General features: G+C 58.7%; 33 protein-coding genes. 12 read left to right on the top strand and 21 right to left on the bottom strand.

From position 1 onward, the window contains the following. From IVB32_RS32890 to IVB32_RS32860, 7 genes are all read right to left on the bottom strand, one after another. Positions 1-1,052, bottom strand: a 1,052-nt coding sequence (locus tag IVB32_RS32890; protein ID WP_247412712.1) for a DegT/DnrJ/EryC1/StrS family aminotransferase, incomplete at its 3' end; no start/stop codon positions are given. A gap of 92 nt (positions 1,053-1,144) precedes the next feature. Then, positions 1,145-1,669, bottom strand: a complete 525-nt coding sequence (locus IVB32_RS32885) for an acyltransferase (RefSeq protein ID WP_247371992.1) — start codon at positions 1,667-1,669, stop codon at positions 1,145-1,147. Positions 1,670-1,704: 35 nt separating this feature from the next. Next, complete coding sequence (locus tag IVB32_RS32880; protein WP_247412711.1) at positions 1,705-3,180, bottom strand: oligosaccharide flippase family protein; 1,476 nt, start codon at positions 3,178-3,180, stop codon at positions 1,705-1,707. A 52-nt stretch (positions 3,181-3,232) separates the two neighbouring features. Beyond that, on the bottom strand, positions 3,233-4,297 hold the full coding sequence (locus IVB32_RS32875; RefSeq protein WP_247372066.1) for a Gfo/Idh/MocA family oxidoreductase: 1,065 nt from the start codon (positions 4,295-4,297) through the stop codon (positions 3,233-3,235). Positions 4,298-4,337: 40 nt separating this feature from the next. After that, positions 4,338-5,600: a UDP-N-acetyl-D-mannosamine dehydrogenase gene (gene wecC / locus IVB32_RS32870; RefSeq protein ID WP_247371996.1), complete on the bottom strand. Its 1,263-nt coding sequence runs from the start codon at positions 5,598-5,600 to the stop codon at positions 4,338-4,340. Continuing rightward, positions 5,593-6,717 carry a UDP-N-acetylglucosamine 2-epimerase (non-hydrolyzing) gene (wecB, locus tag IVB32_RS32865; protein ID WP_247371998.1) on the bottom strand — a complete coding sequence of 375 codons (1,125 nt, stop codon included), beginning with the start codon at positions 6,715-6,717 and terminating at the stop codon, positions 5,593-5,595. The genes wecC and wecB overlap by 8 nt, the downstream gene beginning before the upstream one ends. 3 nt (positions 6,718-6,720) lie before the next feature. After that, the gene (locus IVB32_RS32860) at positions 6,721-7,515 is read right to left on the bottom strand and encodes a WecB/TagA/CpsF family glycosyltransferase (protein WP_247372001.1); all 795 of its coding nucleotides are present in this window, start codon (positions 7,513-7,515) and stop codon (positions 6,721-6,723) included. Between the two features lie 192 nt (positions 7,516-7,707). On the opposite strand from IVB32_RS32860, the gene IVB32_RS32855 reads away from it, so the two are divergent. Continuing rightward, positions 7,708-8,595 carry a glycosyltransferase gene (locus IVB32_RS32855; RefSeq protein WP_247372003.1) on the top strand — a complete coding sequence of 296 codons (888 nt, stop codon included), beginning with the start codon at positions 7,708-7,710 and terminating at the stop codon, positions 8,593-8,595. 16 nt (positions 8,596-8,611) lie between these two features. On the opposite strand, the gene IVB32_RS32850 is transcribed toward IVB32_RS32855, so the two are convergent. From IVB32_RS32850 to rfbC, 9 genes are all read right to left on the bottom strand, one after another. Then, entirely contained in the window at positions 8,612-9,781 is a 1,170-nt protein-coding gene (locus IVB32_RS32850) for a hypothetical protein (RefSeq protein ID WP_247372006.1), read from the bottom strand. A gap of 23 nt (positions 9,782-9,804) precedes the next feature. Next, complete coding sequence (locus tag IVB32_RS32845; protein ID WP_247412710.1) at positions 9,805-11,121, bottom strand: HlyD family type I secretion periplasmic adaptor subunit; 1,317 nt, start codon at positions 11,119-11,121, stop codon at positions 9,805-9,807. Positions 11,122-11,228: 107 nt separating this feature from the next. Further along, positions 11,229-13,364 carry a peptidase domain-containing ABC transporter gene (locus IVB32_RS32840; RefSeq protein ID WP_247372012.1) on the bottom strand — a complete coding sequence of 712 codons (2,136 nt, stop codon included), beginning with the start codon at positions 13,362-13,364 and terminating at the stop codon, positions 11,229-11,231. A 61-nt stretch (positions 13,365-13,425) separates the two neighbouring features. After that, the gene (locus tag IVB32_RS32835; protein ID WP_247372015.1) at positions 13,426-13,746 is read right to left on the bottom strand and encodes a hypothetical protein; all 321 of its coding nucleotides are present in this window, start codon (positions 13,744-13,746) and stop codon (positions 13,426-13,428) included. A 9-nt stretch (positions 13,747-13,755) separates the two neighbouring features. After that, a complete protein-coding gene (locus IVB32_RS32830; RefSeq protein WP_247412709.1) occupies positions 13,756-20,661 on the bottom strand; it encodes a DUF4082 domain-containing protein in 6,906 nt (2,301 codons plus the stop codon). A gap of 111 nt (positions 20,662-20,772) precedes the next feature. Beyond that, positions 20,773-21,660, bottom strand: a complete 888-nt coding sequence (rfbA, locus tag IVB32_RS32825; protein ID WP_247412708.1) for a glucose-1-phosphate thymidylyltransferase RfbA — start codon at positions 21,658-21,660, stop codon at positions 20,773-20,775. Next, complete coding sequence (rfbD, locus tag IVB32_RS32820; protein WP_247372025.1) at positions 21,569-22,558, bottom strand: dTDP-4-dehydrorhamnose reductase; 990 nt, start codon at positions 22,556-22,558, stop codon at positions 21,569-21,571. The genes rfbA and rfbD overlap by 92 nt, the downstream gene beginning before the upstream one ends. A 7-nt stretch (positions 22,559-22,565) precedes the next feature. Continuing rightward, positions 22,566-23,624: a dTDP-glucose 4,6-dehydratase gene (gene rfbB, locus IVB32_RS32815; protein ID WP_247372027.1), complete on the bottom strand. Its 1,059-nt coding sequence runs from the start codon at positions 23,622-23,624 to the stop codon at positions 22,566-22,568. A 14-nt stretch (positions 23,625-23,638) separates the two neighbouring features. Beyond that, positions 23,639-24,196, bottom strand: coding sequence for a dTDP-4-dehydrorhamnose 3,5-epimerase (gene rfbC, locus IVB32_RS32810; protein WP_247412707.1), 558 nt, complete (start codon positions 24,194-24,196; stop codon positions 23,639-23,641). Between the two features lie 350 nt (positions 24,197-24,546). On the opposite strand from rfbC, the gene IVB32_RS32805 reads away from it, so the two are divergent. The 3 genes from IVB32_RS32805 (at position 24,547) to IVB32_RS32795 (ending at position 30,541) form a co-directional block, all read left to right on the top strand. Further along, a complete protein-coding gene (locus IVB32_RS32805; protein WP_247372033.1) occupies positions 24,547-26,883 on the top strand; it encodes an AAA family ATPase in 2,337 nt (778 codons plus the stop codon). Between the two features lie 74 nt (positions 26,884-26,957). After that, positions 26,958-28,967: a hypothetical protein gene (locus tag IVB32_RS32800; RefSeq protein ID WP_247372036.1), complete on the top strand. Its 2,010-nt coding sequence runs from the start codon at positions 26,958-26,960 to the stop codon at positions 28,965-28,967. Positions 28,968-29,071: 104 nt separating this feature from the next. Further along, entirely contained in the window at positions 29,072-30,541 is a 1,470-nt protein-coding gene (locus IVB32_RS32795; RefSeq protein ID WP_247372039.1) for an exopolysaccharide biosynthesis polyprenyl glycosylphosphotransferase, read from the top strand. Between the two features lie 69 nt (positions 30,542-30,610). On the opposite strand, the gene IVB32_RS32790 is transcribed toward IVB32_RS32795, so the two are convergent. Then, complete coding sequence (locus IVB32_RS32790) at positions 30,611-30,979, bottom strand: H-NS histone family protein (RefSeq protein ID WP_247372042.1); 369 nt, start codon at positions 30,977-30,979, stop codon at positions 30,611-30,613. A gap of 710 nt (positions 30,980-31,689) precedes the next feature. Between IVB32_RS32790 and IVB32_RS32785 the strand changes: the two genes are divergently transcribed. Next, complete coding sequence (locus tag IVB32_RS32785) at positions 31,690-32,073, top strand: H-NS histone family protein (protein ID WP_085395796.1); 384 nt, start codon at positions 31,690-31,692, stop codon at positions 32,071-32,073. A gap of 69 nt (positions 32,074-32,142) precedes the next feature. Here the strand turns inward: IVB32_RS32785 and IVB32_RS32780 are convergent, their stop codons facing one another. From IVB32_RS32780 to IVB32_RS32770, 3 genes are all read right to left on the bottom strand, one after another. Continuing rightward, entirely contained in the window at positions 32,143-33,168 is a 1,026-nt protein-coding gene (locus IVB32_RS32780; RefSeq protein ID WP_247372045.1) for a nucleotidyltransferase family protein, read from the bottom strand. Between the two features lie 37 nt (positions 33,169-33,205). Beyond that, positions 33,206-34,321, bottom strand: a complete 1,116-nt coding sequence (locus IVB32_RS32775) for a serine/threonine protein kinase (protein ID WP_247372048.1) — start codon at positions 34,319-34,321, stop codon at positions 33,206-33,208. 213 nt (positions 34,322-34,534) lie between these two features. Further along, the gene (locus tag IVB32_RS32770; RefSeq protein ID WP_085349051.1) at positions 34,535-34,780 is read right to left on the bottom strand and encodes a hypothetical protein; all 246 of its coding nucleotides are present in this window, start codon (positions 34,778-34,780) and stop codon (positions 34,535-34,537) included. A gap of 694 nt (positions 34,781-35,474) precedes the next feature. Between IVB32_RS32770 and IVB32_RS32765 the strand changes: the two genes are divergently transcribed. Further along, positions 35,475-35,690 (top strand): hypothetical protein, encoded by a 216-nt coding sequence (locus IVB32_RS32765; protein ID WP_085349052.1) that lies wholly within the window; start codon positions 35,475-35,477, stop codon positions 35,688-35,690. 2,058 nt (positions 35,691-37,748) lie between these two features. Here the strand turns inward: IVB32_RS32765 and IVB32_RS32760 are convergent. Further along, the gene (locus IVB32_RS32760) at positions 37,749-38,042 is read right to left on the bottom strand and encodes a hypothetical protein (RefSeq protein WP_143273084.1); all 294 of its coding nucleotides are present in this window, start codon (positions 38,040-38,042) and stop codon (positions 37,749-37,751) included. Between IVB32_RS32760 and IVB32_RS32755 the strand changes: the two genes are divergently transcribed. The 6 genes from IVB32_RS32755 (at position 38,035) to IVB32_RS32725 (ending at position 44,072) form a co-directional block, all read left to right on the top strand. Beyond that, positions 38,035-39,492 (top strand): hypothetical protein, encoded by a 1,458-nt coding sequence (locus IVB32_RS32755; protein ID WP_247372050.1) that lies wholly within the window; start codon positions 38,035-38,037, stop codon positions 39,490-39,492. The genes IVB32_RS32760 and IVB32_RS32755 overlap by 8 nt on opposite strands. A gap of 119 nt (positions 39,493-39,611) precedes the next feature. Beyond that, positions 39,612-40,631 carry a TAXI family TRAP transporter solute-binding subunit gene (locus IVB32_RS32750; RefSeq protein ID WP_247372053.1) on the top strand — a complete coding sequence of 340 codons (1,020 nt, stop codon included), beginning with the start codon at positions 39,612-39,614 and terminating at the stop codon, positions 40,629-40,631. Beyond that, the gene (locus IVB32_RS32745) at positions 40,628-41,179 is read left to right on the top strand and encodes a hypothetical protein (protein WP_247372056.1); all 552 of its coding nucleotides are present in this window, start codon (positions 40,628-40,630) and stop codon (positions 41,177-41,179) included. Before IVB32_RS32750 ends, IVB32_RS32745 begins: the two co-directional genes overlap by 4 nt. Positions 41,180-41,213: 34 nt before the next feature. Continuing rightward, positions 41,214-41,810, top strand: a complete 597-nt coding sequence (locus tag IVB32_RS32740; RefSeq protein WP_247372058.1) for a DsrE family protein — start codon at positions 41,214-41,216, stop codon at positions 41,808-41,810. 482 nt (positions 41,811-42,292) lie between these two features. Further along, positions 42,293-42,589 carry a hypothetical protein gene (locus tag IVB32_RS32735; RefSeq protein WP_247372060.1) on the top strand — a complete coding sequence of 99 codons (297 nt, stop codon included), beginning with the start codon at positions 42,293-42,295 and terminating at the stop codon, positions 42,587-42,589. 1,324 nt (positions 42,590-43,913) lie between these two features. Further along, positions 43,914-44,072 carry a hypothetical protein gene (locus tag IVB32_RS32725; protein ID WP_018456767.1) on the top strand — a complete coding sequence of 53 codons (159 nt, stop codon included), beginning with the start codon at positions 43,914-43,916 and terminating at the stop codon, positions 44,070-44,072. The last annotated feature ends 88 nt before the right edge of the window (positions 44,073-44,160 follow it).

The raw sequence follows: 44,160 nt of genomic DNA, 5'->3' as shown, positions 1-44,160 counted from the left end.
TCCGGCTGCAGCTCCGGGTAGATGGGAAGGGAAAGGAAGTCGTTCGCAAGCAACTCGGTGACGGGGAGATCACCGGCGCGATAACCGAGCTCCGCATAGGCTCTCTGCAGATGCACCGGAACCGGATAGTGAATCCCGGCGCCGATTCCGGCATCACGCAATCGCGCCAGTGTGTCGTCGCGGCCCTGCAATCTAACTGCATAGACGTGATAGACGTGACGGGCGTGCCGGGGCGGCCGCGGACGCACGAATGGCAGATCAGACAGCAGTGCATCGTATCGCTCGGCCAGCGACCGGCGCGCTTCCGTCCAGCGTTCGATGTAGTCCAGCTTGACGTTCAGTATCGCGCTCTGAATTTCGTCCATGCGATAGTTGTATCCGGCGATGACGTGGTCGTATTTCGCCTCCTGGCCCCAATCGCGCAGCAGGGACACGCGGCGCGCGAATTCAGGCCGGTCGGTGACGACGGCCCCGCCCTCGCCGCACGCACCCAGATTCTTGCCAGGATAGAAGCTGAAGCATCCCAGATCGCCGATCGAACCTGCGCGACGTCCCCGGTATTCCGCCCCGTGCGCCTGCGCGGCGTCCTCGATGACGACCAGGCCGTGACGACGCGCGATCTCCATGATGGGATCCATGTCGGCCATCAAGCCATGGAGATGAACCGGCAGAATGGCTTTGGTTCGCGGCGTGATCGCGGCTTCGATCAAGCCGGGATCCATCGTCCACGTTACAGGGTCGACGTCGACAAACACCGGCCTGGCGCCGCTGTAGAGAATGGCCGCGGTTGTCGCGACGAAGGTCATGGATACCGTGATGACTTCGTCACCCGGCCCGATCCCCGTCGCCAGCAAGGCAAGGTGAAGCGCCGAAGTTCCGGTGTTCACAGCGCGGCAATGGGCCGTCCGGCAATAGTCCGCAAAGCGTCCCTCGAAGGCATTCACCTCCGGCCCGAGCACAAAGTGCCCGCTACCGATGACTCTTGCCACGGCGGCGTCGATTTCGGGCTTGATCTGGCTATATTGAGCCTTCAGATCCAGGAAGGATATCAAGATTCACGACCTTGGATTGGATTGAAATTATATCCAGCATATAAATATCGTTATTATATTAAATCAAGCATTAAATTCGGATTGGATAGAGATTAACGGTAATGCTCTTTCCGCTGCGTCTCAGACGAGCCGCCGCCGCCCAAGACCATGTCTTCAGTTGCGGACAGAACCCGAGCGGGCACGCCCGCGACGGTGGCCCCGGCCGGAACGTCCTTCGTCACCACCGCACCCGCGCCTACGCAGGCCCCCTCTCCGATCGTCACACCGCACAGAATGGTGGCGTTCGATCCGATGGACGCTCCCCTGCCGACGTGCGTGCGCTGCAGCGTCCAGTCCGACGCCTGTTGAGGACGACCGTCCGCGGTCGTTGCCTTCGGGAATTTATCGTTCGTGAACATCACGCCATGACCGATGAACACTTCGTCCTCGATCGTAACGCCTTCGCAGATGAAGCTGTGCGACGATATCTTGCAGCGCGCACCTATCTCCGCCCCCGCCTGGATCTCGACGAAGGTTCCGATCCTGCTCTCGTCACCAACGGTGCAACCATACAGGTTGACCAGGTCCGGATGCAGGATGCCGACATCGCGACCAAGCTGGGTCTCCTTTATTGGCATGTCAGTTTCCCTGTCTCCACAATCGAGCAAAATCTCTACAGTACCGAGCGTGACGGGCGCAGCCTGGGCGCCACCTCGACGAGACCCGCCGCAGCTTGACGAAGGTGCTGCAGCAGAGGATGCCCTGTTACGATCAATCCCCACCACCAGCAGAAGGCGGCGACCACAAACGCTGATATAAGGCCTACAACGAAATTGAGAATTCCTGCCTCGATCAACAGCGCGCATGCGCCTACGCCCACCGCGGTCACCATCGTGACGACACCGCTCTTGAGAACGGCACGGCCAAACTCGCTTGGCCGCAGCGCAAGATGCCGACTGAGATAGTATATCGCCACCACCGCCTGGAACGGCAACGTCAGCAGTGCGCACGCTGCGACCGCCTCCACGCCAAAAAAGGACGCGCCCAGAAGGGCAAGGAGCGACGGCGGCAGCGAGATGAAGGATGAGACAAGCGCGTCGCGCACGCGTCCAACCGCCAGGAATACAGGATAGGTCAGGCACGCAGCGAACAGCGCCAGATTTGCAAGGCAGAGAATCCGCACCAGCGGCACGACCTCCAGCCAGGCTCCACCAAGCCAGATCAAGACGATCGGCTCTGCCATGATCGCTACGAAGGTGAGAAATGGCCACTGTACGGCGGAAAGCAGTTGGACCGCGTCCAGATACACGCCCTTTAGATCTGCCCCGGCTGCACGCCTCGACACGATAGCCGGCATGATGATCGGGTTCAGCACCTGCGTGACGAGCCTGTCGAATACCTGAGTCAGGTTGATCGCCCGGCTATAGAGGCCCACAGCCGCAAAATCGAGAATCTTCGCGAGAAAGAGCTGGGGTGCGAGGTTGTAGAAGATATTGATGACGCTGACACCGCTGGAATAGAGACCGAACCCGAGGACGTCGCGGTATTCGGACAGCGAAGGGCGCAACACGCCGAAATCCCGATACGAGCTCAGCAGCAAGGCCGTGAGAACCATGCTTCCTGCCACACCACCCCAGATCGGAGCCATGTAGCTGAAGTTCAGGAGCGCCAGCCCGATCGAAACCAGCGCGACCGTCATGTTGCTTGCAAGATTGCAGATCGCGAGCGTCCCAAACTGCATGTCACGACGAAACAGGGCGGCCAACGTTCCGGAGAACGGTAGAAGGACAAGGTTCAGCGCAGAAACCTGGATACCTTGCCTTAGGCTGTCCTGCCCAAAGAGTTGCGATACGATGTCGGCCCCAGCTGACAGGATCAGCGCAACTGCCAGCGAGATGATACAGGTGATAGTAAACGCCGTGCGAATGGTCCCGCGCGACAGCTCATGCTTCTGAATCAGATAGTTTGCCCCTCCAAACTCCTGAAAGGCGGAGGCGATCACGGCGGTAAGTGCATTGACGACCGCAAAGACCCCGAACTCGCCCGGTGTCAGCAGACGCGACAGCACTGCGGTCGAGACAAGGAACAGCACAAGGGCGGCATAGCGGTCCACCCCGGAAAACAGAACTGAACGATGCACTGAATTCATCGAGACTCCGTCCCGGGGCTCGGCTGGCCAACAGCCACGGCCAAGCCGCCCATCAAGCCGTGGCCCGGGCTCGCTCCGGTAGCATCCGCGGCAATTGCCTGATCGGGATTGGTTTGCCCTGCTTGGCGATTGATCGAGAAGCTGCCTCGAGCACCTCGATCACCCGCAGCCCGGACATGCCGCTGGAGATCGGCTGCGTCCCGGTGCGCACGCAGTCGATAAAGTGCTCGACCTCCGTTTGCAGCGCCTCCTTGGGCGAGATATGCGGAGCCCACATGTCACCAGCGCGATACCCAATCCGGAATTGATGGGCACTCTCGGGAGGCCTGTCGAGCGTAATTCCCTTGTCATAGACCTTGATCTTTTCGGTCGGTTCGAGATCATCATAGACGATCATCTTCTTGCTGCCGCCAATGAACGTCTGGCGGACCTTGACAGGCGAGAGCCAGTTGACGCTGACATGGGCCACACATGCGTTGGCAAAGAACAATGTGATATGCGCCATGTTTTCCGGCGAACCGACGACATGGCACGACCCTGTTGCCGATACCGCAACCGGCTCCTCATCGAAGATGTGATGAATGATCGAGATATCATGCACTGCCAAATCCCAGATCACATTTACGTCTTTCTGGAACAATCCGAGGCTCGAGCGTGTGCTATCGTAGTAGTAGACGTCTCCGAGCTCGCTCTTCAGCAACAGCTCACGAATCTTCTGAACCGCCGGGGTATAGAGAAAGGTGTGATCGACCATCAAAATCAGTCCGCGCCGATCCGCCTCGTCGATCAGGCGCATCACCTGCTCTGAACTCGGCGCAAGGGGTTTTTCGACCAACACGTGCTTGCCAGCTCTCAACGCCGCCATTGCCAGCTCGTAATGCGTGTGCACCGGCGTTGCGATGGCGATTGCATCGATCGAGGCGTCCTTCAGCAGATCGTCATATCGCGCGGTGGTCGCTACCCCCGGGTACTGCTGCCTGATGGCGGCGAGCCTGCCTGGATCAAGGTCGCTCACGCTGACGACGCGGGCGGCGGGATTGATCGAGAAATTGCGAACGAGATTGGGCCCCCAATAGCCGTATCCCACGACCCCGATTCCCAGGTGACTATCTCGCATACTGACCTCGATCCATTCGGGGAAACTACGATTCTGCACGTTAGGTTCGCGCGGGCATATCCTGCCATATGCCTCGCGTATCGATGACGTCGAGGTGCCGGCGCTCCGCCAACGGCACCATTTTGAATTCGTCATGATCGACGAGAAGAACCGCAATTTCGCAGCTCCGGAGGGCCTCATCGATGGTCACGAACGCGACGCGATAATCGGCCAACTGAGACGGCAGACGGCGCAGATTCGGTTCGACGACCTTGATCCGTTCGCCGTATTTGGCCGCGAGATGCGTGGCAATCTCCAAGGCCGGGCTTTCACGCACGTCGTCGACGTTCGCCTTGAACGTCAATCCGCAACAGGCAACGTTCGCATAGGGATGATCGTCGATCAGCGCCTCTGCGTTCTCGATGATCTTCCGGGTCTTGGCGTTGTTCACCTCGCGGCTCGTTCGCATCACTCGCGCGAGGTCGGGCGCGGAGTCGATGATGAACCAGGGGTCGACCGCAATACAGTGCCCGCCCACGCCAGGGCCCGGCCGCAGTACGTTGACGCGAGGGTGACGGTTGGCGATATCGATCACCTCCCAGACGTTGACGTCGAATCTGTCGCAAATCAACGAGAGCTCGTTGGCAAATGCTATGTTGGTGTCGCGGAACGCGTTTTCCGTCAGCTTGACCAACTCGGCCGCGCGCGCCGTCGTGCCGACGCAAGCGCCGCGAACGAACATCTTGTAGAAGCGTTGGGCGCGCCGCGTGCAGGTCGGCGTGATCCCGCCGATGCACCTGTCATTGTTGATGAGCTCGGTCAGTATCCGTCCCGGCAACACGCGTTCGGGACAGTAGGCGACGTAGATCGCTCCGTCCTCCTTGCCGTTCACCCCGATGTGCAAATCCGGCCTGCGTTCGACGATCCGCTTCGCGATGGCTTCAGTCGTTCCGATCGGCGATGTCGATTCAAGAATGACAAGATTGCCTGGCGCGAGAAGGTCCACGATATTGTCGACCGCGGCATAGACGCTTGCCAGGTCTGGACGGTTCTCGTGGTCGATCGGGGTCGGCACCGCGATGATGAACACGTCCGCCGGCTGCGGCTTTCTGGACGTCGTGAGCGCGCCACTCGAGACGACTTTGGAGACGAGACCGTCCAGATCTGGCTCGGCGATGTGAATCTTGCCAGATCCAACGGTGTCGACGATGCGTTCGTTTGTATCGATGCCGACCACCTGCAGTCCACGGCTCGCGATCAATGCCGCGGTCGGCAGCCCGATATAACCAAGCCCAATGACGTTTATCTTTTGGAATTCAGGCATGGAGAAGCACCTTCACGATCCGCTCGCTCGCGTGTCCGTCACCAAACGGATTGTGCGAACGCGCCATGGCAGCATAAGTCTCGTCATCGTCGAGCAGGCGAAACGTCTCGCCAACGATCCTGTCGTAGTTGGCGCCGACCAGGCGTGCCGTTCCGGCTTCCACCCCTTCGGGACGCTCGGTCGTATCGCGCATCACAAGGACTGGCTTGCCGAAAGTGGGGGCCTCCTCCTGGACGCCGCCTGAATCCGTCAGGACCAGATATGACATCGAGAGCAGGCTCACGAAATCCGTGTATTCCTGAGGAGAGATGAGGACGACCCGCGGGTGATCCGACAACCGAGACGCAAACAGGTCTCGGACATTCGGATTCGGATGCACCGGGAGCACCACGGCGACATCCTCCCGCTGCAGGATGGTCTCCAACGCGTTCACGATGTTGGTGACACCGCCACCGAAATTTTCCCTGCGATGGCAGGTCACCAGGATGATGCGCCGATTGCCGTGACGCTTCTTGATGCCGTCCCAGCGGCACGCCAGTCCGGGATCGGATTCGACCATGGCTTTCGCAAGGATGAGAGCGTCCACCACCGTGTTTCCGGTCACGTGAATGCGGTCGTCGGACACGTTTTCGGACCGCAACGCACGGGCCGCGCGCTCTGTCGGGGCAAAATGTTGATCGGCGATCGAGCCGACGATCTTGCGGTTCACCTCCTCGGGCCACGGAGCGAAGATGTCGCCGCTGCGCAGTCCGGCCTCGATGTGTGAGACCGGGATCCGGTGATAATAGGAAGCCAACGCACCCGTCATGGCAGTTGCCGTGTCGCCCTGGACAATAACCCTGGTGGGCTTCACCTTTTCCAGGAGGTCGCCGATTTGTCCGACCAGCCGGGCGGTCAAATGATCCAGTGTCTGATTTGTCGTCATGACATTCAGATCAAAATCCGGGACCACGTTGGCCAGCTTGAGGACTTGATCCAGCAGCTGTCGATGCTGTGCAGTCGCACAGATCGTGACGGAGATGTCCTTGTGCTTCTCGGCCTTGAGCTGGTTGATGACCGGAAAGAGCTTGATTGCCTCAGGCCGCGTGCCCAGAAGGATGAAAAAATGCTTGCGCACGCCTCAGCCTCCGATCCGGCTCGGACCCGGCGGAACCGCGCCGGGCGCACCAAGGGGGTGTCGAAGCGCCTGTCTGATGAGGGCTTGCGCCAAGACGCCCGCAAACAGGGTGTTCGTCTTGGCGTATCGCCACCACATCCGCCCGGGCTCCTGATAGATGCGATACAGCCATTCAAGGCCGAGCCTCTGAATCTGTACCGGCGCGCGCCGGACGGCGCCTGCCAGAACATCGAACGCACCACCCACGCCCATGATGAAAGGCACGCCGAGCTTATCGCGATGGGCGGCGAGGAAACGCTCCTTCCCAGGCGTCGGCATGCCGATGAAGAGACAGTCGGCCGCGCTGGATTGGACGTCCCGGACGATGTCATTCTCTTGCTCGCGCTTGAAGTAGCCGTCGTGCCAGCCCGCAAAGACGAGTGAAGGATGCCTCTCGCGCGCGTTCTGCAGCGCCTGCTGCAGCACGCCCGGAGTCGCGCCCAGGAAATAAGGTTTAAAGCCTTCGTGCGCGCATACCGCGAGCAACTCGGTGAGGAGATCCACGCCCGCGACGCGCGACGTGGCCGGAAGCCCCAGCGCTCGAGCGCCCCAAACGATCCCCATGCCGTCGAGGCCGACGATATCGCTGTTAGCGACATCGGCCGCGAGCACGGGGTCAGACTTCATATTGACGAATTTGGCGACGTTCAGCGCCACATGTTGCAGCCTTCGCCGGCTGTGCATGGCCCCGCGCGCCAGATCGACGGTTTCTGCCATTGTCAGCAGGTCAACGGGACATCCCAGAAATGAGGCGCGCATTGAAACCTACCTCCCAGAAGAACATACGACCTGTTTAAGTTTGCATTTAAGATTATTATCAAGATAATACGCACCGGATATTTAATTGCAAGGTTTAAATGGCTCGGCTCGTATCATTAGAAGGGATATTAGCACCTCTGCGCAAGAAGGCAGGCAAACAATCCAACGCCAAATAAATAGAGGAATTAACTGGTGATTTCAGTCATTATTCCACATCTCAACCAGCCTGATGCGCTGGAAGCCTGCTTACGCAGCCTGGACGCGCAGACCCTGCCTCGGCATGCGTTCGAGGTCATCGTGGTGGACAACGGCTCGGCAACGCCGCCAACGGATATCGTTGCCCGCCATCCTGGCGTGCGGCTGCAGCGCGAACCGCAACCAGGTCCCGGCCCGGCGCGAAACGCAGGCGTCGCTGCGGCCAACGGCGAGATCCTCGCTTTCATCGATGCCGATTGCAGGGCCCATCAGGACTGGCTGAGCAGCGTGATGAAGTGGTTCAGCTTGTCGCCGCCCGGCACAGTTCTCGGGGGCGACGTTCGCATTTGGTGCCCAGAAAATGGGGAGCTCGACGCCATTGCGGCTTACGAGAGCGTCTTCGCCTATCGCTTCAAGCTCTATATTGAGCGCCACGGTTATTCCGGCACTGGCAATATGGCGGCGTTTCGCCGCGATTTCGATCGCGTCGGCCCGTTTGCCGGCATTGAGGTTGCCGAAGATATGGAGTGGGGAGAGCGTGCGCTACGCGCGGGACTTCGATTTCGATACACCCCTGAGATGATCGTCTTCCATCCGGCCCGGAGCTCTCTCCAGGAGCTCTACGCCAAATGGGACCGACACATCGCGCACTATCGCAACATGGCGGAAGGCAAACCCGTTTGGCGATTGCGCTGGCTCGCGCAAGCGTTGCTCGTCCTCGCATCTTTCGCGCCAAACGCTGTGACTGTGCTGACCAGCGACCGCCTGCATGGTAGCGGCGTCCGCCTCAAGGCCATTGCCGTATTGTGTGCCGTGCGAGCGCACCGCGCCATGACGATGCTCTCGCACCTGCGGGGCCGACGAGCAGTAGCTTGGAATCGTTAGTGCACCGGCAATTCTGTCAGGCGCCGAAGGCACAGTTGTTGGTCAGCTCCGGCAAGTCAGTACGCCGGCCGAATGACCACAGGATCCAGCCCAGTTCGTAGCTACGGCACTCAAGCCGGACGTCCACGTCAGTGCCGTCGATCAGCCGGCCGCCTTTTCCGAGCCAGGCGTTCTTGAGTGCGCGCAAGACCCGCGGCGCCTTCGTTGTCAACTCACCTTTGCGAACTTGCGAGCGAAGGGACAGGCTCAGTTCAGGCACCAGCATGGCCCGGCCCAGCTGGTTCTGGCCAAGGACCCAGTTGAATCCCTTGACCAAGGCGTCCCGCGATCCCCTCTGCCCAAAGCGCTCCGCCCATTCCAGCAGAGCCGGAGCCATTCCATACTGATGGACCGAATAGACTTCGTAGAAATCAACGATGCGGCCGCTCATCGTGTCGAAGAACCAGGGCCATTCGCCTTGTGGGCCTTGAGACGCAATCAGACCGCGCACACAAGTATCGGCCATGACAAGCGCGGACGCATCGCCGGCGAATTCGCCATATTGATAGCAGGCGATCGAGAGATAGGTCTGCGTCGCAAATGTCGAGAAACGGCGCCGAAAGCCGAACGGCGCATCGAAGAACAACCCCGATTCACTATGAAAGCGGTCCTTCAAGAACCGATAGAGCGGCCGTGCATAGCGCGCCCACTCATTCTCGCCTGCCCTCGCCTGGGCCACGACTCCCGTGAGCAGCATGCCAAGATCCTGCGCACGGAAGCTCTTCCACCGGGACTCATCGGCGAGAATGGGTCTCAGCTCGCATTTGACCGGTTCCGGTATTTCGAGGCCGAGCTCGGCGGCGCTCCATAGCGCCATACCGAACGCGTACTTGCGCACCGGAAGTTTCGTGAGCAGCAGAACGTTGCGGCGGAATACTTCGGACAGGTCAATGCCGTCTGGAATGCCGGCAACGCGCGACATCCCGAGTAGAACGTTGAGGGTATAAAATACGTCGCTGCGTGGGATCGATTCATTCGGTGAAGACCGTCCATCGAGATGGTAGATATGCGACCACCGGCGGTGTTCAGGCAACCAGCAACGCTCCAGCCCGTTGAGCGCATAGTTCACCAGCGGTGAATTGTGCGCGAGCTTGCTCACCGCGGTAGGGACCACGAGCTTCACGCCACAATTCGGACTAATGATCATGTCAATCGCCATCCCAAGCCGGGTCAATATTCCCGGATGCTTTCATCCAATCCGCGCAGCAATGGATAGAGGAAATAGGAAATCACGGTACGCTTGCCGACCTTCAGTTCGGCCGTGACCGCCATCCCCGGAATCAGTTGAACACGCTCAGGAGGAAGCCGAAGGTGCGTGTCCGACAAGTCGACCAGTACGCGGTAATAGGGAGCCGGCGCACGGCGCGCTCCTTCGGCCTTCGTATCCGGCGAGAACGTGTCTTGACTTATGACTCGGACTTCTCCCGTCGCAGTTCCATACTTCTGGAAAGGAAACGCTTCTAACTTGATCCGAACCGCTTGTCCAAGCGCCACCTGACCAATATCCCGACCCTCGACGTTGACCTCCGCCTGAAGAGGCACGTCACGCGGAACCAGGACAAACAGCGTTTCCGCTTCGCGAACCACCGAGCCGACTGTCCGGTTCGCGATGTCCAGCACCACAGCATCTGCCGGCGCCTGCAGGACGATCAGCTGTCGACGAAGCTCGGCTTTCTTCAATTCCTCTGCCGCGCTGTTACGCTTCGGCACCGTCTCCACCAATTCCTGATAAGTGGTGCGACGAAACTCCTCAGCGAAGACCTTCTGGTCAGCACGGGCCTTGTCCAGCCGATGCGTCATGTCGGCGATACTGCCACGAACACGCGCTAAATTGCTCTCGACCTCGAGCCGTGCATCTCGCGACAATAGGAAGTTCAGCCTCGAACCGACTTCCTTGTCCATGAGCGTGGTTCGCATGGCTTCAATCGAACGCATCGTGTCGAGTCGCTGAAGGAGAACCGCCTCTTCGTTCTGCGCTGTCTTGAGATTGGCTTGAGCGGACGCGATCTGTGCGTCGTAGTTCTGGATCTGCGCCTCATAAGCGGCCCTCCGCTGCAAGAACAACTTGCCCTGCAGGACCTGGTCCGCGCTCGCGAGTTCCGTGACGGCGTACTCTGTTCCATTCAATTCGGCGCCCAGTCGATCGATCGACGCGTCGAATGCAGCCACTTTGCCGCGCAATTGATCGAAATCCGCCTGCGAGAACGTCGGATCTAAGGTCGCCAATACGTCGCCGCGGTTGACGCGATCACCGGCCTTGACGTGAACCTGCCGTATGACCGAGGTTTCCAACGGCTGCACGACGAGGTTAGGACGTGTCGTAGTCAATTTTCCCTGCGCCGTGACGATCATCTCAACTTGCGAAACGGACGCCCAGGCGATCGCGAAGACGATGAGTGCAATTATACCGTAGAGGGTGCCACGCGCGAGCCGCGGCGGCGCTTGCTGCTCCACCTCGGTGGCATCGGACTGGAATTCGGCGATCACCGGCGCTCGCCTCGGCGCCGGCCTGAACAGCCTTCGCCGTCGCTCGACCGTTCTGGCCACGACCAGACCGTCCGGCTTCGCATCCGTGCGTGATTGCCTTGGCTCCTTCATGCGATCTGCTTCATCTGTTGGTTCCACAAATGCCTGTAGATCGTGCATTTCGACAGGAGGTGGTCGTGGCGATCCACGTCGACGATGCGGCCGCGATCCATCACCAGGATCTGGTTTGCCTCGGCCAGCATTGACAGCCGATGCGAGACGATGATGACGGTACGCCCTGCCGCCAAACGGCGGAGATTGCGCTTGATGATCATTTCGCTTTCGGAGTCGAGGGCGCTCGTCGCTTCATCGAAGATCACGATCCGCGGATTGACGATCAGAGCCCTCGCAATCGCGAGCCGCTGCTTCTGCCCGCCGGACAGGTTCGAGGCGTCTTCCTCGAGCATGGTGTCGAAGCCACGGGGCAACCGCTCGATGAACTCGTCGGCGCCTGCGAGCTGTGCCGCGGCGACGACCTCGGCAAAGGTCGCATCACGTTTCACGCGGGCGATATTGTCGCGAACCGTTCCGCGAAACAGAAAATTGTCCTGCAAGACGATACCGAGGTTTCGGCGCAGGTGTGCCAGGTCGAGCTCCCTCGAATCATATCCGTCGACACGCAGCAGCCCCTGCTGCACCGGATACATGCCCGAGATCAGCCTTGTGAGCGTCGTCTTGCCGGAGCCGCTCCGGCCCACAATCCCGAAGATCGAGCCTGGCTCGATGGTGAAGGAGACATCATCAAGCGCCGGCGCTCCCTCGGCTCCGTAGCGGAAAGAAACACTGTCGAACTCGATCTTGCCGGCGAGATCGGGCCGCAGCCCATCTTTCCGACCGTCACGCTCAGGCTTCTGATTCATGACCTCGCCCAGCATTTTCACGGCAAGAGCAACTTCCTGATATTCGTGCACCATGGTCACGAGCTGGACCAGTGGTCCGGAGACCCTGCCGGCCAACATGTTGAAAGCGACCAGCGCGCCGATTGTCATTTCTCCAGCGAATACGTCGAGTGCTCCGACAGAAATGATTCCAAGCGTCATGATCTTCTCGAGAAAACCGGTGAGCGCCTGTGCGCCTGCGGAGATCTTCTCGACACCGAATCGCATGGTCACCGACTGCGCACAGCGGCTGTCCCAAACCCTGCTCTGCGCCGGCTCCATTCCCAGCGTCTTCACGGTGCGCATGCCGTGGACTGTTTCGACGAGAAGAGCCTGCCGCGCACCCTCCGCCTGATAAAGGTCGTAAAGACGTCGCCGGAAAGGGCCCATCAGCAGGCCGACAACCGCGCCGCTCGCGGCAGTGAAGGCCAGGACCATCAAGGTCAATTTGACGCTGTAGAGCGCGAGTACCGGCAGAAAAACAAACAGCGAGAGCGCGTCGAGGGTAGTCAAAAATAGCCGCCCGGTCAGAAACTCACGGATCCGCGCCGCTTGCTGCATGTGCTTGACCAGCACCCCCGCGGCCATGTGCTCGAAGAAGGTGACCGGCAGCCCCAGGAGATGACCGAACGTCTTCGTAGCCACGCGAATGTCGACCCTATTGGTCGCATAGAGCAGCAGGTAGCGCCGCAGAAAGCCGAATATCGCGTCAAAGACGAGTGCTACGGCCGCTCCTGCCGCGAGTACGTACAGAGTGGTGAAGCTCTCGTGAACCAGAACCTTATCGATGACGAGCTGGAAAAAGATCGGGACGACGAGGCCCAACGCATAGAGCAGGATGGCGGCAATGGCGACGTCCCTGAACAATCGCCATTGAAGAAGCAGTTCCGGTACGAACCACCGGAGGCCGAAACTCCTCCGACCATCCTGCGTCAACTGCTCGCGCTTGATCAGGATCGTGTCACCCGCCCACTGGGCACAGAAGCGGTCCCGATCGACAACCAAGACCTCGTGCTTGCGGTCGGCGAGCGGGTCGAAGACGCTAACGACCTCGGTGCCGTCAGCTCGCCGTCCTGCACCAAGGACAACGATCCAGTTGCCATTGGAAAGCCTCGCCAGCGCCGGATAGGCCTCTCCGAGACGAAGCAGCGCGCCCCAATCCAATTTCGTGCTTCTTGCGCGCAGGCCTGCATCCTTCGCCATGCGCAACAGGAGATTCAACGAGAGCGGGCCGGCTATCGCGTAGGCGTGCTTCAAACGCTCGACCGGCAGATCTATGCCATGGTGACCGGAAACCTTGGAGAGGCATTCCAATGCGGTCTGCATTGCCAATCCGGGCGCAGGCGCGTCCGTAACCTGGTCCTTCGCGCCGCCAGCGGCATCGATTTCAGCGGAAATTCGAAGAGACATTCAGAGACCGTGTGTTGGGCGCCAACGCATCACGTACTCCCGACGCACCGTCGTGCGATTCAGCTGGCTGATTCCGCCGGACCACGCCCGCATCAACCAGGCCCTGAAGCGCCTTCTGCATCACGTCGACCGAATTGGCGAAGGACTCGACCGAAAAGATCAGTCGCTGAGAAAACACGCGTTTGGGGGCGTTGTGGGCGTCACGTTCTGTCGGTGAAAGACTGACCAGATCAATGCGGACGATGGTTCCGCTGACGGTAATTTCTTCGATTCCATCGGTGTAAAGTTCAGCGTGCATTTACGTCTCCTATGCTGCTAGCTGCGGCCTGAAAACAACGTCAACGCCGTAGCTCGTTGAGTTGTAGGTGTTGGTCGGGAAAAGGCTATCTGTCCCGTACGCAAATACACCGTTGCCGCCGATAGCGCCCGAGGATGGGGCCGTCAGAGGACCGTTGGTAATCGCGTTGGCGAGCAGGCCCGGATCGGCCGCGTAATTCCCGGCGGTGTGGTAGGAGGCCACGTAGGTCGTTCCCGGCATGATCGTCACGGGCGTGGCGAAATTGACCTGCTGCCAGCCGTTGGCCGTTTCGCTGGTAAAGGTCCCAGTTGCCAGCAAAGTCCCGGTGCTGTTCCAGAGATCCGCAACGTGGGTGCCCGTATTGGTTGGCCCCTTGTAGAAGCGAATGCCGATGACATCGCCTGGGGTCGACGTCTGGAATTTGACGCCCAGTTCCACAGACTTTGGATCGTTGGCCGCCACAATGCTGGGCTCCTGACTTGCGCTGAACAGGCGCACGGTCGTCGAAGACGCAGCGTTCACATCGAGGGAGACGAGTCCACTGGCAGAGCCACCCTGGCCGTCGGAGATGGTGTAGTTGAACGACGCCGGTCCCGTGTAACCGGCCGTCGGAGTGAAGATCACGCTGTTGCTTTGGGTGTTGTAGCTTGCGACGCCGTTCACACCGCCGCTCGCGCCCGTGATCGTGAGCGTATTGCCGTCCGGATCGGTGTCGTTGGCAAGCAGTGCCGAGGCCGGGATCCCGAAGGGAACGTTCTGCGTGGCATCGAAGCCGCTATCGTTCGCAGCGACGGGTAAATGGTTGGTGCCGCCGCTCGAGCTGTTGAACACGACATCCACCCAGTAGTTGCTTGCGTTGTAACTACTGGTCGGAAACAGATTGCTTGTTCCGTAGGTGTAGACGCCATTGATGCTCGCAGCAGCCGTGAGCGGACCGTTGGTGCGAGCGGTGGTGAAGTAGCTGGTGCTGGAGGCATATTGCCCGTTGCTGTGATAGCTCGCGAGGTAAGTGGTGCCGGCCGTGATGGACACGGGAGTGCTGAACGTGACGGTCTGCCAGCCGCTGCTGCTCTCGTTCGTGAAGGTCGCGGTCGCCAGTAGCGCGCCGGTGCTGCTCCACAACGAGCCCGTATGGGTGCCGGTATCATTTGCGCTCTTGTAGTATTTGATGCCGGTGATCGTGCCGGCCACGGACGAGGTGAATTGCACTCCGAGATTGACTTGGGAGCTATCCGACCCCGATCGTATCGCCGGGGTATCCGAGCTCGAGAACAGGCTCACCGTTGAGGGAGCTGCCGACACTGCGATATTGAATGTGTCGCGGCTCGCGAGATTACCGAGATCGGCAGCGGAGACCGTGACGGTGACCGTGCCAACATCCGCGGACGCCGGCGTACCGGTAAAGGTGCGGGTCGACGGAGTGAACGTGAGCCAGCCGGGAAGCCCTGAACCGCCAGCGGCTGCGCCGTAGGTGAGCGAGTCCCCGGCATCGACATCGGTGAAGGTGCCGGCGGGTAACGTCAGCGAGAACGCCGAGCCGACCGTCACGGCCTGGTTGCTGGTCTGGATCGCCAGGACCGGCGCGTCGTTGGCGCCGTGAATGGTGACGGTAAGGGTGGTCGACGATGCGGCGCCGGCGGCGTCCCGCATCGTATAGTTGAAGACATCGCTCAGCGTATTGCTCGACTGCCGCAAGGCCTGCACGGCCTGATCGTTCTCGTTCACCGTGTAGGTGAAAGCGCCCGAAGCACTGAGCAAGAGCGTGCCGTGTGCGCCGGCGAGAGGCGTATCGAACGTCCCATTGGTCGAGCCGAAGCTGAATGCAGTGACGGTCTTGGTGTCGCCGGGATCGGGATCGGTATCGTTGGCCAGCGCGTTGCCGGTGGCGGGCGAGCCGCCAGTACTGTTGTTCACCCCGCCCTTCTCGGTGGCATCCGCCCCGTCAGCAATCGCTGTTGGCGGCGTATTATTGGCGGCGGAGGATCCGTTGAACACGACATCGACCCAGTAGTTGGAGGATTTGAAGCTGTTCGTCGGGAACGCGCTTCCGGATCCGTTGGCATAGACTCCGTTGCTGCCGGCCGCAGCCGTCAACTGGCCGTTGGTAAGCGACGTCGCGAAATAGTTCTGGGTACCGGAATAATTACCGTTGGTGTGGTAGGACGCGACGTAGGTGGTGCCTGCCGTGATCGCGATTGGGGTGGAGAAGTTGACCTGCTGCCAGCCGCTGGCGGTCTCGTTCGTGAACGTGGCGGTCGCAAGCAGGGTTCCGGTCGAGCTCCAGAGATCCGCAATATGAGGACCGGTATTCAACGATCCCTTGTAGAAGCGCAGACCGCTGATTGTCCCGTTCACGGATGCCGTGAACTGGACGCCGACTTCGATCGGACTGGTATCGCCGGAATTGGGCACGCTTGGCGCATCAGTGGTGCCGAACAGGCTCTGCGCCGAGGCCGGATAATTGACCTTGAGCGACACCTGCCCGGACCCGGTTTGGCCACTGGTGTCCGTGATCGTGTAGGTGAAACTCGCCGCCCCGGCATAGCCAGCGGTGGGCGTGAAGGCCACGGTCTGGTTCTGCGAATTGTAGCTTACGCTTCCATTGGAAGCGTTGCTAACGCTGGTGAGCGAGAAGGCCAATCCGGACGCGTTGGTGTCGTTCGCGAGCAGCGTTGACGCCGCAATATTCAGCACCTCATTCTGGCTAACCGTGAAGCCGCTGTCGGCGTTCGCCTGCGGCGCGCTGGTGGCGGCGGAGCCGTTGAAGACGACATCGACCCAGTAGTTGGAGGATTTGAAGCTGTTCGTCGGGAACGCGCTTCCGGATCCGTAGGCATAGACTCCGTTGGCGCCAGCCGTAGCCGTTAACTGGCCGTTGGCAAGCGACGTCAAGAAGTAGTTCTGGGTGCCGGAATAATTGCCGTTGGTGTGGTAGGAGGCGACGTAGGTGGTGCCTGCCGTAATTGCGACGGGGGTGGAGAAGTTGAGCTGCTGCCAGCCGCTTGCGGTCTCGTTCGTGAACGTGGCGGTCGCAAGGAGGGTTCCGGTCGAGCTCCAGAGATCCGCAATATGGGGACCGGTATTCAACGGTCCCTTGTAGAAGCGCAGGCCCGTGATCGTCCCGTTCACGGATGCCGTAAATTTGACGCCGACTTCGACCGGGCTGCTATCGCCGGAATTGGGCACACTTGGCGCATCATTGGTGCCGAACAGGCTCTGCGCCGAGGCCGGATAATTGACCTTGAGCGACACCTGGCCGGACCCGCTTTGGCCGCTTGTGTCTGTGATCGTGTAGGTGAAACTCGCCGCCCCGGCATAACCGGCGGCGGGCGTGAAGGTCACGGTCTGGTTCTGCGAATTGTAGCTTACGCTTCCATTGGCCGGATTACCGACGCTGGTGAGCAAGAAGGCCAACCCGGACGGGTTGGTGTCGTTCGCGAGCAGCGTCGATGCCGCAATGTTCAGCACACCATTTTGGCTGACCGTGAAGCCGCCGTCGTCGTGAGTTTGCGGCGACGTCTGGCCTGAATCGCTGAAGACGACGTCCACCCAGTAATTCGGGCCCTTGATAGAGGAAGCGTTGCCAGGAAAGACCGGGTTACTGCCATAGGCATAGAGGCCGTTGAGGCTGCTACCGGGCGCGGTGAGCGCACCTTTCGTAAGGCCGTCATAGTCGATGAAGTAGTAGTCGGTCGAGGAATAGTGGCCGGTGTTCGTGTGATAGGAGGCGACATACGTGACGCCCGCCTGTACATTGACAGGCGTCGCGAAATCAACCTGCTGCCAGCCGCTTGCTGTTTCGTTGCTGAAGGTGGCGCTCGCAAGCAGCGTGCCACTGCTAGTCCAGAGATCACCAATGTGGGTGCCGGTATTGTCAGACGCCTTGTAGAAACGAATGCCGGTGATCTTGCCCGACGCGGCGGGGACGAATTTGACGCCGAGCTCAACGGCGCCGGAATCGCTGTTTGAGATCACCGCAGGCGTATCGGTCGGACTGAAGAGTGTCAGGTTGGAAGACGGCGTGACCGTGTAGGTGGTGCCCGTACCAGGTGTTTCCAGGTTCAGGCTGTCGTCGACCGCCCTGGTCTTGAGACTATATGTCCCCTGAGCGCCTGTGACGAAAGTATATGACCACGTCACGCTCGCGGCGCCGACACTGCTGTTGGTTGGATGCCATGTAGTTCCACCATCCGTGGAGATTTCGACGGCGGCAATCTTTCCACCCGTGTCAGCGGCCGTCCCCGTCACCGTAATCGATTGCCCCTCGACAACGCTGGCAGCGGAGAGATTGGTGATACCAGAAGTTGGCTTCGTATTGTCGGTCGACCGGATCGCGGCCGTCAGGTTCGCTTGCAGCGTCGCTGGCTGAACCCCCATGTCGGCGAAAAGGTTAACCATCGCCTGCTGGACATTAGGGTCGACCGGAATCGCAGGTCCGTCGTGGTCGCTAGCAAGCGCCCACGGCCAGTTGATCGAACCGGCCGAGAATATCAGGGCGCCGCTGACGGGATCCCGATGCAATACGAGGTTGTGGGTCGCCGTGCCTGCTCCGAACGTGTTGCCGTAATCAAGCAGATACTTTCCGTCCACATTGACGGTCGAAGACGAGACGCTGACCAACCCGGCTGGACGGAATCCGTTGTCCGGCGCAACGTCCCATTCAACGCCCAATAGGCCAGGTACGAGCGAGGCGGTCTGTCCGGGTGCCGTTTGCGCGACGGCCGTATTGCGCCAGAAGCGCAATTGGGTCATCGAGTACGGTATCGTGATCGTATCGTACCGAAATGCGTTGACCGCGAACAATGTACCGGTCAACTCATTCGAAGGAAGAGGCGCACCAAACCGCGGGTCGGAGAAATTGCCGGTCGCCTGTCCCGTTGGATCAATCAGCGCATTTGCGTGCGTATCCTTGTAGCTGATGAGGGTGCGGTTGGCCGTTCCGCTGCCATCGATGCTGGGCGCCAACCTTGTTTTCCAGAAGATCTCATTGGCTGTGAGAAACGCAAGGTTCACGCCGGCATGCGCTGCGGCCTCTACGTTAGCGCGCTGAGCTTCGGTCCAATACTCGTCATGCCCCGCGTCCATGAAGACTTTGTGATTGAGCAACAACGAGCCGTTTGTCGCAGCATCGATTCCGGAAATGTAAGAGACATCGTAACCGTTCTGCTCGAGCCAATAGATGGCCGCAAACTCAGCCTGGAACGGAGAGTCTCCTCCCTCGGAAAAGGTTCCGGTGCCATCACGCGTCACGAGGGGACGATTGTAACTGACCGCGTAGGCTGATCCGTTGATGCCTGGGCCGTTCCCGAAATAAAGGTTGGCGCCTCCCCAACCGTTGTAGGCTTGCCAGTCCTCGTCACTTGTCTGCAGGACGATGTCGCTGTGCGAAGCGTCGTTCCTTACGACGAACGGGATCTGGAAAATCTCGGTGCCGTTGATGACGTTGGCGATATATATCCCCGAGGCCGCATCGGTCGGCACGCTCCAGGAATCGGTTACGCTCCAATTGCCGGCATCGACGAGACCGGTCGACGGGTCACTTAGTGGAGCGGGTTGGACGACCGCGGCTGCAGCCTGATGCTGCAGGCTTGTAACCAGTCTGGCACCATCACCACCGTAATAGCCCAGCCGGTAAACATCGACGCGATAGTTCGGGTTGCCGGTCAGGTTGTTGATCTTGAATTGGATCGTCCCCCCGACATTGGTGCTGACTGCGGTGGCAAATCCCTGGGTCAAAGTTGAATTGTCGCCCGGCTGGATCTCCCAGACACTTCTCGGCGTGCCTGGCTTCTGGTTTTCCAATACCGTGGGATTCGTGGGTGGATCGGAGACAATGGTGCCTCCCTGCCCGTCGCTTTTGAAATTCCAGTTCAGGTCCATCCCCGAGAACAGCAAGGTGACATTGGCCGCACCATTGCTGAAATCGACCGCGCTGATCTTCGAGCTATTGTCGTAATGGACAGTCGCCGATATCGACGACGTGAAGGGCAGATCCTTCAGGTCGATCAGATTCCCTGGCGAAAGCGGGGCCCCCGGCGAAGAACCTGCGATCAACCCATGGAAATTGGCCGACTGATCGAGGACGAGCGTACCGGCTCCCGTGTCGAACGACACGGTAATACCGGAGAACGATCCATTCGAGAACTGCCCGGAAACCGAACCTCCGATCTCCAGGACCGCATTGTCTGAAATTGTGAACGATCCTGTGCCGCCGACGTCCCCCTTGAAGTCCGCAGTAGCAATGCGATCGCCAAGAAACGCCCCGACCTCGACAGTCCCATTGTTCAGTGCATCGCCTTCGACGATAAAAGGCGCCCCCGCGCCGAACGAAAGCGTCGCGCCTGCATCAAGGACCAGACTCCCGATATCAACGCTGGCCGTGCTCGTGACGATATACGTTCCGGCTGCATCGAGGAACGCAGAGTCAGCGATCCCCGGGACACCGGCGCTCCAGTTCGCAGCGACATTCCAAACGCCGTCGCTCGGATGGGCCCAGTGAGTCGTCCCTTGGGTCGAAATCGATGACGATGTCAGCGACGACCCTTCGTGAGCCCGAGATGAGAACGTCGGGCCCCAGCCCTTATGTCCGCTCGTCAGAGACGTCGAAGACAGCAGTGCAGACACTCTCGACTGGAAAGATGCGGAGTAGAGACCCGGCAGAACGCCGCGCAGGTCGGACGGATCCCCCGAGCCGCCGCGGGACGGTTGAAGGAACGAGGCGTCACCAATGATAGGCGGCAGAGTCGATGACCCGCTTGCTGGCGGATCAGCAAACGGCGGAGCCCAGAGGCTGGGCGGCCCAAGGCCCGTGAATGCATTCCAGCACGTCGATTCGTGTGAAAGGGCGGGAATTTCTTCACCCGAAAAAACGGCCTGAGCTCCTCGGCCGAAGACGCTCGCCTTTTGAACCAGCATGGTCATACCGATTAAATAAACTTACTTTATATATTTTAATTCGATTTCATACCAACAGTCAATTAAATACGCATACATTTAACATGAACTCCAAATATTCACTGATGGGCCCTATCGCGAAGCGAATTGCGGCAGCCACGTGATTTCATTCAGATATTTGCCGTAGCCGCTCTTCTCCAACGGCTGCGCCAGCGCGAGAAGTTGATCACGATTGATGAAGCCGAGCCTGAAGGCGACCTCCTCGAGACAAGCAATCTTCATTCCCTGCCGCTTTTCCAGGGTCTGAACGAACGTCCCTGCATCGATGAGAGACTCGACCGTGCCGGTGTCCAGCCAGGCAAACCCCCGCCCCATGCGCTCAACGTGGAGCGCCTTGGCCGAAAGGTAACGCATTTGGAGATCGGTAATCTCTAGTTCGCCGCGCGCCGACGGCTCAACGCGACGAGCGTATCGGACAACGCGATTGTCGAAAAAATACAGGCCCGTAATTGCCCAGTTTGAAGCGGGCCGTTTGGGCTTCTCCTCGATCGATACCGGGCGGTCCGCCTCATCAAACGCGACCACTCCATATCGCTCCGGGTCCCGCACGTGGTAAGCAAAGACCGTTGCACCTTCCTCACGTCCGGCTGCCCTGGCAAGCAGTTCGCTCAAGCCGTCGCCGAAGAAAATATTGTCGCCGAGCACCATCGCCACACGGTCGTTTCCGATGAAATCGGCGCCCACAATGAAGGCGTCCGCGAGACCGGCGGGACGGGTTTGTTCTGCATAGCTGAGCCGGATGCCCCATTGGCTGCCGTCCCCCAGCAATTGTTCGAACTGGCACCGGTCTGAAGGCGTGGTAATGATCAGAATTTCGCGGATCCCTGCCAACATCAGCGTCGACAACGGATAATAGATCATCGGCTTGTCATAGATCGGAAGCAACTGCTTGCTGACCACGCGCGTGATCGGATAGAGGCGCGTTCCGCTGCCGCCAGCCAGCACGATTCCCTTCAGCATCGACTTCTCCTTCTCCGACGAGCTGGTCGAGACACGCTTCGAGTGAATGGCGCCAGTGCGCCAATCGAATCCCGAATACGCGTTCAGCCTTGGATGAGTCCAGGCGCGAGTTCCGGGGCCGACGCGCGGCGGTCGGAAACTCTTCAGTCGTAATCGCTTCGAGCGCTGGAATCCGCGCTCCACGACGGGAACGCTCGAGGAGGATTCCCTGCGCAAAGTCGTGCCAGCTTGTCTCGCCTTGACCGGCGAGATGAAAGATGCCCGCCGTGGCCCTGCGATCGTCCGTTACTGACCGTTCTGCGATCCGAAGGACGGCCTCCGCGAGGTCGAATGCGTAGGTCGGGTTTCCAAGCTGGTCCCGAACAACCCTTACAATGGGCTGCGTCTCACACAGCCGCAGCATCGTTCGAACGAAATTGCTGCCATAAGGGCTGTAAACCCACGAGCATCTGACCACGGTCGCGAGCGGGTGCGCGGCCAGTACGGCAGCTTCACCGGCAAGCTTCGACGCACCGTAGACATTCAACGGGGCGGGAATGTCATTTTCGTCGTACGCATCCGGTTTCGCACCATCGAACACGTAGTCCGTCGAGAAATGGATGAGTGGAACGTTCATCTGCCAGGCGACATCTGCCAACGCCGCCGCGCCATCACGGTTGATGCTGAACGCCTTCGCTGCTTCGGATTCGGCCAGATCTACCGCCGTATATGCTGCCGCATTGATGATTGCAGACGGCGCAATCGACGCGATGATCTTGTCGATCCCTTCGCGGTTCTCGAGATCCAGCTCTCGCCGCCCGAGAGCCACCGCGGGCAGATCGCGCACTGCAGCGAGCTCACGAAGACACCTTGCCAGCTGACCATTCCGTCCGGCAATGAGGATCGGGCGCCCTGTCATCTTCACCTCAGTGTTGGGTAGCCAGGAGGCCCAGACGCGAGCCATCATAGACAGCGAGGCGATCGCGCTCCCACCACGCACGGTTCTTGATATACCACTCGACGGTTTCGGCCAAACCCTGTTCGAAGGTTCTCGTCGGCTTCCAGCGAAGTTCGCGATGCGCCTTCGACGCGTCGATCGCGTAGCGCGCATCGTGCCCCGGACGATCCGTCACGAACGTAATGAGAGATCGTCTCGCTTCCGCGCCCGGAGATAATCGATCCAGCACGTCACACACCTGGGTGACGACCTCCAGGTTGGATCGCTGGCCATCTCCGCCGAAATTGTACTTCTCGCCCGGTCTTCCTTCGTGGAGCAGCCTTATCAAGCCGGCGGCGTGATCATCGACGTAAAGCCAGTCACGAATGTTTTTGCCGTCGCCGTAGACCGGCAGCGGCTTGCGGTCGATCGCATTGAGGATCGTCAGCGGGATGAGTTTTTCCGGGAACTGGTACGGCCCGTAATTGTTCGAGCAATTCGATACGATGACCGGCAGACCGTAGGTTCGAAACCACGCGAGTGCGAGGTGGTCCGAGGCGGCCTTGCTCGCCGAGTACGGCGAACTCGGCCTGTAGGGCGTGTCCTCGCGAAACAAGTCCTCTGGCCCCAATGACCCGTAGACTTCGTCTGTCGATACGTGGATGAAGCGGAACTGCTTCCGCCGCGGAAGCGGCAGACGTTCGTAGTAGGTCCTGGCCGCCTCCAACAGCGTGTAGGTACCAACTATATTGGTGCTGACGAAGGCCTCGGGTCCGGTGATCGAACGGTCGACGTGGCTTTCGGCGGCCAGGTGTATGATCGCATCCGGCTCGTAGTCGATGAACGCGAGATCCATAGCGTCTCGATCGCAGATGTCGGACTGCAGGAATACATAAGACCCCAGCCCCTCGATGCTCGCAAGCGAAGTCAGGTCGGCTGCGTATGTCAACTTGTCGATGTTGACCACCGCGGCACCGGTCTGCAGCACCAAACGGCGACACACAGCAGAACCGATAAAGCCCGCTCCGCCGGTCACCAGGATACGCATTCTACTCATCTCCACTATTCGAAAATGCAAGGAAGCTGGTTGAGCGCAGGAAGAATCTGGTCCTTTGGCGATATCTGAGCCTCTGACGGTGTGACGGGCCACTCGATCGCTAGTGCGGGATCAGCCCAATTGACGCCGCCGTCATGGCTCGGGGCGTAGACCTGATCGACCTTGTACAAGACCACGGTCTTGGGCTGCAGCGTACAGAAACCATGCGCGAATCCCTTCGGAATGAACACCTGCTCGCCGCTTTCGCTATCCAACTGGACGGCGATGTGCTTGCCAAAGTTGGGCGATGAACGTCGGAGATCAACGGCAATATCGAGAATGGCCCCATTCAACACCCGTATGAGCTTCGCCTGGGCGAAAGGCGGTCGCTGGAAATGCAAGCCGCGCACCGTGCCGATCCGATCTGAGCTGGACTGATTATCCTGAACAAAGTCATGCAGGATTCCCTTCTCGGCAAAAGCCGATCGCTGAAAGGTCTCACAGAAGTAGCCGCGAGCATCGGAAAACCGATCTGTTCGAATTAATTTGACATCAGGGATCGCCAGGGATCGCAGTTCCAGCATTGGGCACCTCCTGCCGGCCCTCAATTTACCCATCTGGGTTAGTTGCGATTGACCAAAAATATCCGACGGAATTTAATTATCCGGCCGCCGATCCGCCCCCGAAACGCTCGCATTATTCTCGATGCAAATACCGGCAGACCGCAAGTCCCAGAACATCCTCTATTTTACCAACGTCAGACTGAAAAGGCAGACTCACCGTTATTTTCAATTTCATGCCCATTAATATATTTATTTATTTAATTTGGCAAGTAGATTTTTATATGCATATAATCCCCCACCGCCTGCGCGCCCCTTAACATAGGTCTGCGGGCGAGCGGCCCCAACGTGACCCACCGTCGGACAGGTACGTGATGCTCCAGAACAACCTTCAACACACGGACAGATCGCGGATGCCGGTGAACTGGCTGGCTCAACCCGCCCAGGCAGACGGCGGAGGAATAAGCGACCTCATCAATTTCGCGGTCGGGCTTCTACGGCGCCAATATCTCGTTATCCTTGTCACTGCCGGACTCGTGACTGCGGCCAGCCTGCTCTATCTCCGGTTGGTGTCTCCAACTTATACCGCGCAGGTTCAGATCCTGTTGGCTAATCCAAGGCCCCTATTTGTCCAGCAGCAATCACTTCTCGCCGAGCCGGCTTTCGATCTCAGTCAAATCGAGACCCAGCTTCAACTCCTGAGATCAAAGGCCACTGCGGTCGCGGTCATCGACCAATTGAAGCTGGCGGACGATCCGGATTTTAATGGGTCAGGGCTTTCTCTACAGTCGCTCTGGCAGCGAATTCGGTCATGGGCACCGACTGGATCGAGGAAAGATAGCCTGCCCGACGCGAAGAGCGAACCGTCGGACACTCTCGTAGACGCATTTCTGAGTCAGCTTTCAGCAGGGCGAGTCGGGTACAGCAACGTCATTGAGATCAATTTCAGTTCGAGCAACGCAGCCCGAGCTGCGGAGATCGTCAACGCGGTAGCCAATACCTATGTTGCAGACCAGCTCAATGCAAAATTCGATGCCAATCGCAGGGCAACAAGCTGGCTTCAGGAGAGGCTGCGCGATCTCGGCGACCAAGCCCTCGCTGCACAACGTGCCGTCGATGTCTACAAGGTCCAGAACAATATCGTCTCTTTGGATGGAAAGCCCATCGACGAGCAGCAGATCACGGAAATCAACAATCGATTGGCTGCCGCACGCGCCCAGTCTTCTGAGGCGACGGCCAAGTTGGCTCGGTATGAATCTCTCCTTGCCTCCGACCCGAAGAAGCCGTCCTCGATGATCAATCTCGACGCTATCGGGGCCGATGCGACAAGCAGTCAGATCATTACGGGGCTACGCCAACAATATCTGGAACTTACGCGGCGTGAGGCCGAGTTGACGGCCAGGGTCGGTCGCGACCACATGGCCGTTGTCAATGTCCGTAATCGGATCCGGGAGTTTCGCGTCTCCATTGTCGACGAGGTCAAGAGACTTGCCGAAGTCAGCCGAAGCGAATTCGAGTTCGCCAAACAGCGGCAGGAAGAAATCGAAAAGCAGCTGTCCAAGGCAGTCTCTCAATCCCGTTCAGTCAATTCTGCTGAGCTGACCATCAAGGATCTGGAGAGCCGAGCAAAGGGCTTGCGGAGCTTGTACGAGACTTTCCTGCAGCGTTACATGGGCTCCACACAGCAGGAGACATTCCCCATCTCGGAAACGCGGGTAGTTTTTCCCGCTTCGCCGCCGCCGAGCAAGAGCAAGCCTAAGACAAGGTTGGTGCTGGCGCTCGGAATCCTCGGCGGTCTCGCGCTGGGCATCGGCCTGGCGCTGCTCAGAGACCTCATGGACCGCGTCTTTCGTACCTCTTCACAAGTGGAAACCGTGCTGGAATTGCCTTGCATATCTTTGGTCCCATTGTTACCGGCCCGCAAATCTCCGAAGCCATCAGTTCGTCCCCAGCAAACCGATGATGATGTTCAGCAACGGATAGTTTCGTCGCCGACCGCAGTTCATCGGACCGTGGTCGGGATGCCGCTATCTCGATATACCGAGGCGATTCGCTCCATCAAGCTAGCCATCGACCACAATCCGGCGAAAATTTCCTCCCAGGTCATCGGGATTACCTCGGCCCTACCGAATGAAGGGAAGACCACGATTGCAGCCTCGCTCGCGCAATTGATCGGGCACACCGGCAAGAAGGCCATCATCGTTGATTGCGACCTGAGGAATCCCTCGCTATCTGCTATCTTTGCGCCCAAAGCTGTCACCGGAATCATCGAAGTTGCGAACGGCAGCCGCTCACTCGCGGACGCTATCTGGCGGGATCCGACGACCAATCTTGCATTTCTGCCCGCCGTGCGGCGGGGACCTCTGCTTCACACCAGCGAAATTCTTTGTGCCGACGCGGTAAGCAAACTGTTCGACCGTTTGCGAGCTGACTATGACTATGTCATCGTCGACCTTCCCCCGCTGACCCCGTTGGTCGATGTCCGAGCCACCTCGTCCCTGATTGACTGCTACATCCTGGTTGTTGAATGGGGCCGGACCAAAATAGATGTCGTGCAGCACGCATTGCACACGGCACCCAACATTCACGAATCGCTGATTGGGGCGGTTCTCAGCAAAACGGATACCAAGGCCATGGCTCGATATGACGGACACCGGAGCTACTACTATCATGATAGCCACTACATCCGTTATGGTCTTTCTGGGTCTTGAGGCTGTCTCGTAGCGGCTCCACGTTCTCCGGCTAGCGGATCGGCGGAGTGGCCGCACCACAAGTTGGTGTTTACATGATCATCCGACTTGTCATGTTAGCCGAGTTAGTGGCAATCACCGCGGCGCTCGCAATGCCGGAAAGCCTGCAAATCAGGATATTGGCGTCGTTCGTACTTGCAACGGCTGCGCTGGTTGTTGCGATCGTTCCATCATCCGCCTCCCTCGGGCTCGCCAAGCTACTCCGGCCTGGTCTCGGCGTTGTGCTTGCGGCTCCGGCGCTCTGGATGGCGTCACAGGCAGTGCCGATGCCTATGGGCACACTCGGCAATGCCATCTGGGCAACCGCATCGGCGGCCTTGAACGAACCCCTCGCCGAATTAATCACAGTCGATACCGGGGCGACGATGTTCTCGTTCGCCCAGTATTGCTCTGTGCTCGCCGCTGCCCTTGTCACTGCGGTCGTCACACTTGACCGGCATCGTGCAGCGCAAGTCCTGCATATCCTGCTGTTGATAGCCACGATCGCCACAGCTATGTGGTTCGGCAAGGGAACTGCTGGTGTCGCCGGGCCCGATGGCTCAACAGTCGCAGTGCTCGGCCTCTTGCTCTCCTGCGCGACGGCAATACGCGCAGTCGATCAATATCGGCGCCGCAGTCGGCCAGGAACAATTGGGCCAGCGCCGCTCCCAGCTCTGTCCGCCGCGATCATCGCAATGACTGTCTGCATGGCCGCGCTGCTCATTCGGACCAACTCAACCGCCGTCGTCGCCTCGCTCCTCGGATCAGGAATCCTGCTCTCGGTGTTCGCAATTCGCAGGTGGTTCTTCGGTTTGTGGGGTACCGCTGGCGTTCTCGCAACCGCCGTAATATTTCTTATTGCCAGCGTGACGGTCATTCCGTTCAGGACGAACACCGATCTGACGATCGCTTTGTCAACGAGCAGCCAGATCGCGACAGAACGGATGCTACAGGACGTCCGACCGGCGGGATCCGGTGCAGGCGCTTCGACCGTTCTTTTGCCGATTTATCGGGACATCGGAAGCGGTGCGCTGCGAGAAAGGCCAACGGCCGCCGCCGCAATTGTTGTGGATATGGGGTGGGCGTTCCTTTGCGGTCTCGTGGTTGTAGCAATGCTCGGCGCTTGTACTCTGATCAGGCGGTCTCTGTCGCGAACTTACGATTACGTGTACCCAGCCTTGGGCGCCGGCGCTTCGATTACACTGACGGTACTGGCCTTTGCCGACCATGAAATTTTGGATTTGGGCGCATCGCTTTTGATCGCCGCGGTTTTTGGACTGGCATTCGGTCAAAGCGTCCCCGGCGCAGGCCGTGACGCCATATCCCCGGGATCGAAAGAGACTTCAGATTGGATGGGCGGTCCAGCTCCGGCATCTCGTCCAAGATTCGCGTCGGCGCTTGTCACCGCCTGGCCCCGCGTTGCTCTGATGGTTCTTGGTATCACACTGCTCGTGCAGGCAATTTGGATGGTCTTGCCCGCCTGGTATCTCGGTGGTCATTCTTTTTCGCCGACAGGCGTATTGACCGCAGCATGGCCGAATGCGATCTCGAAACCGGCTTCAGTTGCGGCAGCACGTGAAGACCTATGGATCCGGGGGGAACCGAGATCCAGCTGGGATCCGGCAATATCCGCGGACGAGCAAAGGACGGCTCTTCCCGTGGCTTCGAATGCTTTTGCCCGTGCATTACGCTCTTCGCCGTTTCGCGGCGACATTTGGCTCATGCTCGCGGCGGCATCGAGGCACGATTTGACCCAGTCTGCGACGGCAGCGATGCTCAAGATGTCGTACTATACCGCGCCGAATGATTTGGATCTGCTTCCGTTACGGCTATCCGTCGCGTTCGCCACAGACGCTGTGGTATGGGAGCTTGAATTCCGTGACTTGATCAAGCGCGACGTCGGTTTCATCGTTAGGCATCGGCCTGCCCTCAGGCCGGCGCTTGTGGCTGCATACCGGTTAGCCTCAGCCGACGGGAAGGTCTTTCTCGAGAACCTGATTTCGGAGCTGGATCCGTCGTACCTCGACAGCATGCGCGCGCGGAATTCCCGACAGGGATCTCGATAGGTCTCCGCGCAGTGCGACATATTAAATAGCCAAACGGGTATTTTTCACTTGAAAGTTCGGATTAATTGATAATATATTAAATATTAACTGCAGGTGTCCTGACAATGAATTTCGTGAACCGACATTTCCCCGATCGGGAGGTTACGGATCGTGTCAGTCCCGGGCCGTCACTATCCCGCCAGCACAAATGGCCCCTCCGGTACGACTCGATCGAATACGTGGCGCTCTGTGCGGATATTGCGACCATTCTTTTTGCGAGCGTCGTTTCGACGTGGCTGAGCCAAGCTCAGAGTGGATGGGCTGCAGGCGACTTAAGCAACGCACTTGGCCTGGCCCTAGTCAGCGCAACATGTCTCGTTTGCCTGTTGAAGACGCACGGCCTTTATCGGCCAGCCGAGCTCCTCGTCCTGCGAAGTCAGATGCGCGCCGTCTGGATTGCATGGGCGTCATTGTTGTTCTTGATATGGGCCGGGTACGGTTTTGCAATTGGTTCGGGCTCTTCTCACCAAGCGGGCACACTTTTCGCTGTCCTGGGCCTGGGCTTTCTTATGGCCGAGCGGTGGGGAGTGAGAGCGCTTCTCGGGAAGGGCCTGAGCGGCAGAAAATTCGCCAGCACAAACATTGTTCTGGTCAGCGACCAGCCGCCATCGAAAAACGCCGGACTGCCTGAAACGCTGGCGATGCATGGTTATTGTGTCCGAGGCCGGTTCAGCTTGCCCCCAATCGGCTTCGGTCCTGCCTGTCGAAGGCGGCTCACGGCTCGCGTGATTGACTACATTCGCAGCTCCGAGCTCGACCAGGTGGTTGTGGAAGCGAACCCGGAACGATGGCCCGAACTTCGGGCCTTCGTTGCCGACTTGCGGGTCTTGCCGCTACCGGTTGTGTTCGTGCCGGTCGGTACAACATCCGAATTGCTTCGACACCCCACGCGAAGCCTTGGAAGTACGGTTTGTGTTGAACTCCAGCGTGGGCCGCTTACGCAGCTGGACTGTGCGACCAAACGAATCATTGATCTTTTCGGCGCCGCGCTTGCCTTGACGATACTTGCCCCGTTGCTTGTGCTGGCCGCACTTGCAATCAAGCTGGACTCGCCCGGCCCCATATTCTTTCGACAGCAACGCTGTGGTTTTAATGGCCGGATCTTCCTGATCCGCAAATTCCGGACGATGCATGTGCTCGAGGACGGGCCGGCGATCCTTCAGGCCCATCGCCTCGACCGACGGGTGACGCGCGTCGGCAAATGGCTGCGACGGACAAGCTTCGATGAACTGCCACAGCTGTTGAACGTTCTCGACGGCAGCATGTCGCTAGTCGGTCCCCGTCCTCATGCCTTGGCTCATGACGGAGAATTTGACAAGCTCGTGCGGAACTACGCCCTACGCCGCAGGGTCAGGCCAGGACTGACCGGATGGGCCCAAGTCCATGGCTGCCGCGGTCCAACCCCCACAGCCATCACGGTCGAAACCCGCGTACAATACGATCTCTGGTACATCGACAACTGGAGCCTTCGGCTCGATCTCGTAATCCTGCTGCGAACTCCCCTCGAAGTGCTGCGGGGACGCAACGCCTATTAGGCCCACAGGATCACGGGCACTGCGGCGGCCATTCAACCCCAACCACCCCGTCGAACAATGCAGATCAGGTTACGCGCGCTGACGAAGCTTCGGACTTGCATCCCCTATGCGAAAGTCCTCAATTCTTCGGCCAGACTTCATCGCAGCAACCAACCACCGCGGCCGCTTGCCGCGCCCCGACCAGGTCTCGGAGGTCTGGGGGTTCCGGTATTTCGGCAGCACACGCGGATATTTGCGTCTCGCCTTGGCAGGCGGAGACACGCCCGGTCCGCTTGAGTCCGTCAAAACAGCCGCCCCGCCCCCGAGGACCGCCAAGCGCTTCTCCAGTTCGTGCTTTTCTGCCTTAATTCGGTCCGATAAGATCCCGCTAATTTCCTCATGAAGCGACCAGAGATCGTCAAGGGACATTGATTCTAACTCGAGTTTCTTAGCTGGCATGCTCGCACCCTGTAGTTGCGCCAAACTTAATATGCCCCGGATCGACATTAATCAAGATGGTGAACTAGATTTACCCAACAAAATGTGTGGAACCGTACTTAAATCGCATTCCCAGATAACTGCGTCGCAGCAATCAAGCAAGCCGAAACAATGGGCTATCCGCATAATTCAATTGCGCAGCGGGTAAATTCACACGTCAAGCGGGCAGCCGTGGAACCATTCAAGCGAACTGATATGATGGGATCACATCGAGCGCCGGTACAAGTCATCCGCGACGCAATATTCTCGATGAATATGGTTGGCGTAGGCTGTCCTTTGTTCTGGGCGATCTCGATATTGCAGCCTTCGGATATGCACGAGCGCCAACGAACTCAATGTCCGTCAGCCCAAACCGCCTGAACTCGATTTGAGCTTCAGGTCCCGAATGTCCGAGGGGCCAGCCGGGGAAGGATGCTCCGACTGTGCCGCCGAGAGAACTCGATTGAGAGACTCCCCTTTCTTGCATTGCAGCAAGTCGTTGATCCGCCTACCCTCATTTAATAAAATAACCCTAGTAATAATTATTAAATAATATACTATTTATTTATTGTAGCGTCGATTTGAAGCACTGGCTTTGGTCCATCGTTGATTTGGGCGTTCGGGCAATGATGTGCTCGTAAGCTGAGAATGACAGATGGATCAGGCGTCAGTCAAACGGTGACGAGAATGCTATGCGTCGGCAAGATCTCGAAGCCATGGACTTTGAGGAACTCTGGCTCCTTCACGAAGAGCTGACAAAGATACTTGCCGAAAAGATCACAGTCGAGAAGCGAGAACTCGAAAAGCGTCTTGCGCAACTCAACCAGCCGGATCAATTCGGTGAAGCTGAACGCCGGGCCGCCAACGCCGGTACGAGCGAGCCGCCGCGCCGCAAATACCCGAAAGTCGTGCCAAAATACTTCAATCCACTCCGCCCGACGGAGACTTGGTCGGGGCGTGGTAAACAGCCGCGCTGGCTAGTTGCCGCGCTCCAATCGGGGCACACGCTCGAAGAGTTCAGGATTCGCGAGAACGACGAGTCGTCCGATCGGAATGCCGGTGGACAAGGGCATTAACTCCGCGCAATTGCAGACATGTCGTTTGCTAAAACTGTTTGGCCTTGAAGGCGTGCGAGCGTGCTGGCTTTACACCTTTCCGACACGAACGGCGGTCGCGGCCCTCAACAGGAACTGTAAGGTGTCCGTTCTTGGCACGGACCACAATCCAGGCCGCCGCATGCCGGTTTGCCTGCAACCAGAGGTCGCCTCCCGCCGGTAGTTTCTGAGGTCCAGGACCGTCATTGCGAGGAACGGCACACGTGTGGCCGGAAAGCGCGCTTGCATTAATTGTCGCATGAACTGCAGACGAGGAATCAGCCGGGTGCGCATTGAGCGCGGGATATCGACCCCAAGCAGCGCAGCAAGGGCGAGCAGTTGGGTTTCGACCGCGTTTTTCATCAGTTCGCCCGAGACATGAGAGGCAAGTTCCTGCCAGTCCAGCCCTTCGGAATCATTCAAGTCGCGCAACTCAACCAGATGCCGCAGATCGAGTTCGCCAAGCCAGTAGCCGTAGTCTTGAAACTGATCGTGGATGATCAACATCAGCGCTCGATAAGTGGGCGTCGGGACGTACACGCGTCCCCGCCCCAGCAGCGCGGGGACGCAATGGTTCAGGGCATGTCCGGAGCCAGCATAGAGGTACGCGGGGCCTGGAGCGGCCCGTTGCAGATCGATGGTTCCGACATCCCGCGTTCGACTTAGCTCGACATACCATCTCCGGCTTTCGGGGCGCGCTTGATCATGAATTTCATAGCCAATTGCGCCCAGAGCGGCGACCGCCCTTTCAGCTTCGTCCGGCACGACCATGATGTCCAGATCGGACATCAGCCGAACTCCTCGCCGCTCGACAGGTGCTGTGGCTAGCGTTGCCGCACCCTTGAGCAACACCGGCGTAACTCCCTGGCCGTTCATCGCAATGACAGCCTCTTCCAATTGACTGGCCAACCGGTCGTTGCGCAGCACGTTTCGGCGATGGATCTGGCGGATATAGGTGCACACGTCCTCCGGCAACACCGATGCAAATTGATCGACGAAGTCAATGAGCGCAGGCGTCGTCAACGTCTGGTTTGCGAGCCCGATGACGGAGGTCCACTCCACTTCGACGGGCGGCAAGCCTCGCAAGCAGTTGCATAGGCTTGTCAGTGCCGCACTATGCCTTGTCATCGCACAAGTCCATCAGCAACTGTCGAGCCTGCGCCGATTCCGAATAGATAAGTTGGAACGATCGTGCGCCCGCAACAATCCGCTTCAAAGCGAAAAAGCCAGACTGCGACAGCTTCCCGTCTGCGGCAAAAGCGCCCTCAATGAGCCGCTTGATGGAATCAAGCTGATCCAGGGGGGTCAGCTCGACGGGGCCGCTTGCGACCCGGTTCAGAAAGATGATCCACTTGGCAGAGAGGCTCCCATTGTGCGCATCCGGAATCGGCAAATACCGCACTTCGGCGCCATCGGACCGGCGGTGCGTCACGTCGTTCCAATCGCCATACAGTCGGGATAGCAACCGCCACGATCCCTGCTTGAGGGTGAGGGCAAATGGGATGCCGCAGATCGTTCCGTCAGCCCCAATCAGCGCAACGTCATCGCCGGCATACTGAAATCCAGCGTCTACCAGTTCTAGTGCAAGAGTCGACTTGCCGGCTCCCGGTTGGCCGCACAGCAGCAAGCCCATGCCGCACTTTGCAAGAGAAGCGGCGTGGAGCGCGAAAGCCCACTGATTGCTTCGGATAAGTCGCTCTGTGATGTGAGCTTTGATTGTAGGGGCCAGAGCTGCGGCTTCACATCTATGGATGCTCCCGTCATTCCCGCGGAAGAATACTCGATCGCCGAGCATCATTGTCTCGATCGCAATATCCTCCTCCTCGCCGCTGTCGTCCGTAACACAAAATAGCGAAATCAACTGTTGCGAGAGCTCCCGATTTGCAGCCCGGACGCCGATCCTGCGCTGACCAAGAACCGTTGAGAAGGCACAATCGGCCGACATTCGCCAGTCGAGATCGAGCACCCCTCGATCGATCCAGACGTTCATCGCCTGCCACGTGAACTCGCGCGCTGCGCGCTCGCCAATGCCTAGCTGCCCGAGCTCCTGATGGACGTCTTCCAAAGAAGCGCCTTCTGCCAACTTGCACCAAATGAATGCCCCTAGCTGGTCCAACTCATAGAGTTTCTGCCTTGTCTCGCTGAAAAGCACTGATCGACCGTCCACCAGCGCGAAGACTGCACCCGCGGCGGGTCTCAACACCATCTCTGCCGATGTTTTTTCCAGCATGGCTATTCCCGATAGCAACGATATCTGTTTCGCCGCCGTGTCGACGCGGTGGCGACAACATCCTGCAATGTACTGTCCGCGGTGCGTTCAAACGAGCTGCAGTTGCCGAGGAAATTCGGCTTGATTGCCGTGCTGCAGCGGTGCAAATCCACCTTCAGTGCGGATGCACATCGCCTGACTGAGATTCGTTTCGAATGACCATACGGCCCCGGGTCACGCCGCCAGCTGACCACCCTCGTTCACCCCAGATGGAGAAATATTCAACACTTGTCCTCCGAGAAAGGTCGCCGGCGCGGTCAACCGGTGAGAGTCCAGCAGATAGCGGTAAAGTTCGCGAGCAGCACTCCGCTCTCCTAGAACGCGCTCCCTCTCGCTGATGCTCGCTAGGTTCTCGCGCATTTGAGCCAACTGCTTCGCAGCCGAGGTGGAGTTGCGCTTCTTCTGGACTGATTCCCGCATCGTCTCCTCCGACCAAAAAAATGACGAAAACAGCTTACGTCATTGACAACAATTAACAACGAGATTTATATGATCTCAATATAATCAATATTTATTTCATGTTTGAACCGGATGCAACCATTCAAATACCAAGAAGCGGGTCCTGCGTAGAAATAACAGCCTACCGAGAACAACGTCGCAGAAATCGCCGCGATGATCTTGGCCTCCTGCGTGCAGGACAGCAAAAAATAAAACTTGACGAGAGTCGCAAACCAGACCGACAGCGCAAGGCTTAATTTGCAGGATTAAATCCTAACGACGAATATTTCGCTGACGAGAGTGGAGTGAAACCGGTGATCGAATTAGCCAATTTGCCCATCACGGGCGACATGATCGTCTTCGTCGCGAGCGGCATAGCACGCCCAAAACTCACACCCGCTCAGATTGGCCCATTTTCAGTGGCGCCCCAGGAGCTTTCGAGAGACGAATAATCAACGCCCGCGCTGTCGAGCCAAAGAGCGGCGGCGTCCAAGGAATCGCTCAAGCAGCGATCCGGCCGGTTGGAAAAACGTGGTCACGAGCAACCCGCCCTGCTCGAACAAGCACTCCCAGTGTGCGATGCCCCCCAAGTAACCCACACTGAGATGACGACGCACTCCAGCCGGCCGGTTCTCTTTCGTTCGACAACGAATAATAATTTCCTAGGGAGGCTCGCATGGGAATGATCATGGTCAAATGTCCGCAAACCGGTCGCGCGATTCCTACTGGTATTAGGTCGGACCGTGAGGCTTTCCTGCGGAGCGTTGTGTTTTATGGCAATACTCGTTGCCCGGTCTGTCGCGCCAATCACAACTGGTTCGCTCGCGAGGCCTGGGTCGATGAGCCGGTCGTGCGGCCCGGGGAGATATTCGAGGAAGCGCCGCTGTGCTGATGCGTAGCGGGCTTCGGTACAGACGCGGAGCCGAACTGACTAGCATTACACGAGTTTGGGCCGACCGCCTCATTTGACGCCCCGTGTGCGGAGTTGACCTGTTGCGGCATGGTTGCCGCACCGACTAGTCTTGGTACGGGCTGGATGCGCTCAATCATGGCGCAGCGTTCATCCAGATTCCTGTCTTGGCGGCTATTTCTGCCAGGGCTTACTGGAGGGATGCGAAATATTTTGGCCTATCGCCGTAAAGCGAACTGACGCCCTCATGAACCGTAAGTTAAGCGTCACACCGGCAGGTCGGCGCAAACTAACGCTTCCGATCGCTGATCCTGCAAGGGCCTGTTTGGGGGTATTGTAGTGAGTAGTGGGGTTTGCAGCCGCTTGGCTGTTCTGCGTCAAACGGCGATGGAGCTCGTTAGCCTGCTTGCCCAATTGCACAGGCTACGAGAGCAAGTGCGAAGGGCGGAAGGGCGAAGCCTCGGAGAAAGAGCGAGACTAGGGCCGGCGTCACGGATGCGTAGGCCCCGGTTTGGGACGAGTTGCCGCACGCGGATTCAATGATGGCGAGCGGCGCGCGTAATTTCAGCGAACTCGAAGACGATCGTTTCACGGATCGACCTTGAAGCCTCCGATAACCCTTGCACAGCTCCAAGCCGCCCGATCGCTCCCCAATGAGGCGTGCGCACAGCGGGGTTTCAAGGCAGGCCGATGCGAGTGAAGGCTCTGTGTCGGGAAAAGTGCTGCACTTGGATCCGGCGTCCCTTTCCGGCTCTGACCGAGATCATCCACGAGCGGCATGCTGCGGATCATGTCCCGCACCTGAGTTGGTTTAAGCCTGACTTTTTATCTGTTTTAGTCTTTTGAAGCTGCGCTTCATCTGAAAGACAATTTGAAAGCAAAGCCGAAAGTCGTTCGCGTCAAATCGTTTCGGTAGTCGCGCCACGGAAGGCAAATTTGATTATCCGGTATAATCATAATCAATATGACGCAAAACAGAAAATAAGGTGGGGAAAAATAATGGGAGGAGTGGATGGAGACCGTACGCCGCTTGCGCGCGATGGCGTCGCTGTGCCGACAGACTTCTGCGCATCATCCAGATCGAAGCTGGAAGCTTCTCGCCGAAGCTGAGTTCTGGGAGCACTTGGCTAATGACATGCTTCGCGAGCATTTCGAACAATGCACGGCTGGCTCCTCGCTCCGACCGATCGGACGTGATCCGAATGCCGCGGAATCGAGCGCTCGCATAACCGCGTGAATGCTCTCGCCTAGCCCAAATCCCACTCGGCCGTGTGCCGGGCGTCAGTCCTCTTCAAGGCGCCCCATGGAGAACCAAGCCCTGCCGGCGCCTTCGTCGGGCGGCGCGCAGACCTGAGCAGGGACGCCAAAGCGCGCTCGGCTGCCCGGCTCGGTCCGCTCAGACTACCGAGTTCTGTTTTCTGAGGCGGGAATGCGCTTATGCGAAACTGTCGTTCGCCGTTGGACTTGCACTTTGGCGTCCAGCGGCGTCCAGCACTTTTTCCCCAGTTCGTGCGGCGCGCGGCCGGCTCACTTGGTCCGAAAGGCTGGAGCCCCTACCAACTATTCCAGCGATATTTCCGTCGACCTTCGCTGCCGGTATTTTTCGGTTAGGTGACGGTCCAACGATCATCTGCTCCTCGTTGCTCGTGCCGGTGCCAAAAGCTCCGATCGGCAGACCATTTTGAGCGTGGCCAGCGCAGGCAGTTCTCTTGGCCTCGCCGCCGCCCGCGACTTCGACGTGGTGGGTTGAACGTCCGGGCTGTTGGTTTGACTGGTGCGGTTCAGGTTTGCACCGGTACCAACGTCTCGTGTCCCTATTCCTGGAGGCGCCGATGGACCAGGGTTGGCGCTGCTCGCATTTGTACCCATGCCGGACGGAGCTGACCCACTAGTGTTGGCGCTGCCCGTGCCCGTCCCAGTGCCGGCACCCGCGGAGCCCGCCACTGCGCCGCCTGCTTGGGCCAGGGCCAGTACAGCTACGCTCGCGATAATCGCAATGATCAGCGAGGGGAGTCGGTGCAGCATTGGACGATCTCCTTCTCAAGCGACCGGCAGCATCGGCCGAACATTTAATTGGCGATAAATGATTGAATAAAATAAAATATGGTTTATTTTTGCCTGAGGGTAAATTGAAATTGAGAAACGGATTGACGCATTAATGTCGCGGATGTGGGCACAAGCGTCGATGCAGGCAGGGTCGGGCCTTGGATCGCCCGTTCGCCGCGCAGACGTGTGGATTGCCTCGGATTGTGTTCGTAGCTGTGCGCGCACCTGCGCAACAAGGTCGGCGTGGGTTGCACCGACTGTCCTGACGATAATATCGGTTTTGACCATACCCGTTCTCGCGCAGCAGCCAAATCGGCCGGCGAGCGACGCCCATGTCATGGCGACGCACTTGCGCGGCACGACCGGCTCGGGAGGGTGGCGCGCGGCGCGGCTGAAACCATCTGCCGACACGACACCCCTGAAGCTCGCACAAGCCACAATCAGCAATACCGAGCGATCGCGGCAAGTGCTCGCCACAGAACAGGAGAGGATACGGGCCCTTGCTGCTGACCTTCGAACATGCCGACGGGAGCAGGATACCGTGCTGGGGCTGTTGCAGCATGCACGCGAGCAATGGACCAGCATTGCGGAGGCCACCGAGAATGAAACCGATGAGCTCCAGAAATCGCTCCGGGAGGAGCGCTTGCACACGCAGCGTCTGGAACGGGAACTTGTCAAGGCGCGCAACGATTTCGAAGTGCAGGCACGGCTAAGCCGCGAAATCGGCGCAGAGGGTCGCGAACCCGAACGCCGGGCACAGAGCGATCCGAGAGAGCTGCAACAGGCTGTCGAGCGGGAGAAAGATCGGGCAAACCGGCTGGAGCAGAATCTGACAGCCGCTCATCACGACCTGGAGACCCAGTCCGCAGAGGTAACCAGACAAGCCGCAGAGATCAGTGCAAAAGAGGCAGCGGAGGCTCAGGTACAGGCAAGCCTCCGACAGGAGCACGATCGTACCAAACAGCTGGAGGAGACGCTCGCGACGACGCGAATCGAGCTCGACAACCGATCCCAGCAGATCGCGAAGGCAACCGAAGAAACGGTGCAGACCAAACGAACGGCGGAGAATACCTCGGCTAAACTGAAGCTCTCATTAAAGGAGGAGCACGAAAGAGCAGATGCGCTGGCGCAAGAGCTCTCGTTGGCTCGTTCCACGCTGTTCGCCTATGAAGCGCAAGCCGCGGCAAACGATGATCGAGCCGAACAGTTGAAAAAGCGGCTCCGGCGAGAATGCAACCAATCCGGCCGAGATGAGCAAGAACTTGCCGCAGCGCGCCCGAGTATCGGACCGTGGCTACCCGCCGGGGTGTCGGGCGAAGGCGGAGCCGGCAATTCGCCAACAAGGGAACTGCTCCGAACACTGCTGCTGGGATCGCCGCAGGCGCCGCCCGCGCAATTCGCGCGAGAGCTCGTGGTCACAGCAGCTGAGCCGAAGGCGCCATCCCCGGTTCCCCGGAACGAAAACGCCGCCGAACTCGTGCGATTGATCGCTCGCGCAACCGGATTGCTTCGACAAGGCGATATTGGCGCGGCACGAGTTGTCCTGGAGCGTGCTGCTGAATTAGGGAGCGCACCGGCAAGTTTCGCCCTCGCGGAAACGTATGATCCGAGCCTGCTTGCAAAATGGGGCGCGAGCGGAACGCGCGGCGACACGTCCAAGGCGCGAGAGCTTTACGCCAGAGCAGCAGCCGGAGGGGTCAAGGAGGCAAGGGAGCGATTCGACGCACTTGGTCATTAGCAGCATCGGTGCAGACAAATGGTCGTGCGCTGTATCGACAGATCGAACTTAAACTTACGTGTCGAAGTGAAGAGCGCAGCGGACAAAACAGAGTAGACGTTCCTGGGGGAGTCGGATCGATGAAGCAGCTGGTTGGAATACGCTCTTGGTTTCTCCTCATCGTGATAGCCACTCCGCTTTTGATCATGGGCTGTTGCCCAGCAATGGCCCAGCAGACTCCGCGGGCACGTGCGGATCATGCAAGGGCGGAAATTGCGGCCATGAACGATTGGACTGTCGGAATAGCCGGAGGTCTGCTGGAAGGAGCTCCCATTCGGCTTGCCGCGGAAATGGCGCGAGTGGCCGATGATGGAACGGACCTCCACGTGCTGCCCATCGTGACCCGTGGCGCAACCGAAAACGTCAATTCGCTGCTGTATTTGCGGGGCATTGATGCAGCAATCATCAATTCCGACGCACTTGACGAGTACAAGAGCCAAGTGCCGGACATCCAGCGACGGATCACCTATGTGCTCAACCTGTTTCCATCTGAACTGCACGTATTCGTCAGGCCCGAAATTCAGAGCTTGAGTGATCTGGTCGGAAAGAAGGTCAATTTCAACACCCAAGGTACCGCCGCAGCTTATTCGGGCCCGCTGATCTTCAGCCGGCTGGGGATCGAGGTCGATAAGGCATTCATCCCCCATCAGGTTGCGATGGAACAAATGCGCAGGGGTGAGCTGGCCGCCGTCGTTTTCATAACATCGAAGCCGGTGGATGCATTCATACGTGGTCGCTGGGATGCCGGCTTCAAGTTCTTGCCGGTCCCCTACGAGAGCAAGTTCGAAGATTATTATCTGCCATCTTGGCTGGACGCAGCTGATTATCCAAACTTGATCAGGCAGGGGGAACGCGTGACAACTATTGCCGTTCCAACCGTGCTGGTCGCTTTCAATTGGCCGATCAAATCCAATCGCTTTCATCGTGTGGCGCGCTTTGTTGACCGCCTGTTCTCGCGGATCAACAAGCTGCAGGAGCCCGGTTTCGATCCGAAATGGAAGTCGATCAACTTGGCGGCGACGGTCCCTGGCCTGACGCGTTCTCCCGCGGCGCAGGCCTGGCTCGATCGTCTGCCGCGTTCGAGCCAGGCGGCGCAATGACGTTCACCCTGATCGCTCTCGTCGTGACGCTCGCGATCGCAAATGACCTCGCTCGGGCCCGAGGCGCCGAAGACCCTATGGCGCCGGTTCGCGTCTCTGATCGGCCCGCAAATGGAGCCGGGGCGTGGATCGTCAGCGAGACCACCTCGCCAGTTGATTATTCATCGATCATCAAGGCGACACTACCATCTCAAGGGGACGCAGCAATGAGCCTGTCGATACGCTGTCGCGGCGGCCTGACCGAAGTGTTGCTTGATGGAGCCGGCCTGTCGGGCCGTCGCGAGGATTACACCCTATCCCTGCGCATTAATGATGATCCACCTTTTCAGGTCTCAACAATTACGTCGGTGCGCGGTGTCGCGCTTGACGGCGATGTCGTTCGCCTGTTGCAATCGATCCCCGGCCACAGCGAACTTTCCGTGCATGTGTCACGCCGAACGGGGACCAGCGCCGGTGCAGTGTTCGCTCTCGATGGTATCGAGAGCGTACGTGCAAAATTGGTGGCAACATGCAAATGGCCACGCGCGATCGCGAAGCCCAACAATTGATCATGAACCTCAGCTTGCTTGGAGAAACAACATAATGCCAAAATTTCCGAAGATTATCACAGCGATGATCGCGACAATCATCTCGCTCCTGGTCGGGCTGTCTAGTTCCGCGGCACAGGAGACTCGCCTGCTCTCGGCACAGCCCAGTTTGCCTGCAGCCTCAGCACATGGCGCGGCAAGAACGCACGCGAATTCATCGGCGCGGGCCGCGACGCCAAAACAATTTGAGCTGGCGCGCATCGCGCCATCGTCTGCTGCCAAGAAAGAGCACCGCTTAATCCTTCAGGTCAACACAAGCGACTCCGCGTCAATGAATCTTGCATTGAACAATGCACTCAACGTCGCGCAATACTACAAGGAGGTTGGTGAAGGAGTGAAAGTGGAGGTGATTACCTTCGGCCCCGGCCTCCATATGCTCCGCGATGACACGTCGCCGGTGAAAGCGCGAATTGAGGAAATGGCTCTGAGCACGCCGGAAGTATCATTCAAAGCCTGTGGAAACACGCAAGAGAAAATGCAAAAGGCCGAAAATAAAGACATTCCGATCGTTGCCCAAGCCCAAGTGGTGAGGTCGGGCGTCGTTAGGGTGATGCAGTTGCAGGAGCAGGGATGGACCTACGTCAAGCCATGAAATGGCGACCAGACAATGCCTATCGAGCGGCTAGGTGCCGGCCTGCGGTCGCGACACCCCGATCGAGTGGGTCGCCGCAGCCGATGCAAATTGACTGGCCTCGATCGGGACAGATCTATCGCGCGCTATTGACCGGGCAGCGCTAGACCGACTGTCTGATCATGCGCACGAGAGCGACTTCGGGAGCGGGTTGAGCGAACATCGGTTCGTCTCAGTCACTTGCGAGGTCTGGTAGCAATTTTGCGGGGCAGCCCCTGCCCCGCCCATCCTACTCGGCCGCCTGCTAAGGTCGATTGTCCCGTAGCAGCATAGGGTATCGGAGATGCAGGGCGGCGCGAGCTGTGATGCACAGTGCTTCGATTTACGTCAGTTCTGATGACCTCTTTTTCGAGGGCAAGCGATTAAATTCCACTGGATTTTATTTTGTTAACGCGTCAGATTTCTAAACTTAAAGCGAGTCGATTTTACGTTGGGGATGTTAAATGGCAAAACCTGCCGTTTCCCGTAATGCCTTTCGAGCGTTATTCGCTTTTTATGCGAAAGCTGATCACAAGCACAATGGCGATTATTGTGTGTTGAAGCTGCCTGGATCCGCTCAAGGCATTCCTGATCGGCTGCTACAGCAGTGGTCGCACCAGGCTGATCTACCCGGCGCTGAAGCCATCGCCAGCACACTGGAGCCGCGCACCCGCGAGATCGTGAATGGTCGTAAACGCTATGACCACGCCAGCGACTTTCTCCACGTGCTGCTGAGAGACCTAGAGCTAAGGGAACACTGAAGAGACGTCGCTGCGTCAGGCTCCGCGGGGTCTTCCAGACCTGAATGATAATGCCTTTCGCCTCCGCGCTCTATATGCACCAGTCTGCTATTCCAATGCCGGGCAGCCGGCCCATTTTGTCGATATGGTGCTCGCATGCCGAGGTCGATTTACCAGCCATTGCATGAAAGGCTGCGAACGGAGAACGGTCAAAGTCTCCGCCTGACCTTTTCAGAAATTGAAGCGATCTTGGGGAAGCCTCTGCCGAGATCGGCCTACACCTTCACTGCGTGGTGGAGCACACTGAAGAGAGCAGGTCCTCAAGCGAGAGCGTGGATATCCGCTGGTTATCGTGTCCGGGTCTCAATGAAGCACCGCATCGTCGAATTCTATCGTTCTGATGTGAACACCAATGATCGTCATGGAACGCCCTGGCTGCATTGAAGCTTCCCATGATGGCGGACCTATCAACCTCGGTGTTCGGGACAAACTGCGAGAACAAGCCGGCGCAGAATCAAGTTGCAACTTCAGGGCCGCAGCGAAAACTGCTGCGGCCCTGTTTTTGAGCGGAAGCCGCGAACCGGATGCTCCAGAACGTGGCGAGACAACTCCAACGGGAACGCTGCGCGATGGCTTTAAGCCGCATGAGGGTTGACGATGGTGTACCCTCGCAGGGAGCGCGGGTGAATTCGCGTTGCGTGCCCACCTGAGTTGGCATCGTACGCCTTCCAGATGTCACCAGCGATGTGCTGTTCAAGGACGAAGACGTGTCCACGTCGCGCGGCAACCATTCCCGGTGCTGGCGAGGTGCGGGGAAAGCGCAGCCAATTGGCTGCGAGGTTCAGTTCCGGTACTACCCGACCAAACACTCGGATCGCCGCACCACATCCGCAGAACGATCGAGGGCAACCGGGCGGACGACCGCTAACGATCTCACTACTTAAGGCCCCTGAGCTGGCCACAGACATCCGTAGGCTAGCAACGGCACCTCGCTGCAGGCGCGGTGACGGTCTCGTGTATCTCTGCGCCTGCACCAGCGAAGATGAAAAGTCGCATGGCATAATCACGTTGCATTCAGGTGGCAAAGCGGCGCGCAAGGGGCGCGCTTCAGATGAAATGGATGTCGCAAAAGCGAGCAATAAAGCTACGACTACTCGAGTGAACATGCAGGACTCCGGGTTAATAGCCCTGCCCCGACGCGCAGAAAGCGCCTTTTAATTTGGCGAAATTAAGTTGCAAAACTAGCATTAAATAGGATTTTATGGCCGAGTTAAATCAAGAAAGGAACGTTTCGATTTGCCTCGAGTCCTTGTGCGACCGATCCCTTGTTGTCGTGGATCGATAGATGGAAAAGGCAGTCGCCTACGCAATCTCAGCGGCCCTCGTAGGTATCGGTGTTTTGATACTGGTCGTTGGCCTGTCCTCCAGCTCGCCCGCTTTGTGGGTGATGGTCGCGCTCGTGCCGATCACGATCGGGATCGTGAGCGCTTTTGGCCCCGTGTAAGGATGTAAGCGCGAAGCCGATACCCTTGCTTCAGAATTCGAATGAACGTGCGAAAGAAGCCTCCGGCTTGGACGGAGGTTTCGGATGG

This window comes from Bradyrhizobium sp. 23 (assembly GCF_023073295.1).
GTDB lineage: Bacteria > Pseudomonadota > Alphaproteobacteria > Rhizobiales > Xanthobacteraceae > Bradyrhizobium > Bradyrhizobium canariense_D.
Note: the sequence above shows the minus strand (reverse complement) of the source record. Positions and strands in the feature narration are given on the sequence as shown.

Bases quoted from the DNA above. Each gene is read 5' to 3' on its own strand.
- IVB32_RS32885 (WP_247371992.1), bottom strand. From the start codon at position 1,669: ATGCCAATAAAGGAGACCCAGCTTGGTCGCGATGTCGGCATCCTGCAT.
- IVB32_RS32880 (WP_247412711.1), bottom strand. From the start codon at position 3,180: ATGAATTCAGTGCATCGTTCAGTTCTGTTTTCCGGGGTGGACCGCTAT.
- IVB32_RS32875 (WP_247372066.1), bottom strand. From the start codon at position 4,297: ATGCGAGATAGTCACCTGGGAATCGGGGTCGTGGGATACGGCTATTGG.
- wecC (WP_247371996.1), bottom strand. From the start codon at position 5,600: ATGCCTGAATTCCAAAAGATAAACGTCATTGGGCTTGGTTATATCGGG.
- IVB32_RS32860 (WP_247372001.1), bottom strand. From the start codon at position 7,515: ATGCGCGCCTCATTTCTGGGATGTCCCGTTGACCTGCTGACAATGGCA.
- IVB32_RS32850 (WP_247372006.1), bottom strand. From the start codon at position 9,781: ATGATCATTAGTCCGAATTGTGGCGTGAAGCTCGTGGTCCCTACCGCG.
- IVB32_RS32840 (WP_247372012.1), bottom strand. From the start codon at position 13,364: ATGCAGACCGCATTGGAATGCCTCTCCAAGGTTTCCGGTCACCATGGC.
- IVB32_RS32835 (WP_247372015.1), bottom strand. From the start codon at position 13,746: ATGCACGCTGAACTTTACACCGATGGAATCGAAGAAATTACCGTCAGC.
- IVB32_RS32830 (WP_247412709.1), bottom strand. From the start codon at position 20,661: ATGCTGGTTCAAAAGGCGAGCGTCTTCGGCCGAGGAGCTCAGGCCGTT.
- rfbA (WP_247412708.1), bottom strand. From the start codon at position 21,660: ATGCTGAAGGGAATCGTGCTGGCTGGCGGCAGCGGAACGCGCCTCTAT.
- rfbD (WP_247372025.1), bottom strand. From the start codon at position 22,558: ATGACAGGGCGCCCGATCCTCATTGCCGGACGGAATGGTCAGCTGGCA.
- rfbB (WP_247372027.1), bottom strand. From the start codon at position 23,624: ATGCGTATCCTGGTGACCGGCGGAGCGGGCTTTATCGGTTCTGCTGTG.
- rfbC (WP_247412707.1), bottom strand. From the start codon at position 24,196: ATGCTGGAACTGCGATCCCTGGCGATCCCTGATGTCAAATTAATTCGA.
- IVB32_RS32805 (WP_247372033.1), top strand. From the start codon at position 24,547: ATGCTCCAGAACAACCTTCAACACACGGACAGATCGCGGATGCCGGTG.
- IVB32_RS32800 (WP_247372036.1), top strand. From the start codon at position 26,958: ATGATCATCCGACTTGTCATGTTAGCCGAGTTAGTGGCAATCACCGCG.
- IVB32_RS32795 (WP_247372039.1), top strand. From the start codon at position 29,072: ATGAATTTCGTGAACCGACATTTCCCCGATCGGGAGGTTACGGATCGT.
- IVB32_RS32790 (WP_247372042.1), bottom strand. From the start codon at position 30,979: ATGCCAGCTAAGAAACTCGAGTTAGAATCAATGTCCCTTGACGATCTC.
- IVB32_RS32785 (WP_085395796.1), top strand. From the start codon at position 31,690: ATGCGTCGGCAAGATCTCGAAGCCATGGACTTTGAGGAACTCTGGCTC.
- IVB32_RS32775 (WP_247372048.1), bottom strand. From the start codon at position 34,321: ATGCTGGAAAAAACATCGGCAGAGATGGTGTTGAGACCCGCCGCGGGT.
- IVB32_RS32770 (WP_085349051.1), bottom strand. From the start codon at position 34,780: ATGCGGGAATCAGTCCAGAAGAAGCGCAACTCCACCTCGGCTGCGAAG.
- IVB32_RS32765 (WP_085349052.1), top strand. From the start codon at position 35,475: ATGGGAATGATCATGGTCAAATGTCCGCAAACCGGTCGCGCGATTCCT.
- IVB32_RS32760 (WP_143273084.1), bottom strand. From the start codon at position 38,042: ATGGTCAAAACCGATATTATCGTCAGGACAGTCGGTGCAACCCACGCC.
- IVB32_RS32750 (WP_247372053.1), top strand. From the start codon at position 39,612: ATGAAGCAGCTGGTTGGAATACGCTCTTGGTTTCTCCTCATCGTGATA.
- IVB32_RS32745 (WP_247372056.1), top strand. From the start codon at position 40,628: ATGACGTTCACCCTGATCGCTCTCGTCGTGACGCTCGCGATCGCAAAT.
- IVB32_RS32740 (WP_247372058.1), top strand. From the start codon at position 41,214: ATGCCAAAATTTCCGAAGATTATCACAGCGATGATCGCGACAATCATC.
- IVB32_RS32735 (WP_247372060.1), top strand. From the start codon at position 42,293: ATGGCAAAACCTGCCGTTTCCCGTAATGCCTTTCGAGCGTTATTCGCT.
- IVB32_RS32725 (WP_018456767.1), top strand. From the start codon at position 43,914: ATGGAAAAGGCAGTCGCCTACGCAATCTCAGCGGCCCTCGTAGGTATC.